General features: G+C 74.4%; 46 protein-coding genes and 1 pseudogene (1 of these 47 only partly in view). 26 read left to right on the top strand and 21 right to left on the bottom strand.

All coding sequences use genetic code 11. The features are described from left to right. The 4 genes from ACFVVU_RS13725 to ACFVVU_RS13710 all read right to left on the bottom strand — a co-directional run. Positions 1–443, bottom strand: the beginning of a protein-coding gene (locus ACFVVU_RS13725; protein ID WP_380679504.1) for a hypothetical protein. 679 nt of this gene lie to the left of the window's left edge; the window shows 443 of its 1,122 coding nt (coding positions 1–443); it begins with the start codon at positions 441–443; its stop codon lies off the left edge, out of view. Positions 444–802: 359 nt separating this feature from the next. Next, positions 803–1,255, bottom strand: a complete 453-nt coding sequence (locus ACFVVU_RS13720; protein ID WP_387789885.1) for a hypothetical protein — start codon at positions 1,253–1,255, stop codon at positions 803–805. Further along, positions 1,252–2,016: a cupin domain-containing protein gene (locus ACFVVU_RS13715; RefSeq protein WP_387789884.1), complete on the bottom strand. Its 765-nt coding sequence runs from the start codon at positions 2,014–2,016 to the stop codon at positions 1,252–1,254. Before ACFVVU_RS13715 ends, ACFVVU_RS13720 begins: the two co-directional genes overlap by 4 nt. Continuing rightward, entirely contained in the window at positions 2,009–3,298 is a 1,290-nt protein-coding gene (locus tag ACFVVU_RS13710; protein WP_387789882.1) for a sedoheptulose 7-phosphate cyclase, read from the bottom strand. Before ACFVVU_RS13710 ends, ACFVVU_RS13715 begins: the two co-directional genes overlap by 8 nt. Positions 3,299–3,584: 286 nt before the next feature. On the opposite strand from ACFVVU_RS13710, the gene ACFVVU_RS13705 reads away from it, so the two are divergent. The 7 genes from ACFVVU_RS13705 to ACFVVU_RS13675 all read left to right on the top strand — a co-directional run bounded on the left by ACFVVU_RS13705 (position 3,585) and on the right by ACFVVU_RS13675 (position 12,093). After that, a complete protein-coding gene (locus ACFVVU_RS13705) occupies positions 3,585–4,982 on the top strand; it encodes a phosphoribosyltransferase family protein (RefSeq protein ID WP_387789880.1) in 1,398 nt (465 codons plus the stop codon). A 338-nt stretch (positions 4,983–5,320) separates the two neighbouring features. After that, on the top strand, positions 5,321–6,535 hold the full coding sequence (gene hppD / locus ACFVVU_RS13700) for a 4-hydroxyphenylpyruvate dioxygenase (protein ID WP_380679489.1): 1,215 nt from the start codon (positions 5,321–5,323) through the stop codon (positions 6,533–6,535). 101 nt (positions 6,536–6,636) lie between these two features. Next, on the top strand, positions 6,637–7,836 hold the full coding sequence (locus tag ACFVVU_RS13695; protein ID WP_387789877.1) for a homogentisate 1,2-dioxygenase: 1,200 nt from the start codon (positions 6,637–6,639) through the stop codon (positions 7,834–7,836). Further along, positions 7,833–8,705, top strand: coding sequence for a hypothetical protein (locus ACFVVU_RS13690; protein ID WP_387789876.1), 873 nt, complete (start codon positions 7,833–7,835; stop codon positions 8,703–8,705). The genes ACFVVU_RS13695 and ACFVVU_RS13690 overlap by 4 nt, the downstream gene beginning before the upstream one ends. Then, a complete protein-coding gene (gene fahA, locus ACFVVU_RS13685; protein WP_380679480.1) occupies positions 8,702–9,922 on the top strand; it encodes a fumarylacetoacetase in 1,221 nt (406 codons plus the stop codon). Before ACFVVU_RS13690 ends, fahA begins: the two co-directional genes overlap by 4 nt. Before the next feature lie 238 nt (positions 9,923–10,160). Continuing rightward, on the top strand, positions 10,161–11,195 hold the full coding sequence (locus ACFVVU_RS13680; protein WP_387789874.1) for an enoyl-CoA hydratase/isomerase family protein: 1,035 nt from the start codon (positions 10,161–10,163) through the stop codon (positions 11,193–11,195). A gap of 118 nt (positions 11,196–11,313) precedes the next feature. Beyond that, positions 11,314–12,093 carry an enoyl-CoA hydratase gene (locus ACFVVU_RS13675; RefSeq protein ID WP_355362831.1) on the top strand — a complete coding sequence of 260 codons (780 nt, stop codon included), beginning with the start codon at positions 11,314–11,316 and terminating at the stop codon, positions 12,091–12,093. 75 nt (positions 12,094–12,168) lie between these two features. Here ACFVVU_RS13675 and ACFVVU_RS13670 read toward each other — a convergent pair whose 3' ends face one another. From ACFVVU_RS13670 to ACFVVU_RS13660, 3 genes are read right to left on the bottom strand one after another with little or no spacing between them, the layout of a single operon-like run. Further along, complete coding sequence (locus ACFVVU_RS13670; protein ID WP_387789872.1) at positions 12,169–12,321, bottom strand: hypothetical protein; 153 nt, start codon at positions 12,319–12,321, stop codon at positions 12,169–12,171. After that, positions 12,318–14,357 (bottom strand): hypothetical protein, encoded by a 2,040-nt coding sequence (locus tag ACFVVU_RS13665; protein WP_387789870.1) that lies wholly within the window; start codon positions 14,355–14,357, stop codon positions 12,318–12,320. Before ACFVVU_RS13665 ends, ACFVVU_RS13670 begins: the two co-directional genes overlap by 4 nt. A gap of 17 nt (positions 14,358–14,374) precedes the next feature. Then, positions 14,375–14,878: an ATP-binding protein gene (locus ACFVVU_RS13660; protein ID WP_380679453.1), complete on the bottom strand. Its 504-nt coding sequence runs from the start codon at positions 14,876–14,878 to the stop codon at positions 14,375–14,377. Between the two features lie 235 nt (positions 14,879–15,113). Here ACFVVU_RS13660 and ACFVVU_RS13655 point away from each other — a divergent pair, with 235 nt between their 5' ends. From ACFVVU_RS13655 to ACFVVU_RS13630, 6 genes are all read left to right on the top strand, one after another. Then, positions 15,114–16,427 (top strand): XRE family transcriptional regulator, encoded by a 1,314-nt coding sequence (locus tag ACFVVU_RS13655; RefSeq protein WP_380679450.1) that lies wholly within the window; start codon positions 15,114–15,116, stop codon positions 16,425–16,427. Then, positions 16,424–16,939, top strand: coding sequence for a GNAT family N-acetyltransferase (locus tag ACFVVU_RS13650; protein WP_380679447.1), 516 nt, complete (start codon positions 16,424–16,426; stop codon positions 16,937–16,939). Before ACFVVU_RS13655 ends, ACFVVU_RS13650 begins: the two co-directional genes overlap by 4 nt. A 139-nt stretch (positions 16,940–17,078) precedes the next feature. Continuing rightward, positions 17,079–17,660, top strand: coding sequence for an HD family hydrolase (locus tag ACFVVU_RS13645; protein ID WP_380679444.1), 582 nt, complete (start codon positions 17,079–17,081; stop codon positions 17,658–17,660). A 211-nt stretch (positions 17,661–17,871) separates the two neighbouring features. Then, entirely contained in the window at positions 17,872–18,540 is a 669-nt protein-coding gene (locus ACFVVU_RS13640; protein ID WP_387789867.1) for a class I SAM-dependent methyltransferase, read from the top strand. A 48-nt stretch (positions 18,541–18,588) separates the two neighbouring features. Further along, the gene (locus ACFVVU_RS13635; protein WP_387789865.1) at positions 18,589–18,966 is read left to right on the top strand and encodes a hypothetical protein; all 378 of its coding nucleotides are present in this window, start codon (positions 18,589–18,591) and stop codon (positions 18,964–18,966) included. Positions 18,967–19,082: 116 nt separating this feature from the next. Next, a complete protein-coding gene (locus ACFVVU_RS13630; protein ID WP_387789864.1) occupies positions 19,083–20,186 on the top strand; it encodes a lipase in 1,104 nt (367 codons plus the stop codon). 185 nt (positions 20,187–20,371) lie between these two features. Here ACFVVU_RS13630 and ACFVVU_RS13625 read toward each other — a convergent pair whose 3' ends face one another. Next, a complete protein-coding gene (locus ACFVVU_RS13625) occupies positions 20,372–22,207 on the bottom strand; it encodes an NAD-binding protein (protein WP_387789862.1) in 1,836 nt (611 codons plus the stop codon). A gap of 212 nt (positions 22,208–22,419) precedes the next feature. Between ACFVVU_RS13625 and ACFVVU_RS13620 the strand changes: the two genes are divergently transcribed. Next, entirely contained in the window at positions 22,420–23,019 is a 600-nt protein-coding gene (locus ACFVVU_RS13620) for an HdeD family acid-resistance protein (protein ID WP_380679430.1), read from the top strand. An 81-nt stretch (positions 23,020–23,100) separates the two neighbouring features. On the opposite strand, the gene ACFVVU_RS13615 is transcribed toward ACFVVU_RS13620, so the two are convergent. Then, positions 23,101–24,594, bottom strand: coding sequence for a CoA transferase (locus ACFVVU_RS13615; RefSeq protein ID WP_387789860.1), 1,494 nt, complete (start codon positions 24,592–24,594; stop codon positions 23,101–23,103). Between the two features lie 70 nt (positions 24,595–24,664). Between ACFVVU_RS13615 and ACFVVU_RS13610 the strand changes: the two genes are divergently transcribed. Continuing rightward, positions 24,665–25,441 (top strand): MBL fold metallo-hydrolase, encoded by a 777-nt coding sequence (locus tag ACFVVU_RS13610; RefSeq protein WP_387789858.1) that lies wholly within the window; start codon positions 24,665–24,667, stop codon positions 25,439–25,441. Here ACFVVU_RS13610 and ACFVVU_RS13605 read toward each other — a convergent pair. Next, complete coding sequence (locus tag ACFVVU_RS13605) at positions 25,431–26,756, bottom strand: cytochrome P450 (RefSeq protein WP_387789856.1); 1,326 nt, start codon at positions 26,754–26,756, stop codon at positions 25,431–25,433. The two genes, ACFVVU_RS13610 and ACFVVU_RS13605, sit on opposite strands and share 11 nt — an antisense overlap. Before the next feature lie 358 nt (positions 26,757–27,114). Here ACFVVU_RS13605 and ACFVVU_RS13600 point away from each other — a divergent pair, with 358 nt between their 5' ends. Further along, the gene (locus ACFVVU_RS13600) at positions 27,115–27,999 is read left to right on the top strand and encodes a hypothetical protein (RefSeq protein ID WP_387789854.1); all 885 of its coding nucleotides are present in this window, start codon (positions 27,115–27,117) and stop codon (positions 27,997–27,999) included. Between the two features lie 400 nt (positions 28,000–28,399). On the opposite strand, the gene ACFVVU_RS13595 is transcribed toward ACFVVU_RS13600, so the two are convergent. Beyond that, positions 28,400–28,711, bottom strand: coding sequence for a zf-HC2 domain-containing protein (locus ACFVVU_RS13595; protein WP_387789852.1), 312 nt, complete (start codon positions 28,709–28,711; stop codon positions 28,400–28,402). A gap of 55 nt (positions 28,712–28,766) precedes the next feature. Here ACFVVU_RS13595 and ACFVVU_RS13590 point away from each other — a divergent pair, with 55 nt between their 5' ends. The 4 genes from ACFVVU_RS13590 to ACFVVU_RS13575 all read left to right on the top strand — a co-directional run bounded on the left by ACFVVU_RS13590 (position 28,767) and on the right by ACFVVU_RS13575 (position 33,724). Continuing rightward, positions 28,767–29,354 (top strand): sigma-70 family RNA polymerase sigma factor, encoded by a 588-nt coding sequence (locus ACFVVU_RS13590; protein ID WP_387789850.1) that lies wholly within the window; start codon positions 28,767–28,769, stop codon positions 29,352–29,354. 331 nt (positions 29,355–29,685) lie between these two features. Beyond that, entirely contained in the window at positions 29,686–31,152 is a 1,467-nt protein-coding gene (locus tag ACFVVU_RS13585; RefSeq protein ID WP_380679412.1) for an MFS transporter, read from the top strand. Positions 31,153–31,207: 55 nt separating this feature from the next. After that, positions 31,208–32,569, top strand: coding sequence for a cytochrome P450 (locus tag ACFVVU_RS13580; protein ID WP_380679409.1), 1,362 nt, complete (start codon positions 31,208–31,210; stop codon positions 32,567–32,569). Positions 32,570–32,701: 132 nt separating this feature from the next. Next, a complete protein-coding gene (locus ACFVVU_RS13575; protein ID WP_380679406.1) occupies positions 32,702–33,724 on the top strand; it encodes an L-tyrosine/L-tryptophan isonitrile synthase family protein in 1,023 nt (340 codons plus the stop codon). 203 nt (positions 33,725–33,927) lie between these two features. On the opposite strand, the pseudogene ACFVVU_RS13570 reads toward ACFVVU_RS13575, so the two are convergent. From ACFVVU_RS13570 to ACFVVU_RS13560, 3 genes and pseudogenes are all read right to left on the bottom strand, one after another. Beyond that, positions 33,928–34,713, bottom strand: a pseudogene (locus ACFVVU_RS13570) (ABC transporter ATP-binding protein); the annotation flags it as partial. Then, positions 34,710–35,858, bottom strand: coding sequence for a FecCD family ABC transporter permease (locus ACFVVU_RS13565; RefSeq protein WP_387789848.1), 1,149 nt, complete (start codon positions 35,856–35,858; stop codon positions 34,710–34,712). The pseudogene ACFVVU_RS13570 and the gene ACFVVU_RS13565, both read right to left, overlap by 4 nt. Before the next feature lie 3 nt (positions 35,859–35,861). Further along, positions 35,862–36,953, bottom strand: coding sequence for an ABC transporter substrate-binding protein (locus ACFVVU_RS13560; RefSeq protein ID WP_387789846.1), 1,092 nt, complete (start codon positions 36,951–36,953; stop codon positions 35,862–35,864). A gap of 228 nt (positions 36,954–37,181) precedes the next feature. Here ACFVVU_RS13560 and ACFVVU_RS13555 point away from each other — a divergent pair, with 228 nt between their 5' ends. Next, on the top strand, positions 37,182–38,009 hold the full coding sequence (locus ACFVVU_RS13555) for a helical backbone metal receptor (RefSeq protein WP_387790098.1): 828 nt from the start codon (positions 37,182–37,184) through the stop codon (positions 38,007–38,009). A 39-nt stretch (positions 38,010–38,048) separates the two neighbouring features. Here ACFVVU_RS13555 and ACFVVU_RS13550 read toward each other — a convergent pair whose 3' ends face one another. The 4 genes from ACFVVU_RS13550 to ACFVVU_RS13535 form a co-directional block, all read right to left on the bottom strand. Beyond that, the gene (locus ACFVVU_RS13550; protein ID WP_387789845.1) at positions 38,049–39,086 is read right to left on the bottom strand and encodes an LD-carboxypeptidase; all 1,038 of its coding nucleotides are present in this window, start codon (positions 39,084–39,086) and stop codon (positions 38,049–38,051) included. 176 nt (positions 39,087–39,262) lie between these two features. Next, positions 39,263–41,743, bottom strand: coding sequence for a hypothetical protein (locus ACFVVU_RS13545; RefSeq protein ID WP_387789843.1), 2,481 nt, complete (start codon positions 41,741–41,743; stop codon positions 39,263–39,265). Between the two features lie 294 nt (positions 41,744–42,037). Beyond that, a complete protein-coding gene (locus ACFVVU_RS13540) occupies positions 42,038–43,492 on the bottom strand; it encodes a lipase maturation factor family protein (RefSeq protein ID WP_387790096.1) in 1,455 nt (484 codons plus the stop codon). A gap of 382 nt (positions 43,493–43,874) precedes the next feature. After that, positions 43,875–44,942, bottom strand: a complete 1,068-nt coding sequence (locus ACFVVU_RS13535; protein WP_387789841.1) for a GAF domain-containing protein — start codon at positions 44,940–44,942, stop codon at positions 43,875–43,877. Positions 44,943–45,423: 481 nt separating this feature from the next. On the opposite strand from ACFVVU_RS13535, the gene ACFVVU_RS13530 reads away from it, so the two are divergent. From ACFVVU_RS13530 to ACFVVU_RS13510, 5 genes are all read left to right on the top strand, one after another. Continuing rightward, positions 45,424–46,695 carry an acyl-CoA dehydrogenase family protein gene (locus tag ACFVVU_RS13530; RefSeq protein ID WP_380679511.1) on the top strand — a complete coding sequence of 424 codons (1,272 nt, stop codon included), beginning with the start codon at positions 45,424–45,426 and terminating at the stop codon, positions 46,693–46,695. Between the two features lie 395 nt (positions 46,696–47,090). Next, positions 47,091–49,196, top strand: coding sequence for a sensor histidine kinase (locus tag ACFVVU_RS13525; RefSeq protein WP_387789840.1), 2,106 nt, complete (start codon positions 47,091–47,093; stop codon positions 49,194–49,196). Continuing rightward, positions 49,196–49,627 (top strand): roadblock/LC7 domain-containing protein, encoded by a 432-nt coding sequence (locus ACFVVU_RS13520; RefSeq protein ID WP_355362776.1) that lies wholly within the window; start codon positions 49,196–49,198, stop codon positions 49,625–49,627. The genes ACFVVU_RS13525 and ACFVVU_RS13520 overlap by 1 nt, the downstream gene beginning before the upstream one ends. Further along, positions 49,624–50,004, top strand: coding sequence for a DUF742 domain-containing protein (locus ACFVVU_RS13515; protein ID WP_355362774.1), 381 nt, complete (start codon positions 49,624–49,626; stop codon positions 50,002–50,004). Before ACFVVU_RS13520 ends, ACFVVU_RS13515 begins: the two co-directional genes overlap by 4 nt. A gap of 49 nt (positions 50,005–50,053) precedes the next feature. Continuing rightward, entirely contained in the window at positions 50,054–50,626 is a 573-nt protein-coding gene (locus ACFVVU_RS13510; RefSeq protein ID WP_355362772.1) for an ATP/GTP-binding protein, read from the top strand. A gap of 121 nt (positions 50,627–50,747) precedes the next feature. Here ACFVVU_RS13510 and ACFVVU_RS13505 read toward each other — a convergent pair whose 3' ends face one another. From ACFVVU_RS13505 to ACFVVU_RS13495, 3 genes are all read right to left on the bottom strand, one after another. Further along, entirely contained in the window at positions 50,748–51,215 is a 468-nt protein-coding gene (locus tag ACFVVU_RS13505) for a MarR family winged helix-turn-helix transcriptional regulator (RefSeq protein ID WP_387789837.1), read from the bottom strand. A gap of 134 nt (positions 51,216–51,349) precedes the next feature. Further along, complete coding sequence (locus tag ACFVVU_RS13500) at positions 51,350–53,470, bottom strand: hypothetical protein (RefSeq protein WP_387789836.1); 2,121 nt, start codon at positions 53,468–53,470, stop codon at positions 51,350–51,352. Then, positions 53,467–57,306: a DUF5682 family protein gene (locus ACFVVU_RS13495; protein WP_387789834.1), complete on the bottom strand. Its 3,840-nt coding sequence runs from the start codon at positions 57,304–57,306 to the stop codon at positions 53,467–53,469. The genes ACFVVU_RS13500 and ACFVVU_RS13495 overlap by 4 nt, the downstream gene beginning before the upstream one ends. Positions 57,307–57,456 lie beyond the last annotated feature (150 nt).

The following is a 57,456-nucleotide window of genomic DNA, read 5'->3' as shown; positions in this document are numbered from 1 at the left end:
GCCCGGACCCAGACCAGCGCGGCCGGGGCGGGCCGGTGCAGGGTCAGGGCCGGACCGCACGCGGCGGCCAGATCGGTGGGTACCCGGACGTCGGCCGGGAGTTCGCAGGCACGTTCGCCGCCGACGGCGACGACGACCGTTCCGTCACCGATGCCGCCACCAGTGCCACCACCGGCGCCTCCGCCGGCCGTGGCGGTGGGCGGAAGCGGTCCGTCGCGCAGGTCGTGCACGGTGGTGGGCGCCAGGTCGTCGGCCAGCGCGCGGACGCGGGCCGCCCGGTCGGCGGGCGCCGTGCCGTCGGTGACCACGACGAACCGCTCGGCCGCCAGTGCGTCGAGCCGCGCCCGCAGTTCGGACCACGACGACTCGCCGACGCGCACCGCCAGACAGACTTGTGCGGGACCGGCCTGGATCCGCCGGTCGAGCCTGACAGTTCGACGCATGGCGGCCTCCTCCCGTCCGGGCTCAGGCCTCCACGCTGCGCCGCCCACCGCCCCGCCCACCTGAGCCCCCGGCCCCCACCGCGCCCCGCGCCCCCGCCCGGGACGGGCCCGGCCCGTCCCGGGCCCGTCCCGGGCGGGGGCGGGCGGCACGTCGGCGGGTGCACCGGTGTCCGCGGCGCCGTGGGCCCCGTCCCGCCCCGGGCTGCCGTCGTACAGCCGCCGGACCATCGCCAGGCGGCCGTCGTGGCGGCCGATGACCCCCCGGCGCCCGGCGTGGCGGGCGGCGCCCCGTCGACCGGCGCGGTGAGCCGCGGGTCCGGGGTGCGGAACGGCTCCCCACCGGCGGCCACGTGCGCCCGCTACCTCCGCCTCCCGCCGGGCGGCACCGCCCCCGCCCCCACCTCCACCTCCACCTCCACCGCGCCCCGCGCGAGCTCCGGGCGACGCTCCGGCAGGGCGGCGCTCACCCTGTCCGGCAGGACCGTCAGGCAGAGCAGTTCCGCGCCGAGCGGGCCGCCGTGCAGGTGGACGGACTCGCCGTGCGGGGCGAGCAGGAGGGTGCCACGGTCGAGCAGGCGCAGCGGCTGGTCGGGGCAGTCGAGCAGGAGGACGGGGCCGCGCAGCACGTACCAGGCGGCCTCGGTGGCGTCGCGGCCGGTGAGGTCGTAGCAGGCCCCGGGGCCGAGGCGGACGTGTTCGAAGGCCTCGCACTCGCTGTGCAGCATGCCCCGGCGGGCGAGGCAGCGGGTGCGGATCCGCTGGGCGCCGGGGCCGAGGAGCAGACGGGGCGCGGCCGTGCGGGTGACGATCATCGCGGCTCACCGCCCTGGGACGGCCCGGGCACGAGTTCCGCGTGCAGGTGGGCGAGCCCGTTGGGGCCGGCCACGAGGTCGAGCGCGGTGCCGAGCGGCAGGGTGACGGCCGTGCCGGGGCGCAGCGGAACCCGGACGTTCCCGGTACCCGCCCGGCCGTGGCCGCCGATGACGAAGACGGTGTGCTCGACGTCCGCGGCGAGCAGGAACTCCCGTTCTCCGGTGGCCAGTTCGACGTATCGCAGCAGGCGCAGCGGTCCGCCGATGACGGCGGACGGGTCGAGCGGGCCGGTGCGTCGCAGGTCGCGGACGACGGTGCTGCCGACCGCACTGCCAACGCCGGGCCCGCCGACCCCGCCAGCACCGCCGGCACCGCCGGCACCGCCAACGCCAGTACCGCCGCGCTCCGCCGGCAGTTCGATCACCAGCCACTCCAGCGGCCCGGCCCCGGTGTTGCGCAGGCCGTGCCGGGTGCCGACGGCCGTCAGCACGGCGTCGCCGGCGCGGACGGCGTGGCGGCGGCCGTCGAGGGTGACCTCGCCCTCCCCGGTGAGCAGCACGTACACCTCGCGGGTGCGGGTGTGGAGGTGCTCGCCGCTGATCCCGCCGGCCGGCACGCGCGCCCATTCGACGGCTTCCCAGTCCCCGGCGAGTCCGGCACGGCGGGCAAGGCAGGTCCACTGGGTGACGCCGGCCGCCCCGTGCACGCCGTGCACGTCCGCCGGCGCGGTGGTGTCGGCGATCACGACGGCGCTACGCACGCGTGCCACTCCCCCGCAGCGCGGCCGTGGCTCCGGCCGTCGTCCAGGTGCGCAGCCGGGCCGCGGCGTCGGCGAGTTCGGGTGCGTCGAGGTCGTCGACGAACACGCCCGCGCCGATTCCGCGGGGCAGCGGCAGCCGTTGCCGCCCATCGCGGTGGCGCACGGTGTCGGCGAGCGCCTCGCCAAGCGTGACGGGCTCCATCAGCGGGTGCCAGACCGGCAGTTCGAGCCGCCGCATCAGGCGCAGGACGCGTTTGGTCTGCCCGGCGTCGAGCAGGCCGCGGCGGCGGGCGACGACGGTGGTGAGCGCCATGTCGACGCAGACCGCCTCGCCGTGCAGGAGTTCGGGCAGCGCGCGCATCTCGACGGTCGGGCTGAAGGAGTGGCCGTAGTCCATGAGGCGTTCCAGGCGGTGCTCCCAGAGGTTGGGCTGGAGTTCCTGGAGCATGCCGTGGACGGCGCGGCCGAGGACGGCGGGGCCGGCGCCCGGGGACTGGAAGTTGGTGTCGAGCAGGGTGCGGCCGTGCCGTTCCAGCAGGCGGAAGAGTCCCTCGTCCTTGATCAGCGCGACCTTGAGGATCTCGGCGAGCCCGTTGCCGATATGGCGCCGTTCCAGGGTGGCGAGGAAGGCGGGGTCGAGCAGGGTGTCGACGGCGGGGTGGTAGCTGCCGAGGCGGTTCTTGTGGCGGCCGTGGTTGACGCCGGTCTTGGCGCCGACGCCCGCGTCGACGAGGCCGATCAGGGTGGTCGGGACCCGTACGAACGGCGTGGAGCGGCGGTAGAGGCTGCAGGCGAGGCCGACCACGTCGGTGAGGACGCCGCCGCCGATCGCGATCACGGGTTCGCCGCGCCGGGAGATCCCGAAGGAGTCCATCCGGTCGGCGACCCGGAACACCGCGTCCATGGTCTTCACCTGTTCGTGGGCGAGCAGGACGTGCGTCTCGTGCTCGACGCCCTGGGCTTCGAGGTAGCGGCGCAGGCGGTGGCCGTGCAGTTGGTGGACGCGGGCGTCGACGACGACGAGCCGGCGCCCCGGCGGGCCGCCGGCCCGGGCGAGCGCCGGGTTGCCCGGGTCCAGCACGCCGGGGGTGAAGCGGACCCGGTAGCTGACGGGCAGCGCGGTGGCGACCGTCCAGCCGGTGGCGGGAGCGCCGTTCACCGGGTCGCCGGTGGCGTGCAGGCCTGGGACGTGGACGCCGGGGGTGGCGTCGGACCGGACAGGGGCGGCGGTGGCCCTCGTGGCGTCGGCGGCGGGGCGGTGCTGCGGGTGGGGGACGGACACGGGTCGGCTCCTTCGGCGGGCGGCGGCTGGGGCGGCCCGGCGGGTGAGGGAGGGTCCGCCGGGCCGGTGTGCACCACGCTGGCGCGCCCGCCGTCCCGGACGCACGGGCGGCCGGCCCCATCCGCGTCCCGGGCGTACCCGGGACCGACCCGGCACCGGCGCGCGTCGACCGCCCGCGCGCACGCCCCAGGTACGCGCCCCGCGCGCACACCCCACCCGGCCGCTCCGCCCCGCCACTCCACCCGACCGCCCCGGCGACGTACGGTGGAACACGGAGGCCGACACCATGCACGCCACCGCCACCCACTTCACCGACCGCACCGAGGCGGGCCGCCGACTGGCCGCCCTGCTGGGCCACCTGCGCGGCCCCGGCACCGTGGTGGTGGCCCTGCCGCGCGGCGGGGTCCCGGTGGCCGCCGAGGTGGCCGCCGCGCTCGGCGCGCCGCTGGACATCTGCGTGATCCGCAAGCTGGGCGTCCCGTACCAGCCGGAGCTGGGCATGGGGGCGATCGGCGAGGACGGGGTGCGGGTGATCAACGAGCACGTGCTGCGGCCCGCCGGGGTGACGCCGGAGCAGCTGGCCGCCGTGGAGGCGCGCGAGCGGACCGAGCTGGAGCGCCGGGCGCACCGCTACCGGGGCGGCCGCCCGCCGGTCGACCTGCACGGGCGGACGGTGGTCGTGGTCGACGACGGCATCGCCACCGGCTCGACCGCCCGGGCGGCCTGCCTGATCGTGCGGGCGCGCGGCGCGGCGCGGGTGGTGCTCGCCGTGCCGGTGGCGCCGCCGGACTGGACGCAGCGGCTGAGCGGCGTGGCCGACGAGCTGGTCAGCGTCGGCACGCCGTCGCCCTTCTTCGCGATCGGCGAGTTCTACGCGGACTTCTCGCAGACCGAGGACACCGAGGTGCTGCGCCATCTGGCCGCGGCCCGTGCCGCAGGGCCGGACGAGCACGGGACGACGGCCGGACCCGACGGCGTCCCGGCATCCGACGACGTCCCCGCGTCCGACGACGTCCCGGCGTCCGACCGCGAGCTGACGCTGCCCGCCACCGGTGTGGGGCTGACCGGCCGGCTGACCGTCCCGGCCGGCGCCCGCGGCATCGTGGTGTTCGCGCACGGCAGCGGCAGCAGCCGCCACAGTCCGCGCAACCGCCATGTGGCCGAGGGCCTCAACCGCGCCGGGCTGGCCACCTTCCTGTTCGACCTGCTCACCGAGGACGAGGAGGAGGACCGGCGCAACGTCTTCGACGTCGACCTGCTGGGCGCCCGGCTGACCGACGTGGCCCGCGCGCTGCCCGCCGAACAGGCCCGCCCGGCCGGGGGGCCGTTCCTGCCGCTCGGCCTGTTCGGCGCGAGCACCGGGGCCGCCGCCGCGCTGTGGACGGCCGCCCGGCTCGGCGACGGCGTGGGCGCGGTGGTCTCCCGGGGCGGACGGCCGGACCTCGCCGGGGCGGACGCGCTGGGCGCCGTGCTCGCGCCGACGCTGCTGATCGTCGGCGGCCGGGACGGTGCGGTGATCGACCTGAACCGGCGGGCGCGCGAGCGGCTGCGCTGCGAGAGTGAGCTGGTGGTCGTCCCGCACGCCGGCCACCTGTTCGAGGAGCCCGGCACGCTGGACCGCGTCACCGAGCTGGCCCGCGACTGGTTCGGCGCCCACCTCGCCCGCTGCGCGCCCCCCGCCTGACCGCGCCCGGCTCCGTCCGTCCCCCGTCCCTCCCACCACCGCCGAACCCACCCCTCGGACCACCGAACCCGCCCTGACCAGCGCACACGCCCGTTCGGGTCCGATACGCAGAACTCGTGAAACATCCCGAATCCACCATGCATTCTGCACAGCGCGACCAGCGATTTCCTGATCACCTTGTACACATTGAACAGTGAAAACCCGATCTGTTGCCCAACCCGCCCGACTGGAGCAAGCTCAGCGCTCAGCCGCCCGCATCCGCCCTCACCCCAACCCCGCGGAGCGGCCGCCTCAAGCGGATGCCTCAATGCCGAGGCCTCAATGTGGAGGAACGACCGATGACCCCGCAGTCCCACGCCCTTGAGCTGACCCCCGAGGAGCGCGAGGCCGGTCTCGACGCCGAGCAGCTGCGCCGCCTCGTCGGCCTCGTCGAGCACGACCCCGCCACCGACCCGTTCCCGGTCACCGCGCAGGACGCCGTCGTGTTCGTGGTCGGCAACGCCACCCAGACGGCCCAGTTCTACCAGGCCGTCTTCGGCATGGAGCTGGTCGCCTACTCCGGCCCGGAGACCGGCCGCCGCGACCGCAAGGCCTTCGTGCTGCGCTCCGGCTCCTGCCGCTTCGTGATCAAGGGCGGCGTCTCCCCCGACAGCCCGCTGCTGGACCACCACCGCCGCCACGGCGACGGCGTCGTCGACCTGGCCCTGGAGGTCCCGGACGTCGACAAGTGCATCGCGCACGCCCGCGCCCAGGGCGCCACCGTCCTGGAGGAGCCGAACGACGTCTCCGACGAGAACGGCACCGTGCGCCGCGCCGCCATCGCCACCTACGGCGAGACCCGCCACACCCTGGTCGACCGCTCCCGCTACACCGGTCCGTACCTGCCCGGCTACATCACCGCGAAGAGCAAGGTGCAGCACCCCGAGGGCTCGCCGCGCCGCCTGTTCCAGGCCCTGGACCACGCGGTCGGCAACGTCGAGCTCGGCAAGATGGACGAGTGGGTCACCTTCTACAACAAGGTCATGGGCTTCGTGAACATGGCCGAGTTCGTGGGCGACGACATCGCCACCGACTACTCCGCGCTGATGTCCAAGGTCGTCGCCAGCGGCAACCACCGGGTGAAGTTCCCGCTCAACGAGCCGGCCGTCGCCAAGAAGAAGTCGCAGATCGACGAGTACCTGGAGTTCTACACCGGTGCGGGCTGCCAGCACATGGCGCTGGCCACCAACGACATCCTCACCACCGTCGACGTGCTGCGCTCGCGCGGCGTCGAGTTCCTGAACACCCCGGACTCGTACTACGACGACCCCGAGCTGCGCGAGCGGATCGGCAAGGTCCGGGTGCCGATCGAGGAGCTGAAGAGCCGCGGCATCCTGGTCGACCGCGACGAGGACGGCTACCTGCTGCAGATCTTCACCAAGCCGATCGGCGACCGCCCGACCGTCTTCTACGAGTTCATCGAGCGGCATGGCTCGCTCGGTTTCGGGAAGGGCAACTTCAAGGCGCTGTTCGAGGCCATCGAGCGCGAGCAGGAGCGCCGCGGCAACCTCTGAGGCCGACCCGCCCCGGAGGCCGCCGGTCTCCGGGGCGCGCGGCCACCGCTGAAGCCGTAGGAAGCGCTGGGCCACAGGAAGGTCCGGGAGGAGCAGGGACGATGGCGTACTACCGGCAGCTGGGCAGCATCCCGCCCAAGCGGCACACGCAGCACCGCACACCCGAAGGCGGGCTGTACTACGAGGAGTTGATGGGCGAGGAGGGCTTCTCCTCGGACTCCTCGCTGCTCTACCACCGGGGCATCCCCTCGGCCGTCGTGAACGCCGTGCCGTGGGAGCTGCCCGACCAGTCGACGGTGCCCAACCACCCCCTGCTCCCCCGCCACCTCAAGCTGCACGAGCTGTTCGCCGGCCAGGAGTGGAAGTCCGCGGACGTCGTCGCCGGGCGCCGGCTCGTCCTCGGCAACGGCGACGTGCGGATCTCCTACGTCGCCGCCGGGGCGCCGAGCGAGCTGTACCGCAACGGGCTCGGCGACGAGTGCGTGTACGTGGAGTCCGGCTCCGCCGCCGTGGAGACGGTCTTCGGCTCGCTGGAGGTCGGCCAGGGCGACTACGTGGTCATCCCCCGGGCGACCACCCACCGCTGGGTGCCCGCCGGCGACGAGCCGCTGCGCGCCTACTGCATCGAGGCGAACAGCCACATCACCCCGGTCAAGCGCTACCTCTCCAAGTACGGCCAGCTGCTGGAGCACGCCCCGTACTGCGAGCGGGACCTGCGCGGCCCGTCCGGCCCGCTGCTGGTGGACGGCGTGGACGTCGACGTGCTGGTCAAGCACCGTGGCCCGAACGGCATTTCGGGTACCCGGTACACCGTGCCGCACCACCCGTTCGACGTGGTCGGCTGGGACGGCTGCCTGTACCCGTACGCGTTCAACATCCGGGACTTCGAACCGATCACCGGGCGGATTCACCAGCCGCCGCCGGCCCACCAGGTGTTCGAGGGCAACGGGTTCGTGATCTGCAACTTCGTCCCCCGCAAGGTGGACTACCACCCGCTGTCGATCCCGGTGCCGTACTACCACGCCAACGTGGACAGCGACGAGGTCATGTTCTACTGCGGCGGCGACTACGCGGCGCGCAAGGGCTCGGGCATCGGCCAGGGCTCGATCTCGCTGCACCCGGGCGGCCACACCCACGGCCCGCAGCCGGGCGCCTACGAGCGGTCCATCGGCGTGGAGTTCTTCGACGAGCTCGCCGTCATGGTGGACACCTTCCGCCCGCTGGAGCTGGGCGAGGGCGGCCGTGCCTCCGAGGACGCCAACTACGCCTGGACGTGGTCCGGTCGGGGGCCGCAGCAGTGAGCACCGCCCCCGTCCCCGCCGCCGCTTCCGCCGTCCCCCCGCTGTTCCAGGGGCTGTTCGACGACGCGGCGGTCTTCCCGCCCGGGAACCTGCCGGTCGCCGACGCGGTGCCCGCGCACCGCGCGCACCGCACCGCCTGGTACGCCGACGCGGTCGGCCCGCTGCTCTGCGGAGCCGGCCGGCTGGGCGAGTTGGCGGCCGCGGCGCATGGCCCCGGCCCCGCCCTCCGGGTCGGGCTGGTGCTGCCGGGGGGCAGCGCCGAGCTCGGCCCGGCCCTCACCGCCGCCGCGCCGTTCGAGGTGGCCGGCGTCGAACTCGCCACCCGGGACGCCAGCGAGGCCGTCGCCGCGCTCGACCTGCTGCTGCCGCCGGACGTGCCGGCCGCCGTCGAGCTGCCGCGCGAACTGCTGCGCGGCGACGGGCTGGACGAGGTGCTGGACGTGCTGGTCGACAGCCCGTACCGGGCCAAGTTCCGCACCGGCGGGGTGGTCGCCGGCGCCTTCCCGGACGAGCGGGAGCTGGCCGGATTCCTCACCGGGTGCGCGCAGCGCGGCCTGCCGTACAAGTGCACCGCCGGGCTGCACCACGCCGTCCGGCACACCGACCCGGTGACCGGCTTCGAGCACCACGGCTTCCTGAACGTGCTGCTGGCCGCGCAGGAGACCGATCCGGCCGCGGCCGCCGAGGTGCTCGCCGAGCGCTCCGGCGAGGTGCTCGCCAAGGCCGCGCACACCTTGAGTGACCGTCAGGTGACGGTGATCCGCAACTCGTTCACCGCGTTCGGCACCTGTAGCATCGCCGAGCCCCTGGACGACCTGGCCGCCCTCGGCCTGCTGTCGTCCGCCCCGACGCCCCAGGAGGACCGTTGACCACCCCCCGCAGCTGGCTCGCGCCCGCGAACGACTCGCCGTTCGGCGTGCACAACCTGCCGTACGGCGTCTTCACGGCCGGCGACCGGCCGGGGCGGCGGCGGATCGGCGTGCGCGTCGGCGACTTCGTCCTGGACGCCGGCGCCGCCGCCCGCGCCGCCGGGGAACCGTCCCTCCTCCTCGACGCCGACTCGCTCAACCCGCTGCTGGCCGCCGGCCGCCCGGTGTGGACCGAGGTGCGCGCCGCGCTCACCCGCTGGCTGACCGAGGAGTCCCACCGGGACGCCCTCACCCCGCTGCTGCTGCCGCTCGCCGAGGTCGAGCTGCACCTGCCGTTCGAGGTCGCCGACTACGTCGACTTCTACGCCTCCGAGCACCACGCCACCAACCTGGGCCGGATCCTCCGCCCCGGCTCCGAGCCGCTCACCCCCAACTGGAAGCACCTGCCGATCGGTTACCACGGCCGCTCCGGCACCGTGGTGGTCTCCGGCACCCCGGTGGTCCGCCCGCACGGGCAGCGCAAGGCCCCGGCGGACGCCGTGCCGTCCTTCGGCCCGACCCGCCGGCTGGACATCGAGGCCGAGGTCGGCTTTGTCGTCGGCGCGCCCAGCGCCATGGGCGAGCCCGTCACCCTGGACCGCTTCCGCGAGCACGTCTTCGGCGTCTGCCTGGTCAACGACTGGTCCGCGCGCGACATCCAGGGCTGGGAGTACGTGCCGCTCGGCCCGTTCCTCGGCAAGTCCTTCGCCACCTCCGTCTCCCCGTGGATCGTGCCGCTGGACGCCCTGGAGCACGCCCGCGTCACCCCGCCGGCCCGCGACGTCGAGCCGCTCCCCTACCTCGACGACCGCGGCGGCGAGCCCTGGGGCCTGGACCTCGCGATGGAGATCCGCCTCAACGGCCACCCGGTCTCCCGCCCGCCGTTCGCCTCGATGTACTGGACGGCCGCCCAGCAGCTCACCCACATGACCGTCAACGGCGCCTCGCTGCGCACCGGCGACCTGTTCGCCTCCGGCACGGTCAGCGGCCCCGAGCCCGAGACCCGCGGCGCGCTCATCGAGCTCACCTGGAACGGCGAGAACCCGCTCAAGCTCCCGGACGGCTCGACCCGCGCCTTCCTGGAGAACGACGACGAGGTGACCATCACCGCCACCGCCCCCGGCCCCGACGGCACCGTCATCGGCTTCGGCGAGGTCACCGGCCGCATCGTCCCCTGAGCCCCCGCGCCTCCCGGCCCCCGCCGCCCTCGCGGCACCTGAGGCCCGCGCGACACCCCTGAACCACTTTCCCCCGCCGGACGAAGGGCGGCCCCGGTTTCACCACCGGAGCCGCCCTTCGTGCTCTCCGGACACCGCCACTCGGTGCTTGCGGCCGGGCCCGGGGCCGAAGGTACGGTGACGGCGAGGATCTTGACGACTTTCTCGGGCCGGTCGACGACGAACGGGAGTGGGGACGATGGGTGACGACGTGCGGGTGTGGCGGGACGGCGCGGTCGGGCGGATCGTGCTCGACCGGCCGCGGGCGCTCAACTCGTTGACGCACGGCATGGTCGTGGACGTGCGGGCCGCGCTGGAGGAGTGGGCCGCGGACGACGCGGTGCGGGTGGTGGTGCTGACCGGGGCCGGGGAGCGCGGGCTCTGCGCGGGCGCGGACATCCGGGCGATACACGACGACGCGAAGGCCGGCGGGGCCGGCACGCGCGCGTTCTTCCGCGACGAGTACCGGCTGAACGCGCTGATCGCGCGCTACCCGAAGCCGTACGTCGCGGTGATGGACGGCATCACCATGGGCGGCGGCGTCGGGCTCTCCGCCCACGGGTCGGTGCGGATCGTCACCGAGCGTTCGGTGGTGGCCATGCCGGAGACCCGGATCGGCCTGGTGCCGGACGTCGGCGGCAGCCGTCTGCTGGCCCGCGCGCCCGGCGAGTTGGGCACCCACCTGGGGTTGACCGCCGCCTCGATGACCGCCGGGGACGCGTTGCTGTGCGGGTTCGCCGACCACTTCGTGCCGTCGGCGAGCCTGCCCGCCCTGCTGGCCGACCTCGCCGACGGGCCGGTGGCGGACGTGGTGGCCCGGTACACCGAGCAGGCCCCGGCCGCGCCGCTCGCCGAGCAGCGCGGGTGGATCGACGCCTGCTACGCGGCCGACTCCGTGGAGGAGATCGTGGCCCGGCTGACGGCCGGCGGCGCCCCGGAGGCCAAGCAGGCCGCCGAGGAGCTGGCCGAGCGGTCGCCGACGATGCTCAAGGTCACGCTCGCCGCCCTGCGCCGGGCCCGGGCCCACGGCTCGCTGGAGGAGAGCCTGGTCCAGGAGTACCGGGTGTCCTGCGCCGCGCTCGCCCACCACGATCTGGTGGAGGGCATCCGCGCGCAGGTGGTCGACAAGGACCGCGACCCGCACTGGTCCCCGGCCGCGCTCGCCGGGGTCGAGGAGCGGAGTGTGGCCGCCTTCTTCGAGCCCCCGACCGACGGTGACCTGCGCCTCGGCTGACCTAGGGCCGCCCGGTGAGCGGGTGACGACCGTCTCGCGGACCGAGACTGGCGCGAGGCGGGCCGCTTCGGAGATCGTTGGCTCGTCAGAGCGCGCAATCGAATGGGAGTCAACGGCGATGACCGAGACCTACGAGACGATCCTGGTGGACCGCAAGGGCCGGGTCGGCCTGATCACCCTCAACCGGCCGGAGGCGCTCAACGCGCTCAACACCCGGCTGATGAACGAGGTCGTGGCCGCCGCCACCGCGTTCGACCGGGACCCGGAGATCGGCTGTCTGGTGATCACCGGCTCGGCGAAGGCCTTCGCGGCGGGCGCCGACATCAAGGAGATGCAGGACAACCGGTTCCCGGACGTCTACCTGGACGACTGGCTGCGCCCGTGGGACCGCCTCGGCGAGCTGCGCAAGCCGATCGTCGCGGCGGTGGCCGGCTTCGCGCTGGGCGGCGGCTGCGAGCTGGCGATGCTCTGCGACATCCTGATCGCCGCGGACACCGCGCGGTTCGGCCAGCCGGAGATCAAGCTCGGCGTCATCCCGGGCATCGGCGGCTCGCAGCGCCTCACCCGGGCGGTCGGCAAGGCGAAGGCGATGGAACTGTGCCTGACCGGCCGGATGATGGGCGCCGAGGAGGCCGAGCGCGCCGGCCTGGTCTCCCGCATCGTCCCCGCCGACGACCTGCTCGCCGAGGCCCTCGCCACCGCCGAGAAGGTCGCCGAGATGTCCACCTCGGCGGCGATCATGATGAAGGAGAGCGTCAACCGCGCCTTCGAGACCACCCTCGCCGAGGGCGTCCGCTTCGAGCGCCGCCTCTTCCACGCCGCCTTCGCCACCGCCGACCAGAAGGAGGGCATGGCGGCCTTCGCCGAGAAGCGCCCGGCGGTCTTCAACCACCGCTGACCCGGCTTGCCCGGAAGGCCCCTTCGTCCCGGACCGTCGGAGAACGAAGGGGCCTTCCTGGCTATGTCCCTTCTGTCAACGCGAGCGGCTGAGGAGCAGCACGGCGGTGGTGACGAGGTGCAGGAGCGCTGCCGCCGACACCCCGTAGGCCGCCCAGACCCGCTCGCGGTCAGTGTCGGGCGGGGAACGGTCGCCGTCGTCGGAGCCGTCGTCCGGCGGGGTGGTCACGCTCGGCTCCGGAGGTCGCGGAGGACAACGGTGACCTCGGCGTGGTCGGCGGGGCTGTGGTGCTCGTAGAGGGCGGCGGCGTGGCGGAGCAGCGTGATCGCGTCACCGGTGCGCCCGCGCTCCCGGTCGATGTCGGCGAGCCACACCAGGGTGCGGGCCTCCCAGAGCCGCGCGTCCTGCTCGCGGAAGCCGTCCAGGGCGGAGACGAGGACCGGTCGGGCGTCCGTGCCGCGGCCGTCGGTGGCGAGGATCCGGCCGCGCCAGGCGCGGGCCTTGGAGGAGTTGAGCGGATCGCCGGTGGCCAGGAGGCCCCGTTCGGCGACGGAGAGCCGGTCGAGGACGGTGGCGGCGTCCTCGCCGAGGACGGCGTCCGTGAGGGCCAGTTCGAGGTGGGCGAGGGCTGCGCCACGGGGGCGGCCGAGGTCGAGGTAGAGCGTCCGCGCGCGGCTGAAGTGCTGACGGGCGAGGGCGTGCGCGGCGGCCTGGCGGTAGGCCGCGCCGAGGTCGTGGTTGTGCTGGGCGATTCCGGCCCGGTCGTTGGTCTGCCGGGCGGTGGCGAGAGCCTGGTGGCAGTCGGCCAGCGCGTCGGGGACGCGGTTCAGCGCGCGGAGGACGGTCGCACGGCCGCCGAGGAGTTCGCGGTACAGGCGTCGTCCGGTGTCGGTGGCCGGGGTGCCGAGGGCGGTGAGCGCGGCGAGCGCGCGGTCGTGGTGGTCGAGCCACTCCCGGTAGTGCCGGGCGCGGAGGTAGTGGGGCCAGGCGGCGAACACGAGGTGGGGGACGATCGCCGGGTGGTGGGTTTCGGCGGCGGTGAGCGCGGCGTCGAGGTGGGGGCCGCGGATGCGGAGAAAGTCCAGCGCCTGGATGGGTGTCGTGATCCCGACGCGGTGCGGCGGGGGGAAGGAAAGGGGTGCGGCGAGCGGGTCGCGGTACGGGACGGCCAGGCGGGCTGCCTCCATGGTTTCGGCAGTCAGCCAGTCGAGGGCGCGTCGGACGGCCTGGCTTTCGTCCTCCTCTTCGGCGGCGCGGGCTGCCGCGTGTGCGCGGACTCCCGAGGACACGAACTCCCATCGCCCGGTGTCGGTGCTCGGGGCGACGAGTAGCTGCGCCTGGGCGAGGCTGCTGAACGCGGCTTCGGTGGTGGCTGGGTCGAGGCGGGCTGCGGCACCGGCCATCGCGAAGTCGACCGTGGTGTCGGCGCTCGGCAGCAGCCCGGCGATCCGGTAGACGCGGGCAGCGGTGGCGTCGAGGGCGGCGTAGGTGCCGGTGAGGGCGGTGGACACGATGCTCTCCGTACGGGGCTCGGGGAGGACGGTGGGGACGCCGACGGCCAGCCGGGCACCGGCCAGGGCGAGTGCCTGCGGTATGCCCTGGCAGGCCTCCGTGAGTTCGGCGATCCGGTGGTGAGGGAGTGCCCTGCCGGCGACGCTGAGGAGGAGCTGCCCGGCGGCATCGGCGGGCAGGGGCCCGAGCCGGTGGTGGTGCGTCCCGGCGGCCAGCAGTTCCGGCAAGGGCCGGCGAGCGGTGATGATCACGAGGCCGCAGGCGGACGGAAGCAAGCGTTCGGCCTGCACGGCGGTAGCCACGTCGTCCAGCAGTACCGCTACACGCCGCCCAGCGGTCAGGCTCCGGTACAGGTCGTGCGCCTCGTCGGCGTCGGTGGGCACGCCAACGCCCAGGGCCCGGAGCCAGCGAGCGATAATCGCGTCCGGCCTCGTAGGGCCGGACGCGCTGCTGCCACCGAGGTCGGCGTGGAGGTGCGGGCCGGGGGTGTTCTGGCCGTGGAGGAGGTCGACGGCCAAGGCGGTCTTGCCCATCCCCTCGGGCCCGGTGATGAGAACGGGCAGAGGCTCCTCGGTGGAGAGGAGCGCGGAAAGGCGCGCCCGCGCCTCGACCCGATCCGCCAGCGGCCTCCGACGGGGAAGCAGCCGCGGCACCGGCGGGGACGGCGGTGCGGGCAGGGTGATGCCTCCGGCGATCGTCCCGGCCTGCACGACGATCTGGGCGTGCGAGTCGGTGACTGCGTTGCTGATCAAGGGTTGTTACATCCTCGTCAGACCGCAAGCCGTGTGGCGTCCAGAAGAAGTGAGTCGTCCTCGACGGCGAGGTGTGGGCAGATCACGGCCCACACCCGCTTTCCGCGGTGGTGGGGCTCGTAGCCACCCGCTTCAGCGTATGCACTGATGAGCCGAAGGCCACGTCCGGACTCGTCGCCAGACCCGACATCGCGCGCCACCGGGACATCGGTGGTGCCGTCCATGACCGTGACGACGACACGGTCGCCGTCCAGCCACATTTCCACGTCGATCAGCCCGAGGCGGGGACGACCGTGGCGGGCAGCGTTGGTCACCAGCTCCGTGAGGACGAGGAGCACAGCGAACGACTGGTCGCCGTCCGGGTCGAGTCCCCAAGCCTGGAGGACGTCGGCGACGTTGGCCCGCAGACCGGTAGCGGCGGCTCGCGCGTGGTCGACCGACCACGTGGCCTTCTGAACGCCGTACGGGGCTTGCGGGCAGGGTCGCATCTCGAGGTTACGGGCGACACCCTGCGGTTCCACCGCATTGGATCGGACGGAGTGCGGCACTGGAGCTCCTGTGGGGCGACGGAGGCGATGGCAGCGGCCGGCCCTGCAGGGGAATGCGGGCCCGGCACTGTCAGCCGCCCGGCATTCCAATGGCCAACCGTGTGGCGTTCCTGGCGACTGCGTTCCAGTCAACGGGCGTCAACGCCATTTGGGCAGGGTGGTTTTCCGGCTGTGGGCTCGCAGCGCACCGGAGATTTTGGTGTGCTCTTTGCCAATCCGCCTGCGCACGACGCCACAAAAGCGCTACTTTGCGTTCATGGGCGATAACGCTGTGCTTCGCAAGCGATTGGTGGAACTCGGCATGAGCCACACCGAGCTGGCGCATCGCGTGAATCGACACATCGAGAAGGTCACTGGCCGATACGGCAGTTGCAGTCAGCGCACCGTGCGGGACTGGCTCAGCGGCAGAACGGCATGGCCTCACCAGAGGCAACGCGCTTCGCTGGAGGCAGTATTCGACTGTACGGCCCAAGAGCTCGGCTTCACCCCCAGGGGTGCGAAGCGCCCCGATCCGCAATCGGAGGAAGACGTGAGACGTCGAACCTTCATCGCATCCGGGCCGGCTGCCGCGGCAGCATCCGCGTTCCCGACCTCCGACACTCGGACCACGCTTGGCTCATCCGACGTCCTACGGCTGCGAGCGAGTCTGGAGACGCTCCACTCCCTCGACGATCACCAAGGCGGCCACGCCGCGCTGGAACGTGCCGCCCTCGCCCGCGCCGGGCAGGTGCTCGACGCGCTCCGCAACGGCAGCGCCACCGAGCGAGTGCGCCGCCGCCTCTTCAGCGTCGCCGCCGACTTCACCGCCGTAGCATCCTGGTCATGCATCGACGCCCGCGCGCTCGACGACGCGCAGCGGCACCTCGACGCCTGCATGCGGCTCGCCGGTCTCGCCCAGGACTCGACCGCTCAGTTCAGAGCATGGAACTTGATCGCGATGCTCAGCAATCAGCGAGGCCGCCACGCTGACGCCATCGCCGCTGCCCATGCCGCTCGGGTCACGGGCATCACTCGCCGTGACCCGATGTTCTCCTCTCTCGCGCACGCCCGCACAGCCATCGGGCATTCGAACACCGGTGAGCGTCAAGCAGCGGTCCGTTCCCTCGGGCTCGCCAATGAAGCACTCTCCCGAGCCCGCCATGAATCCCGGCCGGCCTGGGTGGCGTTCTACGGCCCTGCCGAACTCCACGCGCTCACCGCGATCGTCCACGACCGGCTCAGCGAGAACCAGCAAGCTGAAGGCGCGTCCCATCAAGCACTCGCCGTGCTTCCGAACCAGTTCCGCAGGAACCGGTCCCTCATCACCGCCCGCCTCGCCCTCGCCCAGCTTCGCCAAGGCGACTTGGAGCTGGCTACCGCGACCGCGTCCACCGTCTTCGACCTCATGGACGGTGCCCCGCTACCGGGCCGCCTACGAACCCTCCTCGGTGACTTCCATCGGGACCTGCTGACCCTTTCTGCGAACGGCAGGGCTGCGAGAGAGTGGGGCGACCGCTACCGGATCGAATGGAGCCGAACATGATCCAGCTGCGTCACTACCAGAGTCCCACGTTGCCCGAAGGCTTCCGGCAGCTACTCCTCGACGTCCATGCGGACTCCTACGCAGCAGAGTTGGTGGCAGACGAATTCGTACAGCGCTTCCCATGGTTCGTCGACCACTGGACGAGCCTGGACGGCTTCACTTGCGTGGTCGCGTACGACGGCGACGAACCGGTCGGCTTCGCGTACGGGGCACCGCTGACCGCCGGCCGGGAGTGGTGGCGCGAGCACATCGTCAACCCTCCGGAGCGGTATGCCACCTTCGGGCTCTCCGAGCTGATGATCCGCCCGGCCTGGCGCGGGAAGGGAATGTCCGCCCAACTCCAGTCCGCGTTGATCGACGACCGGCCCGAGGACCTGGCCGTACTCCTCGTCGACCCCGACCACCCCAAGGTGCAGAGGCTGTACGAGTCCTGGGGCTACAGCCAGGTCGGCTTCCGGCAACCCTTCCCGGACTCGCCCCGCTTCGCCGTCATGGTCCGCACGCTCCGATGAGAGCGCCTGGCTCAACCTACGCTCCGTTGCGAGGGTCGCCGCTCGGCATGGCGATCAAGACCGTCTCGCGTACTTCATCAACACCGCTCCAGCTTTCGCTACGCAATTCGCCTCGCCGAGGCGTGAGAGGAGTCCGAGGGTGTCCGCTGATCTTGCCTCGGTGGCGCGGTTCCTGTTCGAAGCCGGGACGCTCAAGCACACCAAGCGCACAGGCTGGTGGATGGCGGGCGTCCGGGATCCCGAGTCGGTCGCCGAGCACTCCTGGCGGACCTCGCTCCTCGCCTCCATCATCGCCAAGCTCGAAGGCGCCGACCCCGCGCGGGCGGCGTTCCTCGCCACCTGGCACGACGTCGCCGAGACGCGGACCGGCGACGTCAACTACGTCGGGAAGAAGTACGCGACCAGCGCCGACCCGGAAGCGGTCACCTCCGACCAGGTCGCCGGCATGCCGGAGGTGCTGGCGTCCACAGTGCGGGACCTGGTCTCCGAATACGAAGGCAACGAATCACCCGAAGCGGTCTGCGCCCGCGACGCCGACAAGCTGGAATGCCTGATCCAGGGCGTCGAGTACGTGGCCCAGGGCTACATGAACGCCCAACGCTGGATTGACAACAGTCGCCGGCGGTTGACGACAAGGACCGCCAACGAACTCGCCGACGCCATCCTGGCGACCGACTCCCTGGATTGGCTCCGCCACGCCCTCGGGGAGAAGCCCAGCTGAATCAACCCACCCACGCCGCTGGAACCGTTCGCACGACCGGGAGAAGTGCCGCCATGGCCCAGACCCTCACTGCCAACTGTTACACCCACGAGGAACTGCCGAGCCACCGGATCGAGGGCTGATCGAACCTCCTCGCCGAAGAGGGCCACCCCAGGGTCCCCTCGCTCCAGAAGCGTTGGGACTGCACCAGTGACAGCACAGAGGAGATCCGTTGCCCGCACAGCACGACATCGAATCGGAGCGCGAACTCTGGGACACGTACGCGGCCGGGATCAAGGACGAGGTGTTCGAGGCGGGCCCGGTCTTCCGCTGGACGCAGTACGCCAGCCACGGGCCCGGGGCGGAGTTGCTCGGGTCGGCGGCCAGTGCCTTGGAGATCGGGTGCGGCACCGGGCGGGCGATGGCCGCGCTGGCCGGGCAGGGTGTGGAGGTCACGGGTGTTGATCTCTCGCCCGTCATGGTCGGGAGGGTCTCCGAACGCTGGGGGTCTTCCGGCGTCCGGGTCCACTGTGCGGAGGTGCTGGACTACCTGCGCGGCACCGACGAGACCTGGGACGCGGTCTACTCGGTGTTCGGGGCGGTCTGGTTCACGGACCCGCTGAAGCTGCTCCCCCTCGTCGCCTCCCGTCTGAACCCCGGCGGCGTCCTCGCGTTCTCGCAACCCCCCGCGATTCCCGGCGCCTACGGTCCGCAGGGCATGTACAAGGGTGGCTTCGCCGGGAAGGCGCTGTACACGTACCGCTACTCCTACACGCCCCGCGGGTGGCTCGGTCTGCTCCGGCGGAGCGGGTTCGAGTCGGTGGAGGCCTCGGTGCTCGACGCCCCGACCGAGGGGCACATCGGGACGCTGATCGTGACGGGAAGGACTCCGAGGGGCTGACGTCGAATTCCTTGGACCGTGCCGTCGGGCGCGTGATCCACTGCGCTCATGAGCTTGTTGGCGCATGTCTTCGTCGTCGGCGCGGATGGGGAGAGGCAGGTGCAGGACGTTCCGGACGGATACTTCAACGGTGCGGGCCCCGAGAGTTGGCGCACACGGGTGTGGGGCTCGGAGGTCGTCCGCTCGCTGGGGGCCGGGTTCCTTCCGGTCCTGGCCGAGGGGGACCTGTGGGTCGAGCCCGAGCAGGTCCCCGCGTTGCTGCGCGAGTGCCTGATGCTGCGCGACAACCTGGAGAGGGTCGTCGCGGGCACCGGCCCCGTGATGTCGAACCAGGAGCCCGGGAGCGCGATCTCGGAGCGGTTGGCGATCACCGAGGAGGTCGCCGGGCGCGCGGCTGCGACGGGAGGCGGTGTCGTCATCTGGTGAGCGCGGAAAAGCACTTGCGCGACGGGATACGCTGCTTCGGTCGTTGGCGAAGCAGCTGAACGGGCGGGCGTGACGTGTCTGGCGAACTCCGTGAGATCCCACTGATCGGCGGTCCGGTGAGGTTCCGCGGAGCGCTGGATCTGGAGCGGACCGAGGCCGGTGTGCTGCCGTGGCGGCTGCCCCTGTGGACGCGGGCGCAGTTCCCGGACGATTCCGTCGAGCGGATGGCGACGCTGTCGTCGGGGGTCCGGCTGGCGTTCGTGACGAGCGCGACGGTGCTGGAGGTCGAGGCGCTCACGACCGTCACCCAGTACGAGGGCAGTGCCGGACACTCTGCGCCCGGGGCCCTGGAGCTGGTGGTCGACGGGGTCCGGTTGCACAGGGCGCCGCTGCTCGCGGGCAAGGTGTCGCAGGTGTTGGTCGGGGGCAGCAGGACGGTCCCAGGCCCGAGCTGCCGCGTGACGTTCGATCAGCTGCCCCCGGGCGAGAAGGCGATCGAGATCTGGTTGCCGCAGCAGTCCCGTACCGAGGTGGTCGGTCTGTGGGCCGATGCCGCGGTCGGGCCACCGTCGGCGACCGGTCGGCGCAGCTGGCTGCACCACGGCAGCTCCGTTAGCCACTTCCCGGAGGCCGACTCGCCTTTCGACACCTGGCCGGTGATCGCCGCAGGCCTCGGCGGGGTGGAACTCGTCAATCTCTCGCTGGCCGGCAACGCCCGGCTCGACCCGTTCGTGGCGCGTGCGATCCGGGACGCGCCGGTCGACCTCATCAGCCTCAAGCTGGGTCTCAACGTCGTGACCGGCGCCTCGTTCCGGCGGCGTTCCTTCGGGCCGGCGGTGCACGGCTTCCTCGACACGATCCGCGAGGGCCACCCGGAAACCCCCCTGCTGGTGGTCTCCCCGGTGATCAGTCCCCCGGTCGAGGGCACCCCCGGCCCGGTCACCCTTGCCGCCGACGGGCGCTTCACCGCGCTCGGCGCGCCCGCCGACGTCCCGGCCGGGGCGCTGACGCTCGACGTCGTACGCGACGAGCTGGCCCGCATCGTGACCGCTCGCCGGGTGCACGATCCGAACCTGCACCACCTCGACGGCCGTGACCTGTTCGGCATGGGCGACATCCCCGACCTCCCCGACGGCCTTCACCCCAACACCGCCGGCCACCACCGCATCGCCGAACGGTTCGCCGGGATCGCCTTCACGCAGGCGGGTCCGTTCGCCTGATCACACGGGCGGGGTGGTCAGGTCGGCCAGGTCGGCCAGGTTCGTGCGGTCAGGTTCGTGCGGTCGGCCGAGGTGGCGGCGGCCGAGGGCGACGGCGGGGCCGCCGACGATCCTTTCCCTCCATTCGCAAGCGGAATGCGACTCTCCGTGGTACGTTCACGCGCCGCGCCGGACAGGCCCCGGGCTCAATCACCGACCGTCAGTGCGGTGTTGAGGCGGGCCAGGCCGCTGCGGGTGGCGGCGACCACCACCCGGTCGCCGGGCTCCAGGGCGCGGGTGCGGTCGGCGTACCGCCACTGGTAGAGCTGCGGATTGCGGGCCAGCCGGACGGCGAGGACGCGGACGCCGCCCGGGTCCTCCAGGTCGTGGCGGTTGAGGCCGATCAGGCCGCTGCCGAGCTCGGCGGACAGCTCGGCGATCAGCAGCACGTGCCGGAACACCGAGAGCGTGCCGAGCACCTCGCGGCCCATCAGCGCGGCGGCGAAGGCCGGGGCGGCGAGGTAGGAGGTGGAGCGCGAGGCGACGTTGTCCAGGGTCGCGTACACATGGCTCGCGAAGCTGTCGTCGAAGAGCCGCAGCACCACCCGGACGTCGGGCCGTTCGGCGCGCGCCTCCAGGGCCGCCTCCAGGTTGGTGGCGTCGTCGCCGCTGACCGCGACCACCGCGCGGCTGTGCTTGAGCCGGGCCCGGCGCAGCTGTTCCGCGAGCGGGCCGTCGTCGACCACCACCGGGACGCCGAGCGCGCGGACGGCGGAGATGCCGCGTGCCTGCGGGTCGCTCTCCAGGCCGACCACCGGCACGCCGAGGCCGTGCAACTGGCTGACCACACGGGTGCCGACATTGCCGAGGCCGACCACGACGACGTGGTCGCGGGTGCCGGCGCCCGGGTTGCGGGGCTGGCCGCGGCGACCGGAGGCGAGCACCTCGACCGCGATGGCGGTGGCGACCGGCGCGAAGGTGATGCCGCAGAAGGTGATCACCACCTGGGCGACCCGCTGCCAGGCGCCGCCGGTCCCGTCGGGGGAGCCGGGCTGGTCCGGCTGGGCGGCGCCGGCGAGGTCGAGCAGCGAGGCGTAGAGCGTCCAGGCGAAGTTGCCGTTGAGGTGCCAGAGCAGGGCGAAGGCGAGCAGCACCGCGACCAGGGCGGTGATCAGCACCAGGCGCAGCCGGGCGCTGGTGAAGAAGCGCAGGGTGTCGAGCAGCCGCCAGCGCAGCCGCCGCCACCAGGCGATCCGTACGGCGGGTTCGACGGGGAGGGTCTGCAGGGCGGCGATGCCACCGTCCGGACCGCCCGAGCCGTCCGATCCGCCCGGGCCGCCCCGACCGTCCGAGCCTGCGGCGCGGCGGGCCTCGGTGCCGGAGCGGATCGGCCCGTCGTCGCCGAACTCGCTGGCCAGCCGGACGAAGGAGGCGGAGTCGCCGCCCTGGTCGGGCAGCAGCCGGATGCGGTCGAGGTCCTGGGGGTCGATCCGGTCGGCGACGACGCAGAGCCGGTCGGACTTGATGTCGTCGTCGTAGGCGATGTGCAGGAAGCGGTCGCCGACCTGGACGGAGTTGGGGCGGGACAGGGCGGCGTCGGCGAAGGCGGGGGCGGCGGTGGCGGAGCCGGACAGCGCGGTGCCGTTCCTGAGCAGGCGTTGGATGTTGGCGCCGAGCCGCTGGTTGAAGATGCGCAGGACGATGCGGATGCCGGGGTTGTGTCCCTGCGCGGAGAGGGCGGCGTGGATGTTCCCCTGGTCGTCGCCGTCGACGAAGGCGATGCCGCGCGCGGTCTCCACCCGGACGGCGCGCAGCGCCTCCTCGGTGACGCTGCTGTACTCGACGACGGCGGCGACGCCCTCCAGCTGTTCGATCCGGGGCGCGTGGTCGCGGGCGCGGTCCGGGACGAGGACGACGACCGGTACTTCGTAGTGCTCGACGAGTTCGAGTGCCAGACGGTGGGCGAGCGCGTTGCCACCGCAGACGATGTAGTGCTGGCTGATCGGCTCGACCGGAGGGGTCCCCCACCCTTCAGAAGTCACATCGACGGATCTTATCGATGTCGGATGGGACGCAGATGGCGTTCCGGCAACCCCGGGGGAAATCTGTCGGATCGCCCGAACGGGTGTATCCGGCGCGCGGGACGGGGCGTGCGCGGCGATCGTGAGGAGCACCCACCCGCCCGCACGCCGAGGGTGTCCGCTCGCACGCCCGGGCGCCCGCTCCGCTGCACGCTCCCCTGGAGGACGTCACCGTGGTCTCCCCGATCATCACCCCCGACGGCTCCCCCGTGCAGGGCCCGCTCGGGCTGCTGGCCAAGGCCGCCTGGCAGGTCCTGCTGGTCGCCGGACTCGTCTCGCTCGGCCTCGGGATCGTCGTGTTCGTCTGGCCGGAGGAGACGCTGCTGGTGGTCGGCGTGCTGTTCGGCCTCTACCTGCTGGTCATCGGCATCGTGCAGCTGGTCGCCTCGTTCGGTACGCACGCCACCACCGCGATGCGGGTGCTGGCGTTCATCAGCGGGGCGATCTGTGTGCTGCTCGGCCTGCTGTGCTTCCGCAGCGCGGCGCAGTCGGTGCTGCTGCTCGCGATCTGGATCGGCATCGGCTGGCTGTTCCGCGGCATCACCCAGCTCGCCGCCGCCGCCTCGGACCCGACCATGCCGGCCCGCGGCTGGCAGGCGTTCGCGGGCGGGGCGAACACGCTGGCCGGTGTGCTGCTGATGGTCTTCCCGGCCGGTTCGATCACCGCGCTGACCGTGCTGGCCGGCTGCTGGCTGGTGATCCTCGGACTGATCGAGATCGCGACGGCCTTCCAGGTGCGCCGAACCGCCCGGCAGATCCCCTCCGGCGTCTGAACGCGTCGGCGCGACGTCGGCCCCGGCTGTCAGCGCCGGTCCTCGGCGCCGGTTCTCAGTCCCGGTTCTCAGTCCCGGTTCTCAGCGCCAGCGCGGCTCGTCCGCGCCCCAGCGCCCCGGCGGGCGCTCCCAGCCGGCCGGGGCGCCCGCGTAGCCGATAGGCGGCAGCGCGTGCCGGAGCCGGCCGTACGGCGTGTCGGTCTCGGTGAGCCACCGGGCGGGGTCGTAGGGCTCGGCGTTGGGCGGCAGGTGCGGGTCGGCGGTGGGCGCGATGCCGTGCAGCAGCCAGGAGGCCGTGCCGGCCAGCGAGTAGCGCAGGTGGCGCCCGCCGGGCCGGACGGTGCGCTGGTCGGTGAGGGCGCGCAGCACGCCGGCCGCGACGAGGTAGCCGGTGCCGTGGTCGAGGGCCTGGGCGGGCAGGGCGCCGGGGCGGCCGTCGGCGCCGGCCTCGGTGGCGGCGATGCCGCAGCCGGCCTGGACCAGGCTGTCGAAGCCGCGCCGTCCGGCCCACGGGCCGGTCCAGCCCCAGGCGTTCAGCTGGGCGACGACCAGGCCGGGGCGGCGGGCGGACAGGGCGTCGGGCGCCAGCCCGTACACGTCCAGCGCGCCGGGGCGGTAGGCTGTGACGACGACGTCGGTGGTGGCGAGCAGGTCCTCGAAGGCGGCCCGGTCGGCGCGCTCGGCGAGGTCGAGGCGGGCGGAGCGCTTGCCGAAGCCGGTGTCGGCGTGGGCGTCCTCGGCCTCGGGCAGCCGCGGCGAGTCGATGCGCAGCACCTCGGCGCCGAGCAGCGCGAGGGTGCGGGTGGCGACCGGTCCGGCGATGACCCGGGTGAGGTCGAGGACGCGGATCCCGGCGGCGGGCCGGCCAACGGGGGCGGGTTCCAGCGGCCGGGGCGCGGTGTCGTCGACGGCGCGGACCTCGACCAGCGGGAGCGTGGTGTCCCTGACCGGCGCGACCGCGACGGCGAGCGCTCCCGCCGCGTACGCGCGCTCCTGGACGGTCGCGGCCGGCAGTTCGCGCAGCACGGCGGCGAGCCGGTCGGGGCCGGTGTCCTCGGGCAGGCCGAGGGCGGTGAGCAGCCGCTCGCGGTGGTGGGGGTAGTTGGCGTGGGTGCGCAGCCAGCCGTCGACCGTCGGCCAGAAGCCGGAGAGCGGCGCGAAGGAGACCGGGGCGCGGCCGTCGATCCGCAGGTGGCGTTCGCTGACGAAGGCGGTGGCGACCGCGCCCTGGTCGATCCGCACCTGCGGCACGGGTCCGGGGCCGGGGCCGGGGCCGGCGGAGCGCAGTGCGGCGAGTTCGGCGGCGGCCAGCGAGCAGGCGGCCACGGTGGCCCGGGCCAGCCGCCGCACGGGCAGCCGCGAGGGCAGCACCGCGTCGGGGCCGTGGAAGGAGACCCGCTCCAGCAGCGCGGTCGGCCCGCCGAGGGCGCGCCAGGCATCGGCGGTGGGACCGTCGACGGCTGGGTTGTCGACACCGGGGATGTCGACGCCGGGGCCGCCGGCGGTGGGCGCATCGGTGGCGGAGGACCGCACGTCGTCGGGGCCGGTCGGTGCGGGGAGCGGACGGTCGGTCATGTGCGCATTGTGCTCCGCATGGTGGGTAGGCGCAGTGATGTCCGCCACCGCACCCCTCAGGAGGACCCGCATGGCCAGGCTCCGCTCCGATCGGACGCCCTCGATCCGGCGGCTCGACCTCGGCTACTTCGTCCGCCCGGCCGAGGAGGCGGGCGGTCCGGAGCCCCGGGTGGAACCGGTGCTGGCGTACCTGGTGCGCCGGCCGGAGGGGCTGCTGCTGTTCGACACCGGCCTCGGCGAGGGCGATCCGGAGGCGGACGCGCGCTACCGCCCGGTGCGGCGGCCGCTGACGGCGGCACTGGCGGCGGCGGGTGTGGCGGCGGGCGAGGTGGACGTGGTCGTCAACTGCCATCTGCACTTCGACCACTGCGGCGGCAATCCGCTGCTGGCCGGCGTGCCGGTGTGGACGCAGGCGGCGGAGCCGGCGGCGGCCCGGGCGGGCGGGTACACGATCGACGCGCTGGTGGACTTCCCGGGAGTCCGCCACCGGGAGCTGGACGGCGAGGCGGAGGTGTGGCCGGGCGTGCGGGTGGTGCCGACGCCCGGTCACACCCCCGGTCACCAGTCACTGGTGGTCACCGGGCCGGACGGCTGCACCGTGCTGGCCGGGCAGGCGTTCGACACGGCGTCCGGCTACGGCTCGGCGGTGCTGGCGCGGCGGGCGGCCCGGGAGGGGGCGGTCGGCGCGCCGCTGCCCGGGTACCCGGCCTGGCTGGACCGGCTGACGGCGTCCGGCCCGCGCCGGGTGCTGTTCGCCCACGACCACGCGGTCTGGGAGCCGGGGGAACCGACCGAGCCGGAGTGGAGCGACGCGGACAAGGGCTCGCTCGGGACGTTCAGAAGGTGAAGCAGAGCGCGCGGATCCGGTGGTCGAAGCTGGACGGGACGAACTCCGGCTCGCCGACCGAGCGCACCTCGGGGAGCCGGGTGAACAGCTCCCGGTAGAGCACCTTCATCTCCTGCCGGGCGAGGTGCGCGCCGAGGCAGTAGTGCGGCCCGCCGCCGCCGAAGCCCAGGTGGGGGTTGGGGCTGCGGGTGATGTCGAAGGCCTCTGGGTCGCTGAAGACGGTCTCGTCGCGGTTGGCGGAGCCGTAGTAGAGCACCACCTTCTCGCCCGCCCGCAGCAGCGGGCCGTCGGGGCCGCCGAGCCGGTGGTCGACGGCCAGGGTGCGGCGGAACTGGATGATCGGCGTGGCGTGGCGGACGATCTCGTCCACCGCGCCGCCGAGGTGCCCGTCGAGGTCGCCGAGGAGCAGGGCACGCTGCTCGGGGTGGACGGTGAGCAGGTGCAGGCCGTGCGCGAGGGCGTTGCGGGTGGTCTCGACACCGGCAACGAGCAGCAGGGAGAAGAAGGCGCCGAGTTCGCGGCCGGAGAGGCGGCGGCCGTCGACATCGGCGGTGACCAGGGCGGAGATCAGGTCGTCGGTGGGCCGGCGGCGGCGTTCGCGGCCGAGGTCGGCGACCATGCCCTGCATCCGGGCCAGGGCCCGCAGCCCGCGTCCGGGCATCCGGATCCGCTGGCGCAGCGGGCGGTCGACGCCGGTGTGCTCGGAGGCGTGGTCGACCTGGTCGAGGATGGCGCGGCGGGGCTCCTCCGGGATGCCCATCATGTTGCAGATCACCCGGAAGGGGAGTTCGGCGGCCACGGCGTTGACGAAGTCCGCAGGGCGCTCGCGTTCGACCCGGTCGACCAGCTCGGCGGCGACCAGCCGGATGTCGTCCTCGACCCGGGAGATCAGGCGCGGGGTGAAGGCCCGGGAGACGATGCGGCGCAGCTGGGCGTGCCGGGGGTCGTCCAGGTTCACCATGGAGTCGCCGAACAGGAGGCGGACCCAGCGGGCCGGTTCGGGGGTGGTGACACCGGGTCCGCTGAGGAAGACGGCGGGGTTGCGGCTGGCCTCGACGACGTCGGCGTGCCGGACGAGGGCGTGGAAGCCCGGGGCGGCGCCGAAGCGGGCCGGGGCGGGCAGACGGCGCAGTTCGGCAAAGGCGGCGGCGCGGGCCCGGTCGGGCAGCCGCCAGAACGCCGGGTCGGCGAGGTCGGGGAGGTCGGGGAGGTCGACGGCGGCGGGCGGAGCGGCGGGGCCGGGCAGGGTGACGGGGACGGCCGGGGCCGCCGGAGCGGCGGGACCGGTGTCGGTCTCGGGTGCGCTGGTGTCCATACCGGGTCTCCTGTCGCCGTCGGTGGTCGCCATGGGTGCCCGTGTGTGCGACGTCACATTCGTGGCGTCACATTCAGTACGTATCAGCACGGACGTGTCAAACCGATATGACGGTGTGAAGAGCATCTTCCGGGACCAGTCCGGCACACGCCGTCACGACGGTCGCTCGCGCACCGCCGGGATCCGGCCACCGCAGCGTCACCGCCCCCACCAGCGCCCCCACCTGCCCCCGACAGTGCGGGTGCCCGAACGGCTTGCCCCGACGGCCCGGGCCCGAGGCGGCCGGACATGCCCGGACAGGGGCGGAACCGGCCAATACCGGAGGGCGCGGTACAGGTCGACGGAGGCGGGTGCGACGATGAGTGTCATCGTGATGACCGACCGGATCCGCTCGCTGCGCGCCGTGGTCTTCGCCGCGCTCTGCGTGGCGCTGGCCGCCACGGCGCACGTCGCCATGGCCGGTTCCGGGGTCTCGCTCCCGGTCCTGACGGGCGCGTTCGGTCTGACCCTCGGCCTCACCTGGCTGCTGGCCGGCCGGCGGCGGGGGCTCGCGGTGATCAGCTGCTGGATGGTGGCCGCGCAGACGGCGCTGCACCTGACGTTCGAACAGGCGGGCTCACTGTTCGGAGGAGGCGGGTTCGCCGGCGCGCAGCCGACGGACTGGGCCTCGCTGCTGCTGTGCAATCCGGACACGACGCCCACCGGGCTGTCGTCGGACGACCTGGCACTGATGGCCGGGCTGGATCCGGACGTCCCGCCGTCCGGCGCCGTGGCCGTCGCCCACACGCACGGCGCGGCGGCGACCACGGACCTCGCGTCCACCGCCGGTGTGCCGCTGCCGGGCTCCGGGTCCGGTTCCGGGTCCGCGGCCGTGTCCGGGATGACCGGCCACGGTATGAGCGGGATGGGCGGCATGGGTGGCATGGGGGGCCACGACATGGCCGCGCACGGCATGTCGCCCGGCATGGTCGCCGCCCACGTGCTCGCCGCGCTGGCCTGCGCGCTGTTGCTCTGGCGCGGCGAGACGGCGCTGGTGCGGCTGTTCGAACTGCTCGGCGCGCTGGGCTCGGTGCTGGCGGGGGCGCTACTGGCGCCGCTGCTCGTCCTGTTCACCCGTCCGGCGGGCTACCGGCCGCCGGACTCGCCCGGACCCGACGGCCACCGGGCCCGGCGGGCGCGGTCGGTCCTGCTTTCGCACGCCCTGGTCCGTCGCGGACCTCCCTCGGCCGCGTTCGCCCGCTGACGCGCCCGCCGCCGTTCCCGGACACCGCCGGTGTCCGCCGCGCGGTGGGCAGGTCGCCCCGCGCCGCAGCCGCGCCGCCGGGTACCGCCGCCCGTCCCCGGACGACCGCCGACCGACCGCGCACCACTGCCGCCGTCCCTCCCTCGGGGTGGCCGTGGTCCGGCGTGGACGGCCGGTGCGCCGGGGTCCGGGAAGCCGGCGGTACCGATGGAGGCCGCCGCCGGGGCCCGGGCCCGCGTGTGCCGACCCTCCCCGCCGCTCCGCCGGTCGGGGCCGAGGCCGCGCGGCCGCCCACCGACGCCGACGGTGCCGTCCGCAACGGCACCGCACCCCGTCCTCCCCTCAGGATCCCTTCATGCCTGACTTCGACGGCGCACCGGCCCTGCCCGGCGCCACCGTCCTACCGCGTCCGTCCGCCGTCCCCCTGCCCGGGGCGGCCCTCTCCGGCTCCACCGCCATCGACCCCTCCGGGGCCGCCGGCCACGCCCGGGTCCTGCGCGCCGAGGCGCGCGAGGAGCTTCGCCGTCCAGTCCGCGGACGGCCCGTCGGCCGGGTCCGCGAGCCGCGGCCCGCGCAGTCGCTCCGCCCGCTCCAGCCACTCCCGGCAGGCCGCGCACCGCGCGACGTGCTTGTCCAGCCGGCGGTCCGGCACACCGGCCGGTTCGCCGTCGAGGCGGGCGGACAGAGCGGTACGGAGTTGCGCGCATCTCATATGACCATCGTCCCGTACCTCCTCCCAGGTGGGACCGACCGGGTGGGGGGCCGTCGTGGATGACGAGCAGCTGACCGCGCTCGCGCTGGCCGCCCGCGAGGGCCGGTCCGCCGACGTCGAGGCCTTCGTCCGGGCCACCCAGCGGGACGTGTGGCGCTTCGTCGCCCACCTCACCGACGTGCAGTCCGCGGACGACCTCGCCCAGGAGACCTTTCTGCGGGCCCTGCGCAGCCTGCCCGGGTTCGCCGGACGCTCCTCCGCCCGCACCTGGCTGCTGTCCATCGCCCGGCGCACCGTCATCGACCGCTACCGCACCGCCGCCGCCCGGCCGCGCTGCGCCGCGCTGCCGGACTGGCAGGAGGCCGCCGAGCGGCAGGGCACCGCGCCCACCGCGGGCTTCGAGGACGGCGTGGCGCTCGGCGACCTGCTGGACCGGGTGCCCGCCCAGCGGCGCGAGGCCTTCGTGCTGACCCAGGTCGTCGGCCTGAGCTACGCCGAGGCCGCCGAGGTGGCCGGCTGCCCGGTCGGCACCGTCCGCTCCCGGGTGGCCCGGGCACGGGAGGAGCTGATAGCCCGGCTGCGGGCGGCCGAGGCCGGGGAGCCGGCCCCGGCCTCGCCGGCCGAACTGGCCGCCGTCAGCTGAGGCGGCGCCGGTCCGGCGGACGACTGACGACTGACGACTGACGACTGACAGATAACAGCTGACAGATTTCAATATCTGTCAGCTGTTATCTGTCATCTGAAATCTGTCAGCTGTCAGTCGTCAGCTGCCCACCGGCCCGCCGGCCCGTCCGCCGGGCGCCCCGGAGCCCCCTCCGGACGGGCGGGCAAGATCGGCCACTGTCGTCATGATCCGGCCAAGCCGCAAAAATCCCCCACCTGTTCGGAACTCGGGCCCGGATACCTCCGACTGCTGTACCGGACGCCGCCGCCGAGGTGGTGTCCGGACAGCACGGGGGAACGGAGGATGACCCATGGCAACGCAGCAGTCGCCCGCCACCAGCACACCGGGTGACGGCCCGGCCGGGACGCCGGTGGACCGGTGGAGCCTGGTCTTCGCCGCAGGACTGATCTCCTTCGTCGCGATGCTCGACATGAACGTCGTCAACCTCGCGCTCACGGACATCGCGAACGCCCTCGACGTCTCCCCCACCACCGCCCAGTGGGCCGTGCTCGGCTACCAGCTCCCCCTGGTCGCCCTGCTGCTGCCCGCCGGGCGGTGGCTGGACCAGGTCGGCCTGCGCGCCGCCCTCCTGCTGTCCGTGGGCTGCTTCGCGCTCTGCAGCGCACTGGCCGCCGCCGCCCCCTGGGCGAGCTGGCTGATCGCCGCCCGCCTCGCCCAGGGCGCCTTCGGCGCCGTGCTGTTCGTGCTCATGCCGGTGCTCGCCGCCACCGCCGTCCGCCCGGAGCTGCGCGGACGGGCGATGAGCGTGCCCGCCACCCTGGGCCCGCTCGGCGCCGTGCTCGGCCCGGTGATCGGCGGCCTGCTGCTGGACCACGTCGGCTGGCGGGCGATCTTCCTGGTCAAGCTGCCGATCTGCCTGGCCGCCTGGCTGATCGCCCGCCGCGACGCCCCGCGCGGCGGCGGGCGGCTGCGGCTGCCCGACCGCGGTTCGCTCGGCGACGCCGCGCTGATCGGCTCGGCGATCGCCGCCGTCCTGCTCGGCCTCACCCTCGCCCCCGACGCCCCGCTCTGGCTGCTGCTCGCGCTGCCCGCCGTCCCGCTGGTGCTGTTCTGGCTGCGCCGCCCCGGCGGGCGCCCGGTCGCCACCGTGATGCGCGCCTCGGGCACCGCCGCCGTGAACGGCTCGGTGCTGGCGCTCGCCGCCGGCTTCGCCGCCAACCACTTCCTGCTCGCCCAGTACCTGCGCCGGGAGGACGGCGAGAGCGCCACCGCCACCGCGCTCACCATGCTGGCGTTCCCGCTCGGCATGGTGGTGGCCGGCCGCTTCGGCGGGCGGCTCGCGGACCGCTGGGGCGCCCGCCCGACGGCGCTGACCGGCGCCGCCGTGACCGCCCTCGGCCTGCTGCTGCTCGTCCCGGTGGACACCGACTGGTCCTCCCCCGACATCGCCTGGCGCCTCGCCGTGGCCGGCGTCGGCATGGGCCTCAACGGCGGCCCGGTCCAGGCCCTTGTGATGACCTCGGCCCCGCCGGACCAGCTCGCCACCGCCGGCTCGGCCGTCCAGCTCTCCCGCAGCCTCGGCTTCGCGCTCGGCCCCGCCCTGGGCACCGCCGCCACCCTGTACGGCGCCACCGAGATCGCCGGCGTGCGGGCCGGCCTCACTCTCGCCGGACTCGCCGCCACCATCGCCGTGGCCCTGCTGACCCTGCATCACCGCACTTCCGACAAGCACACCAAGACCACCGACCGTACCGAGAGCACCGACGGCACCACCAGCGCCACCGAGAACGACCGGACGATCGGCAGCCCGGCCTGACGCGCCGTCAAGGCCGGCCTGCACACCACAGATCCACACCGGAGGAACATTCGCAATGACCGACACCGTCCACGACCCGACCGCGGCGGGCGAGGCGCCCGACGGGCCACGCTGCCCGTTCGGATACGACGAACTCCCCGATCCCGTGCCGCTGTTCGGGCCTGAGTACAAGAGCGATCCCTACCCCCTGTACCGGCAGATGCGGGCCGCCGGCCCGGTCCACCGGGTGACCTTCCCCAGCGGCGTCGGCGCCTGGCTCGTCACCGGCTACAAGGCCGCACACGAGGCGCTCAACGACCCCCGGCTCGGCAAGAACCACGAGCTCGGCAACGAGGACTGGCGCCGGCTGGCCTCGATCATGCCCGAACCGCAGCACTCGCAGCTCCAGGTGCACCTGCTGCACCAGGACCCGCCGAAGCACACCACGATGCGCAAGCTCGTCCTGGACGCCTTCTCACCGCGCCGGGTGGAGGCGCTGCGCCCGCGCATCCAGGAGCTCGCCGACACCCTGATCGACGAGCTGCCGCCGACCGCGCCGGCCGGCGGAACCGACCTGGTGGACGGCTTCGCGGCCCACTACCCCTTCCGGGTGCTGGCCGAAGTGATCGGCCTTCCGCAGGAGTTGGCGGTCAAGTTCGACCGCGACTGGGGCAAGGTGGTGCAACCGGTCGGCCCGCAGGACCCGGGCCGACCGGCGTACGAGGGCCGCCTGCGCGGCCTGCAGACCTACATCGCCGACGTGGTCGCGCACAAGCGCGCCACCTACGACCCCGCAGGGCCCGACGTGGACCTGCTCGGCCGGCTCGTCACCGCTTGCGACACCGGCGAGTTGAGCCCCGAGGAGCTCGACTCGATGGTGTTCCAGCTGCTGGTCGCCGGCCAGGAGCCGGTCACCAACCAGATCACCACCATGCTGATCACCCTGCTGCGCCACCCGGAGCAGCTCGACCGACTGCGCAGCAGCCTCGACCCCGCCACGGCCGGCGGGGAAGCGGGCCTGCTCCCCCGGGCGATCGAGGAACTGCTGCGCTACGACGGCGCGTTCGAACTCACCACCTGGCGCTTCTTCGCCGAGGACAGCGACCTGCACGGCACCGTCGTCCCGGCCGGTGACTCGGTGATCGTCTCGCTCGGCGCCGCCAACCGCGACGAAGAACAGTTCACGGACACCGACGTCCTGAACTTCGACCGCTCCCCCAACGCCCACCTCGCCTTCGGCCACGGCATCCACTTCTGCCCCGGCGCCGCCCTGGCCCGGGCCGAGCTGCAGATCGCCATCGCCACCCTGCTCACCCGGCTGCCCGGGCTGCGCCCCTCCGTGGCCGACGACGAGCGCATCGACGCGCTCGCCTGGGTGCCCGCGGTGCTGGCCCGTGGCGTCAACCGGCTCCCGGTCGCCTACGACCGGCGGATCTGAGCACCGCGGATCCGAGCACCCGCGAAGGGGCACCCACGCATCTCCCTGCATCCACCACAGCGTCCCGGCGTACACCGCCGGGGCGTGGCTCCGCCTGCCCGAAGCCCGTTCACCGTTCCATGGAGGACCACCATGCCGCGCGCCGGCGCCGTCGCCACTGACTCCAGCAACTCCCAGGCCGACAGCAACGAGAGCACCGTGACCACCGTGCAGACCACCACCGGGTACACCGTCCCCGACCAGCAGACCGTGGCCCGGCTGTCCGCCGAGATCCTCGACCTGCTGCTCCCGCACCGCCGCGCCTCCGATCCCGAGGTCGCCGCCACACCCGCAGAATTCCCCCTCCAGATGGAGCAGTTGGCCGACTTCATCACGGCCGGGGACCCGATCCTGTTCACCCTCCCCGGGTTCCCCTGCAAGTCCCCCAACCTCGCCAAGGTGCTCGGCCACCTGCCCGACGAGGGCGAGCGGCTCTCGCTCACCTTCCTCAACGGCCTCGCCCAGGAGATCGGCAAGCTCTACGAGCCCGGCGCCAAGATCCTGATCTGCTCCGACGGCCACATCTTCGGCGACCTCATCCACGTGCCCGACGACCACATCGACCAGTACTCCGACGAGTTGTCCGCGCTGATCGAGCGCGAGGGCCTGTCCCACCTCGACACCTTCGACCTGCGGGCCGTCCTCGGCGACCTGCCGTTCGACGAGAAGCGCGCCCGGGTGCACGCGCAGTACGCGCCCACCAAGGAGGAGCTGCGCGAGCAGGTGCTGACCGACGAGGAGACCGCCAAGCTCTATCGCGGCATCACCCGCTTCCTCACCGAGGACACCTTCGGCTGGACCGGCACCAAGTCCGCCCTGCAGAAGGACTGCCGTCAGCGCGCCTACGGCGTCATCCAGCGCAGCCGCGCCTGGGGCGACCTCATCGCCGAGCAGCACCCCCGCTCGTTCCGGCTCTCCATCCACCCCCAGAAGGTCGGCGTGCTGAAGTTCGGCATCCGGCTGCTGGAGCACGCGGACATGTGGATGACGCCGTGGCACTCCTCGGTGCTGCACCGCCAGGACGGCGGATGGGAGCTGCTGCGCAGCGAGCAGGCCGCCGAGGTCGGCCGCCTGGTCGAGCGCAACGGCCGCCCCAGCCACTACGAGACCTCCTGACGTTCCACGGAGGCCGGGGCGGCGGTGACCGGGAGTCCGGAGGACCCCCGGAGCGCCCCCGCCCCGGACAGCGGTGCACCCTCCCCCGGGACGTCCACGGCCGGTCCGTCCACGTCCGGCAGTTCCACGCCGGGTACGTCCACGGCCGGCACGTCACGTCCCGGGGCCGCCGCTGAATCCCGAGCGCCCGCTCCCGGCAGCCCCGGGACCGGTGCGCCGGCCGGCGTGCGGTGGTCGAACGCGATCAACGGATCACCCGTGAGCGGGTGTTCGACCACCGCCGCTCGGACGCCGAACACCTCGGCGAGCAGTTCCGGGGTCAGCACCTCGCGCGGCTCGCCCGAGGCCACCAGGGTGCCGCGGTGCAGCACGTGCAGCCGGTCGCACACCGAGGCCGCCGCGTTGAGGTCGTGCAGCGCGACCAGCGTGGTGCGGCGCTGTTCGCGCAGCAGCGCGAGCAGCTCCACCTGGTGCCGGACGTCCAGGTGGTTGGTCGGCTCGTCCAGCACCAGGACGTCCGGCTGCTGGGCCAACGCCCGTGCCAGCAGCACGCGTTGGCGCTCGCCGCCGGAGAGCTGGGCGAACCGGCGGTCCGGCGCGTGCGCCATGCCGACCCGCTCCAGCGCCTCGCCGACCAGCCGGTGGTCCTCGGCGTCGTCCTTGGCGAAGGCCCGCTTGTAGGGGGTGCGGCCCATCGCGACCACCTCGCGGACGGTCAACTCGAAGTCCCCGCCGCGCTCCTGGGGCAGCGCCCCGATGTGCCGGGCGGACTGCGCCGGGCTCAGCTCGGACAGCTCCCGCCCGGCCAGCAGCACCCGCCCCGCGCTCGGCCGCAGATGCCGGTACACGGTGCGCAGCAGGCTGGACTTGCCGCTGCCGTTGGGACCGACCAGGCCGGCGATCTCGCCCTCCTTGGCGACCAGGTGGACCCCGGCCACCACCGTCCGCCCGGCGAGGGCGACGCTCACGTCTTCGACGGCGATTCTCAATTCCGCTCCAGTCGTCGGTCCAGCAGGTAGAGCAGGGTGGGCGCGCCGAGCAGGGCGGTCACCACGCCGATCGGCACCTCCTGGCCGTCCAGCGCGGTGCGGGCGAGCAGGTCGACGACCACCAGCAGCACCGCGCCGGTGAGGGCGGACAGCGGCAGCAGCCGGCGGTGGTCGCCGCCGACCAGCATCCGGCACACGTGCGGGACCATCAGCCCGACGAAGCCGATCGCCCCGGAGACGGCGACCAGCACCCCGGTGAGCACGCTGGTGACGGCGAAGATCTCGCGGCGCAGCCGGGCGACGTCGATGCCGAGGCCGGCGGCCGTCTCGTCGCCCATGAGCATGGCGTTCAGCCCGCGGGCGCGGCCCTGGAGCAGGACCGCGCCGAGGACCACGGCGGCGGCGGGGACGGCGAGTTGGCTCCAGGTGGCGCCGCTCAGGCTGCCCATCAGCCAGAACAGCACGCCCCGGGTCTGCTGCTCGTCGCCGGTCTGCAGCACGAGGTAGCTGGTGAGGCCGGTGAGGAACTGGCCGATGCCGATGCCGGCCAGCACCAGACGCAAGGGGGAGAATCCTCCGCCGCGCCGGGCCAGCACCCACACCAGCGAGAACGCGGCGAGCGCGCCGAGGAAGGCGGCCACCGAGACGGTGATCCCGGCGATGCCGCCGATGGTCAGCGACAGGCCGAGGCCGCTGCCGAGCACGATCACGCCGACCGCGCCGAGCGAGGCACCGGAGGAGATGCCGAGCAGGAACGGATCGGCGAGCGGATTGCGGACCAGGGCCTGGACGGCGGTGCCGACCACGCCCAGCCCGGCCCCGACCACGGCCGCCAACAGGGCGCGCGGCACGCGCAGTTGCCAGATGATGAGGTCCCGGGTGCCGGGCGCCGGGTGCTGCCCGGTGATCCGGCGGCCGACCACCCTCCACACCTCGCCGGGCGGGATGTCCACCGCGCCGAGCGAGACGGCGGCGGTCAGCGCGACGACCAGGGCGACGGTGAGCACGGCGGCGAGCGGTCCGGCACGCAGCGCCCGCACGCGCTTGCGCCGTAAGGCGGTGCCGCCGGCCGCCCCGCCGACGTCCTCGGCCGACGGCTCCGCGGCGGCCGTGGCGGCGGTCGCGGGGGTGGTGGCCCTGGCCATCGCCTACTGCCCGTTCTTGACGAGCGTCGGGTGGAGCGCCGCCGCGATCTGCCGCACGGTGTCGGCGGTGCGGGTCCCGGCGATGGTGGTGACCTCGGAGCCGATCCGCAGGAGGTGCCCCTCCTGCACGGCCTTCAGTCCCTGGGTGGCCGGGAAGCCCTTGAGGAACGCCTCGGCCTCGTCGAAGGCCTTGCGGTTCGCGTCCTCGCCGCCGCGGTCGCGCACCGCGAGCTGGATCCAGTCCGGGTTCTTCGCCACCACGTCCTCCCAGGAGACGGGCCGGAAGTCGGCGTCGCAGTCGGCGAACACGTTGCGCGCGCCGGCCAAGGTGATCACCGCGTTGGCGACCTGCTTGCCGCAGACGGCCATCGGTTGCTTTGTACCGGCGTCGAAGTCGAAGAGGAAGTACCCGGGACGCTGCGCCTCCGGTACGCCCGCGGTGGCGTTCTTGACCTCCGTGATCTGCTTCTCCATCACCCCGACCAGTTCCTCGGCCCGGGCCGCCGTCCCGGTGACCGCGCCGAGGCGGCGGATGTCCTCCTCGACGGCGGCGAGGTCGGTGCGCGGGCCCTGGGCGGCCTTGGGCCCGGTGGCGCAGGCCGTGGAGAGCAGCAGCACGTGCTGGATGCCGACCGCCTTCAGCTCCTCCTCGCTCGGCCCGGCGCCCGCCGCGCCCATCCCCGGCATCGGCCCGAAGGTGTCCACGTAGAGGTCGGCGCCGGAGCCGAGCAGCTTCTCCTTGGGGATCAGCGTGTCGCCCAGCGTCGGCACCTTGGCACCCTGCTCGGCGACGGCCGCCGGCAGGCTGCCCTTGCCCGGCGGGAACCCGGTGCCCACGACCCGCTCGCCGGCGCCCAGCTGCAGCAGCATCTCCAGCGCGGCGGCGTCGCTGGTGACGATCCGCCGGGGCGCCTGCTTGACGGTGGTCTCCTTGCCGGCGCAGTCGGCCACCTTGACCGGGAACGCCCCACCGGCTCCCGCCGAGGCGCTGACGCCACCCCCCGCGGTGTCCCCACGGCCGTCACCACCGCTGGTACACGCCGTGGCGAACAGGGCGACGGCGGCCGCGATACCGCAGAAGACGCGAGGGCGCATCAGAAACTCTCCTGGTGAATGGTTGTGCTCGGGTTCGTCCGCTGAACCCGGACCAGTAGTCGGCCGCTGTGCCCGCCCGGTTCCCGTGAGTTTGCCCCTTCGGCCACCGGCCGTTGCCGTTATGGTGACGCGGTGACCTCGCTCTCCGCCACCCCCGGGCCGGGCCCGTCGGCCGACGGGCCCTCCGCCGCCGGGCTTGCGGCCGACGACCTCGGACTGCCCGTGCCGGTGGGGCCGGGGCCGGTGCGGCGGGTGGTGTCGCTGGTGCCCTCACTCACCGAGGCGGTCGCCGCGAGCGCGGAGGGGCTGCTGGCCGGGGCCACCGACTGGTGCAGCCACCCCGCCGGCCTGGACGTGCCCCGGATCGGCGGCACCAAGAACCCGGACGTGGCCCGGATCGCGGCACTCGCCCCCGACCTCGTGATCGCCAACGACGAGGAGAACCGCCGCCCCGACCTGGACGCCCTGCGCGCGGCCGGCCTGCCCGTCTGGGTCACCGACATCCGCACCCTGGACCAGGCGTTCCGCTCCCTGGACCGGCTGCTCACCGTCGGCTGCGGCCTGCCCCGCCCGCCCTGGCTGGACGCCGCCGAGGCCGCCTGGGCCGCCCTGGACACCTTGGGCGCCTCGGACGCCGTGGCCCGGAGCGACGCCGCACGGCCCGCCGCGGCCCGGACCGACGTCCGGCCGCTGCCGGGACCGGCCCGCCGGGCGGTGGTGCCGATCTGGCGCCGCCCCTGGATGGTGCTCGGCCACGACACCTTCGCCGGGGACCTGCTGCGCCGTCTCGGCCTGCGCCTCCCGCACGCCGAGGACCCGGCCCGGCCCGAGCGCTACCCCGCCGTCCCGCTCCCCGACCTGCTCGCCACCCGCCCCGACCTGGTGGTCCTGCCCGACGAGCCCTACCGCTTCACCGCCGACGACGGCCCGGAGTGCTTCCCGGACATCCCGACGGCCCTGGTGAGCGGCCGCCACCTCACCTGGTACGGCCCGTCCCTGGCGGAGGCCCCGGCGGTGCTGGCCCGGCAGCTCGCCCGGGCGTCGGTGCACGGGTGAGGGATCCGGTCGTCCAGGGTTGGGTGTGCCGGGGCCGCGTCAGCGCGGGGTGACGGCCGGTTCGTCGAGGCCGAGGGTGCGGGCCGTGGCGTCGACGGTGGCGCGCACACCCAGCGGCAGTGGCAGGTTGGGACCGGCGTGGCCGAGATCCACCCCGCCGAGCACCGGCAGCGGCCGGTCGCCCAGCACGTCGAGCACGACCTCGCGCAGCGCCGGCGCCGGGGCGTCGTCCGCGCAGCCGGCCGCGGTGACCCGGTGCGGCACCCCGACGACCATCCCGGCGATCCGGTCGAACACGCCGGACATCCGGAGCAGGTGCAGGTCCTGCCACACCCCCGACAGCGGCCGGTCCACCTCCTCCCAGAACAGCACCGCCCCGTCGAAGCGCTCGGCGGGCAGCGCGTAGGGCGTCGCCTGGAGCGCGACCAGCCGCCCGAGCAGGCCGCCGAGCAGCGGTCCGGACGCGCGGCCGGGCCGCCAGCACTCCCGGCCGCCCGAGGCGCGGAGTTCCGGGAGCGGACCGAGCGGCACGGCCGGGTCGGTGAGGACGCGGCGGTAGAGGCCTGCGAGCGTCGTGGCGGTCGGTGTGGTGGTTGGTTCGGCGGTTGGTTCGGTGGCCGGTTCGGCGGTGTGCCAGGAGCCGCCCAGTCCGTAGGTCGCCATGTCGCCGTGGACACCGACCAGGCCGGTACGGGCGTGCAGCGCGAGCAGGAGCAGCGAGACGTCGCTGCACCCGAGCACCGGCTTGGGGTCGGCGCGGACGGCGTCGACGTCCAGCCGGTCCAGCCACCCCGCGGTGGCCTGCCCGCCGGTGTGCGCGACGATCGCCCGGACCTCGGGATCGCGCAGCAGCCGGTTGAACTCCTCGGCCTGCGCGGCGGGCCCGGCCGCCGCCCACCAGCGGCGGCGCCCCGGCTCGGTCAGCGGCGTGCGGCGCACGCGGAAGCCCATGGCCGCGAGCGTCGCGACGCCGCGTTCCAACAGCGGCGCGGCGTCCGCCTCCAACGGTCCGGCGGGCGCCGCGACGGCGACGAGGTCGCCCGGGCCGAGGGCGCGGGGACGCAGGAGGTCGGGCATACGGGGGCTCCACTCTGTTGGCGCCGATCGGCGTTGATCGGTTTGTCCGACCGTCGCCGAGTCTCAACAGCCCGCGCAGGCAGGGCAATCGGATTTCGAAGGGTGGACACGGCGAAGGCCCCGGGCACACGGTCGGTGACCGCACGCCCAGAGCCTTCCCGGGTACCCGTCGGGTGTCAGGCGCGCGCGGCGCCGACGGCGGCGCCCAGCGCCTCCTTGATCCGCGGACCGAGACGGGCGAAGCCGAGCTCCTTCATCGCCGCCCGCAGCAGCTCCTCGTCGCTCCGCTCGACCCCGTCGCCGTCCACCCAGCGCACGATCGCGAGCAGTTCCTCCGCCGAGTACGCGGTCACCGGCCGCCCCGGCGTGAACTCCGGCTTCTCCGGCCGCCCACCGACCTCGGGGGCGGTGGCGGGCTCGGTGGCCGGCTCCTCGGCAGTCTCGGTGACCGGCTCGGCCTCGGGCTCGACGGCAGCCTCGGCCTCAGCCGAAGTCGCCACGGCGTCCTCAGCAGCAGTCTCGGGCTCGACCTCATCGTCGGCCGGAACCTCCACGGCGGACTCTGCCACGACCTCCGGCGTTGCCTCCTCGGCAACCGGCTCAACGTCAACCGGCAGCTCAACCACCGGCTCGACCGTCTCCTCAGCCGGAGTCTCAGCCACGGGCTCCGCCACAACCTCGGCAGCAGCCTCGGGCGTTACCTCCTCAACGTCGGTCTCGGCCACCTCGTCAGCCGGCGCCTCCACAACGAGCTCAGCCTCCGGCAGGTCGACCACCGGCTCGACCGCCTCCTCGACCGGAGTCTCAGCCACGGGCTCCGCCACGACCTCGGCAGCAGCCTCAGCCTCGGCCACCTCGTCAGCCGGCGCCTCCACGGCGGTCTCGGCCACAGCCTCGGCAGCAACCTCGGCAACCGGCTCGGGCAGGGTCTCCTCAGCAGCCTCGACCGCGACCTCCGCCGCCGGCTCGACCACCTCGTCAGCCATGGGCTCCGCCACAACCTCGGGCGTTGCCTCCTCGGCAACCGGCTCAGCCTCGACCGGCAGGTCAACCGCCGGCTCGACCGTCTCCTCGGCAGCCTCGGCCTCCGCGACGGGCTCCGGCTTGGTGTCGTCGACGGCGACGAACGTGGTGACCACGGCGATGGCCGGCTCGGCGGGCTCCTCAGCAGCCTCGGCCTCGGTGACGGTCGCAGGCTCGACCGTCACCTCGGCAGCCTCGGCCTCCGCCACGGGCTCCGGCTTGGTGTCGTCGACGGCGACGAACGTGGTGACCACGGCGATGGCCGGCCCCTCGGCCTCGGCCTCAACCGCGACCTCGTCCTCCGCCTCGTCGGGGGCGATGGTCTCGGCGTCGGGGGCGGAGGGCTGGGCCGGCGGGGCGGCGGTGATGCCGACCAGGTCGTCGGCGGCCGGGGACGGAGCGGGGAGGGTGACACTGAGCGGCTTCTCGTCGGTCGTGGCCTCCGCCTCCGCCGCCTCGGGCTCGGTCACGGCGGTCACGGCCTCGGCGGTCTCGGCCTCGGCCTCGGTCTCGTTCACCGCCTCGGCGGTCCCCTCGACGGCCTCCGCAGCGGCGTCCTCGGTGGCGTCCGCCGCCCGCTCCTCCGTCGCCGGCGTCAGGCCGTCACGCTGGCCGCCCGCCAGGGCCTGGCGGGCGGTGTAGGCGGCCTCGGCAGCGCGGCGGTCGGCGTGGGTGGCGGCGAGTTCGGTGAGGAGGTCGGCGAGGCCGGCGTCCTCCAGGGTGGCGCGCAGACCGCGGAGGGTGGGGAGCCGGTAGAGGGTGCCCTCGTCGGTGGCGAGGCGGTCGACCAGGTCGACGAGGTCCGGGAAGGACAGCCCGTCGAGGTCCTGGCCGGGCAGCAGGCGGGCGAGTTCGCGCACGCCGCTGTTGACGGCCTCGAAGGCCTGCGCCGTGCGGTGGGCCAGCTCGCCGTCGGACGGCGCGCTGGGCAGGGTGCCGACGGAGGCCAGGGCGGCCCAGGCGCGCCGCTCGACCTCGGCGGAGGCGAGCGCCTCGTGGAGGTCCTGCGCGCGGGGGCGGCTGGTGACGGCGAGGGCGGCGGCCTGCTTGCGCAGCGAGCGGGCGCGCAGCCAGGAGAGCTTGACGCCGCGCTCGCGCCGCCAGTTGCGGTCGGCGGTGGCGGCGATCAGGGATTCGAGGTCGGTGTCGTACGCGGCGGGCACGAGGACGGTCGCGGTGCGACGGACCAGCTGGAGCATCTCGACGAGCACCGCGCTCTTGCCGACGGTGTCCGGTGCGTCGAGCTTGACGTCGGCGGCGAGCGTGGTGACGTCCTCCCACACCTGCTGGAGGTCGTGGCCGCGGAGTTCGGCGAGGACGGTGGACGCGGCGCGGGCGTCCTCGGGGGTGGCGACGGTGTCGAGGGCCGCGTACCAGGGGTGGGTGTCGGCGGTGAGCGTGAACGCGCCGAGTTCGGCGTAGCGGCCGAGGTCCTCGCGGAGGCCGGTGTCGGTGCCGGTGTCGGCCGTGGCGGCGACGTCCTTGGTGTCCGTCGTGTCCGTCGTGTCCGCGGGGTTGGCAGTCTCGGCGGTGTCGGCGGTGTCCGTGGCGGCCTTGGTGTCCGTGGTGTCCTTGACGTCTGCGGAGCCGGCTGCGTCGGCCGCGTCGGCGTTGCGGGAGTGAAGCACTGTCATGTGAGGTCCGGTTCTGGGCGGCTGCGGCGGGGGCGTGGACGGGCGGCGAGGGGGCGGCGGTCCGGGTGCGCGGTGGGCCTCGGTGCGAGGGGCCGGGGGCGCGCGGTCGGGCTGCCGGTCGGAGGCCAAGAATACGGGTGCCCGTTCGAGCCATGCACGCACCCACCGTCCCTCGGGGCGGTGTGGCGTGCCGTACCGCCCGCCCGGGCGCCACTCGGGAGGGCCGGTCGGGTGGTCGTCCACCGGTCGTGCGCCGCCCGGTCACCCGGGGGCCGCCGGTGCTCCGGCGCCCGGTCACCGCGCGGGCGGCGGACGGTGGCCGGCGCGGGCCAGGGTGGCGAGGTCGACCGGCGCGAGGTACTCGTAGAGCGCCGTGCGGTGCCACCACGCTCCGGTTTGCCGCAGTTCGCGCCAACCGGTGAACCGGTAGAGGTGGAGGGTCGCCCGGACGTGGGTCGGCGGACCCTCCGGGAAGGGGTTGTGGCGCAGCAGACGCAGTGTGTCCGGGTCGTTGACCAGCAGCCTGGCGGCGAACGGCAGGAACCACGGCCGGGCGTAGCCCGGTGAGATCCCGGCGAACCACATCAGCCAGTCGAGCCGCAGGTGGTAGGGGGCGTACTGGCGCGGGGCCCGGCGCACGTCGCCGGGTTTGCCCTTGAAGCCGTACTCCTTCCACACGGTGTGCCGGGTGACCACCGGCTCGTCCGTTCCCTCGACGACGACCTCCTGGCGGGTCCGGTTGACGCTGCCGAAGGCGCCGTAGGTGTTGACCAGGTGCAGGCCGTTGAACGAGCGGTTCATGACCTGACGGCGGGAGAGCATGTTGCGGACCGGCCAGTAGCTGAGGACGAGGACGGTGGCGGTGACGGCGAGCGCGAGGGCCTCGAACCAGGGCGGTGTGTCGCCGTAGGCGCGGGGGTGGGCGGGCAGGCCGAGGCGGGCCGGTTCGACGGCGGCGAGGGCGAGGGCGATGGTGAGCCAGTTGAGCCAGGCGAAGTTGCCGGAGGCGACCAGCCAGAACTGGGTGGCGACGACGACGCAGGCGGCGTAGGTGGCGACCGGCTGCGGAAGCAGCAGGAAGACGGGGACGGCGAGTTGGGTGACGTGGTTGGCCGCGGCCTCGACCCGGTGCAGCGGGTCGGGCAGGTGGTGGAAGAACCAGCTGAGCGGTCCGGGCATCGGCTGGGTCTCGTGATGGAAGCGCAGGCAGGTCAGGTCGCGCCAGCAGCTGTCGCCGCGCAGTTTGATCAGCCCGGCGCCGAACTCGACCCGGAAGACCAGCCAGCGCAGCAGCCACAGCACGGGAAGGGGTGGGGCGGTGTCGCCGTTGCCGAGGAAGACGGCCAGGAAGCCCGCTTCCAGCAGCAGCGATTCCCATCCGAACGAGTACCAGGTCTGCCCGACGTTGACGATCGAGAGGTAGAGGGCCCAGAGCGCCGCCCAGCAGAGCATCGACGTCCACAGCGGCACGGCGTCACCGAGGCCGCCGACGAGGGCGGCGGAGAGTGCGGCGCCGGTCCAGGCGACGGCGGCGAAGAAGCGGTCGCTGTAGTGGAGGTGGAAGAGGCCGGGTGCCTGCCGGAACGGGACCCGGGCGGTGAAGCGGGGGACGGGGAGCATGCCGCGGCTTCCGATGAGAGCGCGGAACTGAAGGGCCGCGGCGAGGAAGCCGGTGAGGTAGAGGGCGGCCAGCAGCCGTTGCACGAGGAGCCTGCTGAGCCAGTACTCGGGGGCGGCGAACCACTGCATGCGGCCCATGCCTACCACCGGCGGCGCTCGCGCGGGCGTGCGCGGCGGGGCGGCGGGCCCGATTCACCCGGACGGCGTTCACCCGGACGGCGCCGGTCGGGACCGCGCCGGGCCGGACCGCGCCGGTCGGGACTGCGCCGGGCCGGACCGCGCCGGTCGGGACAGCACCGTGGCGGGGGGCCTCTCCTCGGGGGTGAGAGGCGCCCCGCCGCGGTGGCGGACGCGGCGGAACCGGGCGCACGGTCGGGGTGCGGCGGGTGCCCGGGGTCCTTCGGGGCCTGTGGTAGCAGGCCTGCACGGCAGGGGGCCGGTGCGGTGGGGAGACGGTGCGGTAGGGGCTGGTGCGGTGGGAACCGGTGCGGTGGCGGGAGACGGCCGGCGCTCAGGCCGGCAGGACGAGCCCGGTCTCGCCGGTGCCGGGGCGGGTGACGGGGGCGCCGTTCTGCTGGAGGCGGTCGACCAGGAGCGCGGCCAGGGTGCCGAGTTCCTCCTCCGTGCGGGACTGCGCGGTGACGTCCATGCCGACCGTGAGCACGCCGGTGACCTGACCGGTGCGCGCGGTGCGCAGCGGGCTGCAGGTGAAGCTGAAGATCTGCTGGCCGCGCTGGGCGTCGGGGCGCAGGGACGGCACGCGGACGTCGTTGAGGACGGTCGCGCGGCCGGTGCGGTAGGCCTCGGAGACCGCCTGCTGGAGGCCGGCGGCGCCGAGCTGGGGGTAGGCCTGGCCGATGGCGCCGTACGCCGCCGGGGCGCCGAAGACCTCGGCGTGCTGGGCGTTGGCGTAGCGGATCTCCTGGCCGGGGCCGTCGGTGAGCATGATCGGGAAGGGCGAGCCGTCGAAGGCCGCGAACATCTCCTGCTGCTGGGCGAGCAGGTTGTCGCGCAGCCGGATCTCGGAGAGCAGGGCCTCGGCGAGGTGCTGGATGTCGCGCAGGCGCTCGCGGCCCCACTGGCGGGGTTCGCGGTCGAGGACGCAGACGGTGCCGATGACGGTGTTGGTGTCGTCGACGAGCGGAGCGCCGAGGTAGGCGCGTACGCCGAGTTCGTCGACGACCGGGTTACCGGCGAACCGGGGGTAGGCGAGGATGTCGTCCAGCGCGAGGGGGGAGCGCTGGGCGACGACGTGGGGGCAGAAGCCGTGGCTCAGCGGCATCTGCCGGGTCGGCAGGTCGAAGGCGATGCCGCGGTCGGCCCAGGAGGAGCCCTCTCCGGCCGGAATGTCGGGGGAGGTTGGCGGAATGTAGAGCCCCCGGAACATCTGGCGCTCGTCGTTGATGAAGTTGACCATCGCGATGGGGGCGCGGGTGATGCTGGCGGCCAGGTGGGCGAAGCGGTCGAAGGCCTCGTCCGCGGTGGGTTCGTCGAGCCCCAGGCTGCGAAGCCTGCGGGCCCGTTCCGACTCCCCGGCGGCACCCGGGAACTGGCCTTGAGTGCTCATCACATCAGTCATGGCGCACATGTAATCAGACATCCGGCAGCTTCGGCGCTCTCGGCCCGCGCCGTCTCGACTGCTGATGAGCCGTCAAAGCCTGATGTTGGACAAGGAGGCGGCGGCCAGGCCGCCTGTCGGGAACGGGAGGGGAACCGGAAGCGGAACCGTCGGATCCGACCGATCCGGCGATCGGGGGGACCTCATATCCCCGCCTCGCGGGGTTTCAACCCTCCACCGCGCCCGAACGACCTGATCGCGCCAATCCAAGATCCTCCGTAGAGCGCTTCCCAAGCACATATGACAATGAGCCCTGCCGAAAATCGGCGGTCCCCAAGGGCAGCGAGGGCCACCGCCGGCACTTCCGCACGCGCCCGCTGCAACGGGGCGCCCGGCCGCCACCGTCACATCCCCCACGCCCTCGGCGGCCGACGCGGATCGGCTGCACGGACGGAGGCACATCCACCGAACGAACCGAACCCGAGAGGACCGGGGCATGGCGATGGACTACTTCACCGACGAACGACACGAGAGCCTCCGTGCGGAGGTGCGCGAGTTCGCGGAGAAGGAAGTGCGCCCGCAGGTGGCCAGAATGGAGGCCGAGCGCCAGGTCGAGTTCGCACTCGCGCAGGAGATCGCCCGCCGGGGCTGGATCGGCGTGACCATCCCGCGCGAATTCGGCGGGCTGGGTCTGGGACACCTCGCCAAGACCGTCATCGTCGAGGAGCTGTCCCGGGTCAGCGGCGCCATGGGGGCGATGGCCCAGGCCTCGCAGCTCGGCGTCGCCAAGGTCATCCACTTCGGCGACGACGCCCAACGCCGCCACTGGCTGCCCAGGTTCGCCTCCGGCGCGGCGCTGCCCACCATCGCGGTGACCGAACCGGAGTCCGGCGGCCATGTGCTCGGCATGAGCGGCACCGCCCGCCGCGAGGGCGACGAGTACGTGCTCGACGGCCGCAAGTGGTTCGTGGGGAACTCGCACATCGGCGACGTGCACGGCGTGGTGCTGCGCACCGGCCAGGGCAGCCGGGGGCTCTCGGCCTTCCTGGTGGAGAGCGACCGGCCCGGGTTCCGTACCGGCTCCCTCGGCTCGCAGAGCGGACTGCACGGCTTCAGCTTCGGCGAGCTCGTCTTCGAGGGCTGCCGGATCCCGGCCGCCAACCTGCTCGGCCGGGAGGGCCAGGGCCTGGACGTCGCCTACTCCTCCTCCACCCTCTACGGGCGGCTGAACCTGGCGGCGGTCGCCCTCGGCATCCACGTGGCGATCGTCGAGGACACCGTGCGGTTCGCCGAGGCGCGCGTGCTCTACGGCAAGCCGCTCTCCCAACTGCCCAACATCGCGCTGAAGCTGGGCGAGATGCAGTCCCGGCTGATGACCGCCAAGCTCGCCGCGTACCACGCCTCGCACCTGCTGGACCACGGCAAGCCCTGCGACGCCGAACTGATGAACGCCAAACTGGTCAACACCGAGTACGCGCTGGACTCGGCGCGCAACGCGATGGAGATCCACGCCGGCCGCGGCCTACAGGCGGAGTTCCACATCGAGCGCTACCTGCGCGACGCCACCCACACCTACCCGCCGGCCGGGACCTCGGACGTCCAGCGGCTGCGGCTCGGCCAGGTGGCCTCGGGCACCTACGGCAAGCAGTGGTCGGCCGAGCTCGCCGACCTGGCCGGCTGGGCGTGGAGCGAGGCGGCCGAACGCGAGGCCCGCGCGGAGGCGGAGCTGCAGAGCGGCGCGGCGGCGGTGCTGCGGATGCCGCTGGCGGGCTGACCCGCCGGGTCCGCGCGTTCGGCGCGGCCCATCGGGACAGCGATTCTTGACCTGTCCCTGACGGCTTTCCGGCGCCCACGACCCCGGCCGCCGGAAAGCCGTCCGACACTCCCCCCACGCCTTCGCTGACCAGTGCGAATACCCGATCGGGCGGCCACGGGATGTCCGGACGACCTGTCATCAGGCGTTCACATATGGTCAGTTGATGTTGCCCGAAGGGCACCCGGGGCTGGTAGCGTGCCTGAAGTCGGCGGCCGTGCTGCATCCGTCCGGACGGTGCACCCCCGGGTCACCAGCTCCGGCAACCCTCCGGGCACTGTCGGCCGTGGCGCCCCAGCGGCCCCGCCGGACCGCACACGGACACCCCGCCGTTCGGCCCTGCTACAAGGAATCAGATGCCAGGCATATCGGCCCCCCGGACGGGCCACCGCGCCGGCCGGCCCGGCTCCCTACGCAGCTCGCTCCTCACCCTCACGTTGGTCCCCTGCCTCGGCCTCGCCGCCGCCTGGGGCTACGCCTGCTACCTGCTGCGCGGGACCGGAGAGCGCAACGCCCTGTACGCGGGCAGCGCGGCCGTCGGTGTCGTCCTGCTCCTGAGCCTGGCGCGCGGGCTGCGCACCGCGCGCGTCCTGCCGGCCCGGATCTCCGCCCTGCACGCCGACGCCCTGGCGATCGCCCAGCAGGAGATCCCGCAGGTCGTCGGCCGTCTGCGGGCCGGCGAGTCGGTCCCGACCCCGCCCGCCAGGACCCCGTCCCGGCGGACCGGCGACGAACTCCAGCAGGCCGCCGACGGCCTCGCCGCCGTCCGGCAGGCCGCCGTCGCCGCGATCGTCCACCAGGCCCAGGGCCGCGAGGGGACGAAGAAGGTCTTCCTCAACATCGCGCGCCGCACCCAGATCCTGATCCACCGCCAGATCAGCATGCTGGACGCGCTGGAGCGCGAGCACGAGGAACCCGACCTGCTGCGCGAGCTGTTCGCCGTGGACCACCTCGCCACCCGGATGCGGCGCAACGCCGAGAACCTGGTCATCCTCGGCGGCGCGCTGCCCGCCCGGCGCTGGCGCAACGCCGTGCCCATGGTCAACGTGCTGCGCAGCGCCGTCTCCGAGACCGAGAACTACTCGCGGGTCGTCGTCCAGGGCGTGCCGCGCACCTCGCTCGGCGGCCAGGCCGTCGCCGACGTGATCCACCTCGTCGCCGAGCTGATCGAGAACGGCACCACCTTCTCCCCGCCCTACACCCAGGTGCAGGTCTCCGCGCAGGAGGTCCCGAAGGGCCTGGTGGTGGAGGTCGAGGACCGCGGCCTCGGCATGGTCGAGGACGAGTACCAGCGGCTCAACGACTACCTGGCCAACCCGCCGGAGCTGGACGTCTCCGCGCTCGGCGACGACCTGCGGCTCGGGCTCTTCGTAGTTGCCCGGCTGGCCGCCCGGCACGACGTGCAGGTCACCCTGCGCCCCTCGCCGTACGGCGGGACGCGGGCCGTGGTGCTGGTGCCGGCGGCGCTGCTGCACCAGGCGGAGGCGCCGTCCGCCGTCACCGGCCTGCCGGCGGGCGCCCGGGTCACCCGGTCCCCGGCCCCGGACCTGCGGCCGGGCAGCGAGCCCGGTGGCGCTCCCGGCGCAGCTCCGGAGAGCGGGGCGGGGCCGGTTGCGGGTGTGGGCGCGGGCACCGGTGCGGGCGTCGGTACGGGCGTCGGTGCGGGCGTCGGTGCGGGCGTCGGCAGGATCGACCAGGAGCTCTCGGGCGCGCTCGCCGGAGTGCTCGACGGGCTGATGGGCAGCGGGCCCGCCGCGGTGGGACCCGGTCCGGGTGCCGCTGGTGCTGGTGCTGGTGCTGGTCCGGATGAGGTGGCCGCCAGGGGCGACGGGCCCGCGGGCGGCGGTGGTAGCGGCAGCGCCGGCGACGGCGACGGCGGTCTGGTGATCGGCGAGCTGGTCGCGCGCTACCCCGAGGGTGCCGGCCCGCAGGACCAGGACGATCCGACGGTCAACGGCGGTCTGCCGGTGGGCTCGCCGATCCCCGGCCTGCCGGGCGCGGTGGTCGTGGCGCGGCCCAGTCGGCCGCTGCCGTACCAGGAGCCGGTGGACGACCCCGGGCCGAGCGTGTTCGAGGGCGGTACCCGTGGGCCGTCGGCCGCGCCGCCGGTGGCACCCGCGCCGTCCGCGGCAGCAGCGGCGCCCGTGCACCAGCGTGCCGGGGAGGCCCGCGACGAGCACGGACCCCAGAGTGAGCTGCGCACGCCGCGCATCCTGCCCCAGCGGGTCCGCAACGCCAGCCTCGCCGAACAATTGCGCGAGGCCCACGCGTCCTCCCCCGCCCCGCACGGACAGCCCTCGCCCTACGACGGCGGGCAGCCCGGCTTCCCCGCACCGCCCGGCGACGATCCCTCCCCGCAGCGCTCGCGGGCCACCATGGCCGCCATCCAGCGCGGCACCCGCACTGCCCGTGCCACGACCCCCGACCCGGACGCGCCTTCCGCAGCTAAGGAACAGCAGTGATGACGCAGCACACCGACGCCGAGCGCGACCTCAACTGGCTGTTGGACCAGCTGGTGGCGCGGGTCCCGGAGACCCGGCACGCCGTCGTCCTGTCCGAGGACGGCCTGCTGGTCGGGCTCTCCCAGGGGCTCGACCGGGCCGACGCCGAGCACCTGTCGGCCGTCGCGTCCGGCCTGCAGAGCCTCGCCCGCGGCGCCGGCCACCGGTTCGACGGCGGGCGGGTGCGGCAGACCGTGATCGAGATGGACCGGCTGTTCCTGTTCGTCACGACCGCCGGCCAGGGCGCCCGGCTCGCCGTGCTGACCAGCGAGGCGGTCGACGCCGGGCTGATGGCCTACGAGATCAACATGCTGGTCAAGCAGGTCGGCCAGTACCTCACCGCAGCACCGCGCAGCGACGCCGGCCATCCGGATGCGGGTGGCGGTGCGTGACCGCCGACGCCGCCGAGGCCTGGTTCTTCGACAAGGAGGCCGGCCATCTGGTCCGCCCCTACGCCATCACCAACGGGCGCACCGGTCCGGTCCGTGACGGCTTCGCGCTGATCACCCTGGTGGTCACCGCCGACCCCCGCACCGACACCAGCCGGCTGACGCCCGAACCGGCCGCGATCCTGGACCTCTGCCGGGAACGCCCGCTCGCGGTGGCCGAGATCGCGGCCGTGCTGGACCTCCCGGTGAGTGTGGTCAAGGTGCTGCTGGACGATCTCGCCGAGGCCCGGATGATCCTCACCCGGGCACCCGTCGAGCTTGCCGAGGCGCCGGACATCGCGTTGATCCAGGCCGTGATCGAGGGTGTCCGCCGGCTCTGAGCCGCCCCGCCCCCTCCTCGGCCCCGTTCCCCCCTTCAGGAGACCCGACGTGACGACCCAGAGCCTGGTGCCGGGCGCGGTCAAGATCCTCGTCGCCGGCGGCTTCGGCGTCGGCAAGACCACCATGGTCGGCTCGGTCAGCGAGATCGAGCCGCTGCAGACCGAGGAGCGGATGACCCGCGCCAGCATCGGGATCGACAGCCTCGACGGCGTCCAGGACAAGTCGACGACCACCGTGGCGATGGACTTCGGGCGGATCACCGTCCGCGAGGACCTGGTGCTCTACCTGTTCGGCACGCCCGGCCAGTTCCGCTTCTGGTTCATGTGGGACGACCTGGCACTCGGCGCGCTCGGCGCCATCGTGCTGGCCGACACCCGGCGGCTGGAGTCCAGCTTCGCCGCCGTCGACTTCTTCGAGCAGCGCGGCATCCCCTTCGCCGTCGGCGTCAACTGCTTCTACGGGCGCCGCGACTGCGCCCCCGAGGACGTCCGCCGGGCGCTGGACCTCGACCCGGGCGTGCCTGTGGTGCTGTGCGACGTCCGGGAGCGCGCGTCCAGCAAGGAACTGCTGCTCGCCCTCCTCGACCGGGTCCACCGGGACGCGCTGGCGGCGCACGGGTGAGACCGGCGCGCCGCCGACGGGGCGACGCGGCCGGGTGAGGCGGCCGCGTGGGGCGGCCGCGTGGGGCGGCCGGGTGGGGCGGCCGGGTGGGGCGGCCGGGTGGGGCGCCTGGGTGAGACGGTCAGGCCTTGGCCGGGGCCGCCAGGGCCAGCTCCAGCTCGTACAGGGCCCGGACCAGCGGCGCCAGTTCGGGCAGGTCGGCGGCCTCGGTGAGCGTCGCCTCCAGGGTCGCGTCGTGCAACGGCCGGGCCGCGGCGAGCAGTTCGCGCCCCTGCGGGGTCAGCTCGGTGTAGATGCCGCGCCGGTCGTCCGCGCAGAGGTAGCGGCTCAGCAGCCCCCGCTCCTCCAGCCGGCTCACCAGTCGGGTGGTGGCGCTGCTGCTCAGCGCGGCCGCGCGGGCCAGCTGCTGCATCCGCATGTGCCAGCCGTCCTGTCGCGACAGCGCCTCCAGCACCGTGTACTCGACCACCGAGAGCCGGTGCTCCGCCTGCAGCGCCTTCTCCAGCGCCGAGTCGATCAGCCCGTGCAGCGCGGCGAGCGTCCGCCAGCCGCCGGCGCGGATCTCGGCGGCGTCGTCCTGGATTCCCATGGCTCGCCCCTCTCTGCTCGGATTCTGCTCAGGTTGTGCTCCGGTCCGCAGGGGTGCGGTTCCGGTGGAACGCGCTCCCCCCGACTCAATTATGCCAGTCGGCGCGGCTTACCTGCTTGTGCAAATAGTTATCCTCATGGCCGATTCGTGGTCGCCTCCGACGAAACCGCGTCCTGGGGCCCGGACCAGGCGGTCGCGCAGAGCGCCGAGGCCAGTTCCTCCTCGTACCAGGCCGCTGCCAGCCACGCGGCCGCGAAGGCGCCGTGGTCGTCCGCGACCACCCGGCCGAAGACGTCGCGCGGCTGGTCCACCGCCGAGGCGAGCAGCCCGTCCAGCAGCGCCGCACCGGTGGCCAGTCCCGCCGACCGCAGCCGGGCCCGGTCGCCGTCGGCCACCCGGGAAGCGAGCGCCAGCGCGTCACGGCCGCCGGTCACCGCCTGGCCCACCCGGCGGGTGAGCAGGTGCACTGGGGTCGTCGGGGCCTCGCCGCCGACCGGTGCACCGGAGGCCGTGGGTGACGCAGGACCGGTCGGGTCGGCGGGCGGGAGGGTGAGGTCCGCCGTCTGGAGCCGCTCCAGGCCCAGGTTGACCCGGCCCGAGCGGTCGGCGGGCAGCGCGAGGGAGGGCTCCCCCGGGTACGCGGTACCGGCGTCGCCGTCGGCGGCCGTCGCGAAGCCGGCTGCCGTGGAGCCGGCCGTTGTGGAACCGGCCGTCGCGGAGGGGCCCGTGGGCGGCAGGCCGATGGCCAGCAGCCGCAGTTCGGGACGGGCCGCGCGCTCCAGCCGGCCGATCACCCGCAGCCGCAAGCCGGGGGCGGTGGCCAGCAACGCCAGATTGCCCCGGTACGCCAGCCCCGGATGGTCGTGCGCGGCACGCAGCGCCAGCACCACCCCGTCGCTCTCCGCCAGCAGCCGCGGCTCCCCGCCCGGCCCGTACGGCACCGCACCGAGCAGCGTCACGTCCAGGAACAGCAACTCGCTCCCGGCCGGCCGGACCTCCGGCGGCACCGCCCCCGCCGCGAGCGCCCGCGCCACCTGGGCGGCCGGGGGCTCGGCCCAGAGCCCCGCGAGCGGCTCCGCCGTCCAGGCCGCGCCCGCCGCGCGGACCGCCCGGACCGAGGCGCCCGCCCCGAGCCGTCCCGCCGCCGACCTGGTCGCCCCCTGGACGGCCAGCCCGGCCCGGGTGAACTCGCGGTGGCTGAGCATCGCGTCCCCCAGCCGCACCGTCCGGTTCCCGGCCCCGACCGCCTGCGGCGCCGCCGCCGTGGCGTCGGCGTGCGGCATCACCTCCGCCATCGTGTGCAGCCCACCGCCCGCGTCCACCGCCCAGGTGAGCACACCGGCGTGGGTGGCCGTCAGCACCGGCTCGGCGAACAGCCCGTGCAGCCGCAGGCCGCCCGCCGGTGCGTAGGCCTGGCGCGCCGTGCCGCGCAGCTCCGCGACGCCCGGCACGCCCGGTACGTCCGGTCGCGGGGTGGCGGCGAGGGCCAGTGCCGTGCTGAGGCCGAGGAGTTCGCGCAGACCGGCGACCAGATCGGCGAGCCGGTGGTCCGGCTCGCCCGAGCGGGCCGCGCGGATCCTGGTGACCACCGCCACCGCGGCGGCGGCCGGCCGGTACAGGCCGGCCAGCCGGGCCCGGTGGGCCGCGCGCAGCAGTTCCGCCTGCAGCACCGCGCCCGCGCCGCCCACGCCCGCCGCCACCACGGCGGAGCCGACCCGGTGGAGGTGCTCGACGGCGGCCAGTTCGGCGCCGGTGAGCGCCTCGGTGGGCAGGGCCTCGGCCGGGCAGGCGGGCCCCGGCGGAGCCGTCGGATTCGCCAGGTCCGACGGGTCCGACGGGTCCGACGGGGAGTCCGCGGCCGGGGGCGGGACGGTCGGGGCCTCCTCCGGTGCGGTGTCCGCGTCGGCCGGTGGTTCGTCGTCGGCGAGCGGGCAGACCGTGACCGCCGCGGCCCGGTGCACACAGGCGGGCGCCAGCAGGCAGCCGCAGCGCACGTCCGCCTGGTCGGCGACGACCCCGCCCGGTGCGTGCAGGACGAGCACCGTCTCCTCGTCGACGGCGATCCGCCAGTCCTCGCCGGCGCGCTCCACCGGTCGCTCCGCCAGCTTGGCCGCGGCGCCGTCCAGACGCTTCTGCAGCCGCGCCGACAGCCCGGCCACCACCTCGGCGACCACCTCGGGCCGGACCGCCGGCCATTGCCCGCCCGGCCGCGTCCCGGTCCCTGTTCCCGTCACTGTCCCTGCCACCTCCGTCATCGGACCTTCTCCCCCACCCAGCGGGCCAGTTCGAGCGGGCTGAGTGCCGCCACCGGCATCCCGGCCGCGACCAGCTGGCCCGCGACCGCCTTCGAGTACCGGGCCGTCCCGGTGTCGTCCAGGGCCGCACAGCCCAGCAGGTGGCAGCCGGAACCGACCAGCGTCCGGGTCTGCGCGAGCAGCCCGCCGACCGGGCCGCCCTCCTCGAAGTCGCTGACCACCGCGATCAGCGTGCGGGACGGCACGGTCACCAGGCTCCGCGCGTACCGCAGGCCCCCCGCGATGTCCGTGCCGCCGCCGATCCGGACCTCCAGGAGCAGGCCCAGCGGGTCCGCCACCCGGTCGGTCAGGTCGACCACCTCGGTGGAGAAGGCGACGAAGTGCGTGCTCAGCGAGGGCACTCCGGCCAGGATCGACGCCGTCAGCGCCGCCCAGACCGTCGACGCCTCCATCGAGCCGGAGACGTCCACCACCAGGATCAGCCGCCAGTCGGACGCCTGGCGGGCCCTGGTCCGGAAGACCGGGCGCTCCGGCACGATCACCATGCCGCCCGGTTCGCCGCCGGACGGGCCGTCGGCGGACGGACCGCCGACGGGGTCGGCCGGGCGGGCGGTGGCGAGGTTGGCCCGGATGGTCCGGTGCAGGTCCAGCCCGCCGCCCGGGCGGCGGCTCGGGCGCGGCACACTGATCCCGGTGAGCGCCGGGCGCAGCCTGGTCGCCAGCTCCCGGCTCAACTCGTCGACCAGGCGCCGGACCAGCGGACGCAGCCCCGCCAACCGGGCCTCGGGCAGGCCGCCCGCGTGCTCCAGCACGGTGCGCAGCAGGTCGACCGACGGGCGGACGGCGCCCGGGTCGATCGCCTCCAGGGCGTCGCCCCGGCCCTGGGCGACGGCTGCCGCCAGCACCTCCTCCCGCAGGCCCGGCCCGAACAGGGCGGTCAGCTCCTCGGACCACTCGCGCACGCCCGGGTACGGCGCCTCACGCCCGCCCCGGTTGCCGCCCGCACCGCCCCGGCCCTCCAGGCCGGGCCCGGAGCCCTCACCCTGTCCGGTGCCGTAGAGCTCGTCGAGCGCGGTCGCCAGACGGGCGGCCCGGCCGCCGAGGCCGCCGCTGCCCGGCCGGCCGAGCAGCAGCCGCCAGCGCTCGGCCGGGCTCAGGGCGTGGGTCCGGGTGCCGGTCCCGGTGTCGATCCCGGTGTGGGCGGGGGCAGGGGCGGGGGCGGGGGCGGGTGTGGCGGCCTGGACGGGGGCCGGGGCGGGGTCCGGTACCTCGCCGGTGGGCGCCGGGAGGAGGGCCGGGAGCAGGCCACGGCGGGCGAGCGCCGCGCGGGCGGCCAGGTCGGCGCGGGACCAGTCGGCGAGCAGCGCGGGCGGTACCTCCTCGGGGAGCGTCTCCAGGCGGGTGCCCAGGCGTTCCTCGACCAGCTGCAGCAGCCGGTCACGGGCGGCCGGGCTGAGCGTGTCGAACCCGCCGCGCAGCGCCGGCAGACGGTCCAGGAAGGCGCTGTCGGAGAGCGTGACCACCCGCTCCAGCACCGGTTCGAGCACCCCGGGTGCGGTCGAGAACAGTCCTTCGGCGGCCGTCAGCAGTCCGACGAGGGAACGTCCGAGGGCGTGCCGGGCGTCGGGGCCGGTGGCGCCGTCCACCCAGAAGGCGGCCCGGTCGCCGAACACCGCCGGCTCCTCCTGCCGGAGCAGCACCCGCACCGCCCCGGCCGCGCCACGCACCAAGGGGCTGCCGCCGTCGGCGAGTTCGGTCAGCACGTGGTGGAGCCGGATGCCTCCGGAGAGGTCCGCCCGCCGGGCCAGCTCCACCAGCGCCCGGGCGTCGTCCGCGTCGTCCGATCCGCCGAGCCCTTCCAACTGCCGCACCGCCGCCACCGTCACGACCTCGGCCGCCGCCGCGAGCGCGCCGAGAACCGGGTCGGCAGCGGCGGGCGCCTCGCCCTGCGGCGCGGCGACCGCCGGACCACCGGTGGGCGGCGTCGTGACCGGCGCCCCCGGGGCCGCGGTGGAGGAGGCCGGGTCGGCGGGCGCCGAGGGCTGGTGCGTGGCGGTGAGGCGGTCGAGGAGGGCGAGCCCGTCGAGCAGGTCGGGGAGGGTGCCGCTCGACGGGAGGACGGCGGTGAGCTGGGTCAGACGGGTGTCGGTGAGGGCGGGCAGGCCGCAGGCGGCGGCGTCGGCGAGGCCCCGGAGCACCTCCCGGGCGGTGGGACCGTCCGCCTGCTGTTCGCGGCGCAGCCGTTCCCGCAGGGCTCCCTCGGCCGCCTGGGCCGGGGTGACGCCCCGGGTGCCGGCCACGGTCAGCATGGCGGCGACGGCCGGGGTCCAGCGGACGCGCCAGCGGGTGGTGAGGGTCTCGGTGCCGCCCGCGCCGGTGGTCTCGACGGTTTCGGCGTAGGGGACACCGCAGACGGTGAGGCGGTTGAGCAGGAGTTCGCGGCGCCGGTCGAGCGGTGAGCGGAGCGGGTCGAGGCGGAGTTCGCGGGGCGCCGACTCGGCGGTGTCCCCGGGACCGGGGAGGCCGAGGTCGGCGAGCAGCCGCTCGACGGCGGGGCCGAGGCCGCTGCGCGGGGCGGCCGGGGTGGGCTCACCGGTGCGGGTGCCGACCAGGACCTTCTCCAGGGCGCGGGCCACCGTCCGGCCGCGTCCGAGGGGTTCGCCCTGGGCGAGGACGGTCTGCACCGCCTCGACGAGTTCGCCGCGCCCGGGGGCCGCGAGTGCGCGCAGCCGGGCGAGGTCGCCGGCCAGCCGGACGATCTCGCGGGCGTCGGCCGGGCCGGAGGGGTGGTCCTGGGCGCGCAGGGCCTCGCAGATGCGCACGGCGGTGCGGACGAGCGCCTCGTCGAGCCGGTTCGGATCGCCGGCGGCGTCGAGCACGGTGTGCTGCCACTCGGGGTCGCGGATGCCGGCGGGGTAGCCGGAGCGGGCGTCGAGGAGGGGGTAGGTGTACGGGATCAGGGAGACCACATGACGGGCGTCCGGGGTCGGCTCGTCGGTGAGCGCGGTCGAGCCGGCGGGCCCGGTGGGCTCGCCGGGTGCGTCCTGGGTGAGCGCGGGGGCGTGGAAGGCGCCGATGACGGCGGCGACCCGGCGCCCGCCCGCGCCCGCCTCCCGGATGCGCTCGCGCATCCAGGCCTCGCGCCGCAGGTCGTACGGGTCGACGCCGGGGCCGTCCTCGGCGTCGCGGCGCAGCGCCCAGCCGACCAGCAGCGCGGCGCGCCGGACGGCCTCCGGGGCGGAGCCGGGGGCGGCGGTCTCGACGAGGCGGTCCCAGAGGTCCTCGTCGTCGTCGCGGCCGGTGAGGCGGTGGCGCAGCGCGTCGGCGACGCCGGGGCGGGCATCGGGGCCGGTGCGCTCGCGTCCGGTGCCGCGGTCGCGGGCGGCGAGCGGCAGGTCGCAGGCGATGGTCTCGACGCCGTGGCGGCGGGCCCAGCGCAGGGCGGCGAGTTCGGGCGAGAAGTCGGCGAAGGGGTAGAAGGCGAGGCCGGGGCCGTGGCCGGCCTCGGCGCCGATGCCGTCGGCGCGCTCGTCCGAGCGGTCGGCGGCGGGCGCGGCGGCGAGGGCGACCGGAGCCTTGGTGGCGTCGTCGGCGAGCAGGTCGAGCCAGGGCTGGAACTCGGCGGGCAGCTCGACCAGCAGCACCTCGGGCGCGGCGGCGTCGAGCAGCGCGGGCACGACGGCGCTGAGCGAGGGCGCGTGGTGGCGTACCCCGATCAGGTAGGGGCCGGGCGTGTCGAGGCCGGACGCGGCCAGTCGGGCGGCCTGGGCCTCGACCGTCCCGCGCGGGTCGTCGAGACCGGGGCCCGCCCCGCCGGGCGGCACCGCGCTGCTCATGTGTTCACCTCTCGGTGGAAGGTCGGAAGGTCGGAAGGTCGGAAGGTCGGAAGGTCAGAAGGTCGGAGGTTCGGAATCGGAGACGGGGAGCGGGGGTGGGCCAGCAGGCCGGCGGTGAGCGACCGGGCGCGGGCAGCGGTGTCGGTACGG

It is taken from the genome of Kitasatospora sp. NPDC057965, assembly GCF_042887135.1.
Lineage (GTDB): Bacteria > Actinomycetota > Actinomycetes > Streptomycetales > Streptomycetaceae > Kitasatospora.
This window is presented reverse-complemented; position numbering and strand designations above follow the sequence as displayed.

Excerpts from the sequence above, each read along its gene's own strand:
- ACFVVU_RS13720 (WP_387789885.1), bottom strand. The coding sequence starts at position 1,255 with ATGATCGTCACCCGCACGGCCGCGCCCCGTCTGCTCCTCGGCCCCGGC.
- ACFVVU_RS13705 (WP_387789880.1), top strand. The coding sequence starts at position 3,585 with ATGCACGCCACCGCCACCCACTTCACCGACCGCACCGAGGCGGGCCGC.
- hppD (WP_380679489.1), top strand. The coding sequence starts at position 5,321 with ATGACCCCGCAGTCCCACGCCCTTGAGCTGACCCCCGAGGAGCGCGAG.
- ACFVVU_RS13695 (WP_387789877.1), top strand. The coding sequence starts at position 6,637 with ATGGCGTACTACCGGCAGCTGGGCAGCATCCCGCCCAAGCGGCACACG.
- ACFVVU_RS13680 (WP_387789874.1), top strand. The coding sequence starts at position 10,161 with ATGGGTGACGACGTGCGGGTGTGGCGGGACGGCGCGGTCGGGCGGATC.
- ACFVVU_RS13675 (WP_355362831.1), top strand. The coding sequence starts at position 11,314 with ATGACCGAGACCTACGAGACGATCCTGGTGGACCGCAAGGGCCGGGTC.
- ACFVVU_RS13650 (WP_380679447.1), top strand. The coding sequence starts at position 16,424 with ATGATCCAGCTGCGTCACTACCAGAGTCCCACGTTGCCCGAAGGCTTC.
- ACFVVU_RS13635 (WP_387789865.1), top strand. The coding sequence starts at position 18,589 with ATGAGCTTGTTGGCGCATGTCTTCGTCGTCGGCGCGGATGGGGAGAGG.
- ACFVVU_RS13615 (WP_387789860.1), bottom strand. The coding sequence starts at position 24,594 with ATGACCGACCGTCCGCTCCCCGCACCGACCGGCCCCGACGACGTGCGG.
- ACFVVU_RS13610 (WP_387789858.1), top strand. The coding sequence starts at position 24,665 with ATGGCCAGGCTCCGCTCCGATCGGACGCCCTCGATCCGGCGGCTCGAC.
- ACFVVU_RS13605 (WP_387789856.1), bottom strand. The coding sequence starts at position 26,756 with ATGGACACCAGCGCACCCGAGACCGACACCGGTCCCGCCGCTCCGGCG.
- ACFVVU_RS13600 (WP_387789854.1), top strand. The coding sequence starts at position 27,115 with ATGAGTGTCATCGTGATGACCGACCGGATCCGCTCGCTGCGCGCCGTG.
- ACFVVU_RS13595 (WP_387789852.1), bottom strand. The coding sequence starts at position 28,711 with ATGAGATGCGCGCAACTCCGTACCGCTCTGTCCGCCCGCCTCGACGGC.
- ACFVVU_RS13585 (WP_380679412.1), top strand. The coding sequence starts at position 29,686 with ATGGCAACGCAGCAGTCGCCCGCCACCAGCACACCGGGTGACGGCCCG.
- ACFVVU_RS13580 (WP_380679409.1), top strand. The coding sequence starts at position 31,208 with ATGACCGACACCGTCCACGACCCGACCGCGGCGGGCGAGGCGCCCGAC.
- ACFVVU_RS13575 (WP_380679406.1), top strand. The coding sequence starts at position 32,702 with ATGCCGCGCGCCGGCGCCGTCGCCACTGACTCCAGCAACTCCCAGGCC.
- ACFVVU_RS13565 (WP_387789848.1), bottom strand. The coding sequence starts at position 35,858 with ATGGCCAGGGCCACCACCCCCGCGACCGCCGCCACGGCCGCCGCGGAG.
- ACFVVU_RS13560 (WP_387789846.1), bottom strand. The coding sequence starts at position 36,953 with ATGCGCCCTCGCGTCTTCTGCGGTATCGCGGCCGCCGTCGCCCTGTTC.
- ACFVVU_RS13550 (WP_387789845.1), bottom strand. The coding sequence starts at position 39,086 with ATGCCCGACCTCCTGCGTCCCCGCGCCCTCGGCCCGGGCGACCTCGTC.
- ACFVVU_RS13545 (WP_387789843.1), bottom strand. The coding sequence starts at position 41,743 with ATGACAGTGCTTCACTCCCGCAACGCCGACGCGGCCGACGCAGCCGGC.
- ACFVVU_RS13540 (WP_387790096.1), bottom strand. The coding sequence starts at position 43,492 with ATGCAGTGGTTCGCCGCCCCCGAGTACTGGCTCAGCAGGCTCCTCGTG.
- ACFVVU_RS13535 (WP_387789841.1), bottom strand. The coding sequence starts at position 44,942 with ATGACTGATGTGATGAGCACTCAAGGCCAGTTCCCGGGTGCCGCCGGG.
- ACFVVU_RS13530 (WP_380679511.1), top strand. The coding sequence starts at position 45,424 with ATGGACTACTTCACCGACGAACGACACGAGAGCCTCCGTGCGGAGGTG.
- ACFVVU_RS13525 (WP_387789840.1), top strand. The coding sequence starts at position 47,091 with ATGCCAGGCATATCGGCCCCCCGGACGGGCCACCGCGCCGGCCGGCCC.
- ACFVVU_RS13520 (WP_355362776.1), top strand. The coding sequence starts at position 49,196 with ATGACGCAGCACACCGACGCCGAGCGCGACCTCAACTGGCTGTTGGAC.
- ACFVVU_RS13505 (WP_387789837.1), bottom strand. The coding sequence starts at position 51,215 with ATGGGAATCCAGGACGACGCCGCCGAGATCCGCGCCGGCGGCTGGCGG.
- ACFVVU_RS13500 (WP_387789836.1), bottom strand. The coding sequence starts at position 53,470 with ATGACGGAGGTGGCAGGGACAGTGACGGGAACAGGGACCGGGACGCGG.
- ACFVVU_RS13495 (WP_387789834.1), bottom strand. The coding sequence starts at position 57,306 with ATGAGCAGCGCGGTGCCGCCCGGCGGGGCGGGCCCCGGTCTCGACGAC.